Annotated in this window: 46 protein-coding genes (1 of these 46 running past the window's edge); 22 read left to right on the forward strand and 24 right to left on the reverse strand. The window is 61.5% G+C overall.

Annotation, left to right across the window (positions count from 1 at the left end; genetic code table 11):
* Positions 1 to 146: 146 nt before the first annotated feature.
* The 5 genes from DLM86_RS14295 to DLM86_RS14315 form a co-directional block, all read right to left on the reverse strand.
* Positions 147 to 443 (reverse strand): transposase, encoded by a 297-nt coding sequence (locus tag DLM86_RS14295; RefSeq protein WP_110840724.1) that lies wholly within the window; start codon positions 441 to 443, stop codon positions 147 to 149.
* Positions 444 to 721: 278 nt separating this feature from the next.
* Positions 722 to 1,492 (reverse strand): GNAT family N-acetyltransferase, encoded by a 771-nt coding sequence (locus tag DLM86_RS14300; RefSeq protein WP_110840725.1) that lies wholly within the window; start codon positions 1,490 to 1,492, stop codon positions 722 to 724.
* Between the two features lie 190 nt (positions 1,493 to 1,682).
* The gene (locus DLM86_RS14305; RefSeq protein ID WP_110840726.1) at positions 1,683 to 4,427 is read right to left on the reverse strand and encodes a glycosyl hydrolase family 18 protein; all 2,745 of its coding nucleotides are present in this window, start codon (positions 4,425 to 4,427) and stop codon (positions 1,683 to 1,685) included.
* A 535-nt stretch (positions 4,428 to 4,962) separates the two neighbouring features.
* Positions 4,963 to 5,361 (reverse strand): VOC family protein, encoded by a 399-nt coding sequence (locus DLM86_RS14310; protein ID WP_110840727.1) that lies wholly within the window; start codon positions 5,359 to 5,361, stop codon positions 4,963 to 4,965.
* Positions 5,362 to 5,395: 34 nt separating this feature from the next.
* Positions 5,396 to 6,307, reverse strand: coding sequence for a VOC family protein (locus DLM86_RS14315; RefSeq protein WP_110840728.1), 912 nt, complete (start codon positions 6,305 to 6,307; stop codon positions 5,396 to 5,398).
* 183 nt (positions 6,308 to 6,490) lie between these two features.
* Between DLM86_RS14315 and DLM86_RS14320 the strand changes: the two genes are divergently transcribed.
* Positions 6,491 to 9,049: a sigma-70 family RNA polymerase sigma factor gene (locus DLM86_RS14320; RefSeq protein WP_110840729.1), complete on the forward strand. Its 2,559-nt coding sequence runs from the start codon at positions 6,491 to 6,493 to the stop codon at positions 9,047 to 9,049.
* Positions 9,050 to 9,156: 107 nt separating this feature from the next.
* Here DLM86_RS14320 and DLM86_RS14325 read toward each other — a convergent pair whose 3' ends face one another.
* Positions 9,157 to 10,185 carry a phosphotransferase family protein gene (locus tag DLM86_RS14325; protein ID WP_110840730.1) on the reverse strand — a complete coding sequence of 343 codons (1,029 nt, stop codon included), beginning with the start codon at positions 10,183 to 10,185 and terminating at the stop codon, positions 9,157 to 9,159.
* A gap of 235 nt (positions 10,186 to 10,420) precedes the next feature.
* On the opposite strand from DLM86_RS14325, the gene DLM86_RS14330 reads away from it, so the two are divergent.
* The 3 genes from DLM86_RS14330 to DLM86_RS14340 are packed head-to-tail and all read left to right on the forward strand — an operon-like array spanning position 10,421 to position 13,817.
* Positions 10,421 to 11,170: a polyphosphate polymerase domain-containing protein gene (locus DLM86_RS14330; RefSeq protein ID WP_110840731.1), complete on the forward strand. Its 750-nt coding sequence runs from the start codon at positions 10,421 to 10,423 to the stop codon at positions 11,168 to 11,170.
* Entirely contained in the window at positions 11,163 to 11,849 is a 687-nt protein-coding gene (locus DLM86_RS14335; protein WP_110840732.1) for a DUF4956 domain-containing protein, read from the forward strand. The genes DLM86_RS14330 and DLM86_RS14335 overlap by 8 nt, the downstream gene beginning before the upstream one ends.
* Positions 11,850 to 11,870: 21 nt before the next feature.
* Positions 11,871 to 13,817, forward strand: a complete 1,947-nt coding sequence (locus DLM86_RS14340) for a carbohydrate-binding domain-containing protein (RefSeq protein WP_110840733.1) — start codon at positions 11,871 to 11,873, stop codon at positions 13,815 to 13,817.
* 106 nt (positions 13,818 to 13,923) lie between these two features.
* Here the strand turns inward: DLM86_RS14340 and DLM86_RS14345 are convergent, their stop codons facing one another.
* On the reverse strand, positions 13,924 to 14,412 hold the full coding sequence (locus DLM86_RS14345) for a MarR family winged helix-turn-helix transcriptional regulator (RefSeq protein ID WP_110840734.1): 489 nt from the start codon (positions 14,410 to 14,412) through the stop codon (positions 13,924 to 13,926).
* A 159-nt stretch (positions 14,413 to 14,571) separates the two neighbouring features.
* On the opposite strand from DLM86_RS14345, the gene DLM86_RS14350 reads away from it, so the two are divergent.
* The 5 genes from DLM86_RS14350 to DLM86_RS14370 all read left to right on the forward strand — a co-directional run bounded on the left by DLM86_RS14350 (position 14,572) and on the right by DLM86_RS14370 (position 18,316).
* Complete coding sequence (locus tag DLM86_RS14350) at positions 14,572 to 14,997, forward strand: SgcJ/EcaC family oxidoreductase (protein WP_110840735.1); 426 nt, start codon at positions 14,572 to 14,574, stop codon at positions 14,995 to 14,997.
* Positions 14,998 to 15,057: 60 nt separating this feature from the next.
* A complete protein-coding gene (locus DLM86_RS14355) occupies positions 15,058 to 15,807 on the forward strand; it encodes an SDR family NAD(P)-dependent oxidoreductase (RefSeq protein ID WP_110840736.1) in 750 nt (249 codons plus the stop codon).
* Between the two features lie 152 nt (positions 15,808 to 15,959).
* Positions 15,960 to 16,874 carry an ABC transporter ATP-binding protein gene (locus tag DLM86_RS14360; RefSeq protein ID WP_110840737.1) on the forward strand — a complete coding sequence of 305 codons (915 nt, stop codon included), beginning with the start codon at positions 15,960 to 15,962 and terminating at the stop codon, positions 16,872 to 16,874.
* Positions 16,874 to 17,587 carry an ABC transporter permease gene (locus DLM86_RS14365; protein WP_110840738.1) on the forward strand — a complete coding sequence of 238 codons (714 nt, stop codon included), beginning with the start codon at positions 16,874 to 16,876 and terminating at the stop codon, positions 17,585 to 17,587. Before DLM86_RS14360 ends, DLM86_RS14365 begins: the two co-directional genes overlap by 1 nt.
* A complete protein-coding gene (locus DLM86_RS14370) occupies positions 17,588 to 18,316 on the forward strand; it encodes an ABC transporter permease (RefSeq protein ID WP_110840739.1) in 729 nt (242 codons plus the stop codon). It abuts the gene before it with no gap.
* A gap of 99 nt (positions 18,317 to 18,415) precedes the next feature.
* On the opposite strand, the gene DLM86_RS14375 is transcribed toward DLM86_RS14370, so the two are convergent.
* From DLM86_RS14375 to DLM86_RS14390, 4 genes are all read right to left on the reverse strand, one after another.
* On the reverse strand, positions 18,416 to 19,702 hold the full coding sequence (locus DLM86_RS14375) for a helix-turn-helix domain-containing protein (protein WP_110840740.1): 1,287 nt from the start codon (positions 19,700 to 19,702) through the stop codon (positions 18,416 to 18,418).
* A gap of 216 nt (positions 19,703 to 19,918) precedes the next feature.
* The gene (locus tag DLM86_RS14380) at positions 19,919 to 20,344 is read right to left on the reverse strand and encodes a MarR family winged helix-turn-helix transcriptional regulator (protein ID WP_110840741.1); all 426 of its coding nucleotides are present in this window, start codon (positions 20,342 to 20,344) and stop codon (positions 19,919 to 19,921) included.
* A 158-nt stretch (positions 20,345 to 20,502) separates the two neighbouring features.
* Positions 20,503 to 21,366 carry a pentapeptide repeat-containing protein gene (locus DLM86_RS14385; protein WP_110840742.1) on the reverse strand — a complete coding sequence of 288 codons (864 nt, stop codon included), beginning with the start codon at positions 21,364 to 21,366 and terminating at the stop codon, positions 20,503 to 20,505.
* 84 nt (positions 21,367 to 21,450) lie between these two features.
* A complete protein-coding gene (locus DLM86_RS14390; RefSeq protein ID WP_245954597.1) occupies positions 21,451 to 22,317 on the reverse strand; it encodes an alpha/beta hydrolase family protein in 867 nt (288 codons plus the stop codon).
* 178 nt (positions 22,318 to 22,495) lie between these two features.
* On the opposite strand from DLM86_RS14390, the gene DLM86_RS14395 reads away from it, so the two are divergent.
* A complete protein-coding gene (locus tag DLM86_RS14395; protein ID WP_110840743.1) occupies positions 22,496 to 22,771 on the forward strand; it encodes a DUF2573 family protein in 276 nt (91 codons plus the stop codon).
* Between the two features lie 92 nt (positions 22,772 to 22,863).
* The gene (locus DLM86_RS14400) at positions 22,864 to 23,103 is read left to right on the forward strand and encodes a YkuS family protein (protein ID WP_110841040.1); all 240 of its coding nucleotides are present in this window, start codon (positions 22,864 to 22,866) and stop codon (positions 23,101 to 23,103) included.
* A 574-nt stretch (positions 23,104 to 23,677) separates the two neighbouring features.
* On the opposite strand, the gene DLM86_RS14405 is transcribed toward DLM86_RS14400, so the two are convergent.
* From DLM86_RS14405 to DLM86_RS14415, 3 genes are all read right to left on the reverse strand, one after another.
* On the reverse strand, positions 23,678 to 24,457 hold the full coding sequence (locus tag DLM86_RS14405; RefSeq protein ID WP_110840744.1) for an SDR family NAD(P)-dependent oxidoreductase: 780 nt from the start codon (positions 24,455 to 24,457) through the stop codon (positions 23,678 to 23,680).
* A gap of 104 nt (positions 24,458 to 24,561) precedes the next feature.
* A complete protein-coding gene (locus DLM86_RS14410) occupies positions 24,562 to 25,020 on the reverse strand; it encodes a chemotaxis protein CheX (protein WP_110841041.1) in 459 nt (152 codons plus the stop codon).
* Positions 25,021 to 25,323: 303 nt separating this feature from the next.
* Positions 25,324 to 25,932 carry a YitT family protein gene (locus tag DLM86_RS14415; RefSeq protein ID WP_110840745.1) on the reverse strand — a complete coding sequence of 203 codons (609 nt, stop codon included), beginning with the start codon at positions 25,930 to 25,932 and terminating at the stop codon, positions 25,324 to 25,326.
* Between the two features lie 233 nt (positions 25,933 to 26,165).
* Between DLM86_RS14415 and DLM86_RS14420 the strand changes: the two genes are divergently transcribed.
* Positions 26,166 to 26,861: a response regulator transcription factor gene (locus tag DLM86_RS14420; RefSeq protein ID WP_110841042.1), complete on the forward strand. Its 696-nt coding sequence runs from the start codon at positions 26,166 to 26,168 to the stop codon at positions 26,859 to 26,861.
* Positions 26,851 to 28,398 carry a sensor histidine kinase gene (locus tag DLM86_RS14425; RefSeq protein ID WP_245954598.1) on the forward strand — a complete coding sequence of 516 codons (1,548 nt, stop codon included), beginning with the start codon at positions 26,851 to 26,853 and terminating at the stop codon, positions 28,396 to 28,398. The genes DLM86_RS14420 and DLM86_RS14425 overlap by 11 nt, the downstream gene beginning before the upstream one ends.
* Positions 28,399 to 28,465: 67 nt before the next feature.
* On the opposite strand, the gene DLM86_RS14430 is transcribed toward DLM86_RS14425, so the two are convergent.
* On the reverse strand, positions 28,466 to 30,472 hold the full coding sequence (locus DLM86_RS14430; RefSeq protein ID WP_158289473.1) for a methyl-accepting chemotaxis protein: 2,007 nt from the start codon (positions 30,470 to 30,472) through the stop codon (positions 28,466 to 28,468).
* 277 nt (positions 30,473 to 30,749) lie between these two features.
* Between DLM86_RS14430 and DLM86_RS14435 the strand changes: the two genes are divergently transcribed.
* The 3 genes from DLM86_RS14435 (at position 30,750) to DLM86_RS14445 (ending at position 33,010) form a co-directional block, all read left to right on the forward strand.
* Positions 30,750 to 31,142 carry a VOC family protein gene (locus DLM86_RS14435; protein WP_110840747.1) on the forward strand — a complete coding sequence of 131 codons (393 nt, stop codon included), beginning with the start codon at positions 30,750 to 30,752 and terminating at the stop codon, positions 31,140 to 31,142.
* Between the two features lie 46 nt (positions 31,143 to 31,188).
* Positions 31,189 to 32,091, forward strand: coding sequence for a LysR family transcriptional regulator (locus DLM86_RS14440; RefSeq protein WP_110840748.1), 903 nt, complete (start codon positions 31,189 to 31,191; stop codon positions 32,089 to 32,091).
* A gap of 112 nt (positions 32,092 to 32,203) precedes the next feature.
* Positions 32,204 to 33,010 carry a histidinol-phosphatase gene (locus DLM86_RS14445; RefSeq protein WP_110840749.1) on the forward strand — a complete coding sequence of 269 codons (807 nt, stop codon included), beginning with the start codon at positions 32,204 to 32,206 and terminating at the stop codon, positions 33,008 to 33,010.
* A gap of 126 nt (positions 33,011 to 33,136) precedes the next feature.
* On the opposite strand, the gene DLM86_RS14450 is transcribed toward DLM86_RS14445, so the two are convergent.
* Positions 33,137 to 33,841 (reverse strand): ArsR/SmtB family transcription factor, encoded by a 705-nt coding sequence (locus DLM86_RS14450; protein WP_110840750.1) that lies wholly within the window; start codon positions 33,839 to 33,841, stop codon positions 33,137 to 33,139.
* A 165-nt stretch (positions 33,842 to 34,006) separates the two neighbouring features.
* Between DLM86_RS14450 and DLM86_RS14455 the strand changes: the two genes are divergently transcribed.
* A complete protein-coding gene (locus DLM86_RS14455) occupies positions 34,007 to 34,513 on the forward strand; it encodes an MFS transporter (protein WP_158289474.1) in 507 nt (168 codons plus the stop codon).
* 83 nt (positions 34,514 to 34,596) lie between these two features.
* Here the strand turns inward: DLM86_RS14455 and DLM86_RS14460 are convergent, their stop codons facing one another.
* Positions 34,597 to 35,388, reverse strand: coding sequence for a class I SAM-dependent methyltransferase (locus tag DLM86_RS14460; protein ID WP_110840752.1), 792 nt, complete (start codon positions 35,386 to 35,388; stop codon positions 34,597 to 34,599).
* A gap of 181 nt (positions 35,389 to 35,569) precedes the next feature.
* Here DLM86_RS14460 and DLM86_RS14465 point away from each other — a divergent pair, with 181 nt between their 5' ends.
* Positions 35,570 to 37,027 carry an MDR family MFS transporter gene (locus tag DLM86_RS14465; protein WP_110840753.1) on the forward strand — a complete coding sequence of 486 codons (1,458 nt, stop codon included), beginning with the start codon at positions 35,570 to 35,572 and terminating at the stop codon, positions 37,025 to 37,027.
* 66 nt (positions 37,028 to 37,093) lie between these two features.
* On the opposite strand, the gene DLM86_RS14470 is transcribed toward DLM86_RS14465, so the two are convergent.
* From DLM86_RS14470 to DLM86_RS14485, 3 genes are all read right to left on the reverse strand, one after another.
* Positions 37,094 to 37,777, reverse strand: a complete 684-nt coding sequence (locus DLM86_RS14470; RefSeq protein ID WP_110840754.1) for a hypothetical protein — start codon at positions 37,775 to 37,777, stop codon at positions 37,094 to 37,096.
* Between the two features lie 196 nt (positions 37,778 to 37,973).
* Positions 37,974 to 42,584: a polysaccharide lyase family 8 super-sandwich domain-containing protein gene (locus tag DLM86_RS14480; RefSeq protein WP_158289475.1), complete on the reverse strand. Its 4,611-nt coding sequence runs from the start codon at positions 42,582 to 42,584 to the stop codon at positions 37,974 to 37,976.
* Positions 42,585 to 42,735: 151 nt separating this feature from the next.
* Entirely contained in the window at positions 42,736 to 44,982 is a 2,247-nt protein-coding gene (locus DLM86_RS14485; RefSeq protein ID WP_110840756.1) for a helix-turn-helix domain-containing protein, read from the reverse strand.
* A 210-nt stretch (positions 44,983 to 45,192) separates the two neighbouring features.
* Between DLM86_RS14485 and DLM86_RS14490 the strand changes: the two genes are divergently transcribed.
* Positions 45,193 to 46,773, forward strand: a complete 1,581-nt coding sequence (locus DLM86_RS14490) for an extracellular solute-binding protein (protein WP_110840757.1) — start codon at positions 45,193 to 45,195, stop codon at positions 46,771 to 46,773.
* A 296-nt stretch (positions 46,774 to 47,069) separates the two neighbouring features.
* The gene (locus DLM86_RS14495; protein WP_110840758.1) at positions 47,070 to 48,905 is read left to right on the forward strand and encodes an FAD-dependent oxidoreductase; all 1,836 of its coding nucleotides are present in this window, start codon (positions 47,070 to 47,072) and stop codon (positions 48,903 to 48,905) included.
* Between the two features lie 61 nt (positions 48,906 to 48,966).
* Here DLM86_RS14495 and DLM86_RS14500 read toward each other — a convergent pair whose 3' ends face one another.
* From DLM86_RS14500 to DLM86_RS14515, 4 genes are all read right to left on the reverse strand, one after another.
* On the reverse strand, positions 48,967 to 49,851 hold the full coding sequence (locus DLM86_RS14500) for a carbohydrate ABC transporter permease (protein WP_110840759.1): 885 nt from the start codon (positions 49,849 to 49,851) through the stop codon (positions 48,967 to 48,969).
* Between the two features lie 15 nt (positions 49,852 to 49,866).
* On the reverse strand, positions 49,867 to 50,763 hold the full coding sequence (locus tag DLM86_RS14505) for an ABC transporter permease (protein ID WP_245954599.1): 897 nt from the start codon (positions 50,761 to 50,763) through the stop codon (positions 49,867 to 49,869).
* Between the two features lie 28 nt (positions 50,764 to 50,791).
* Positions 50,792 to 52,468, reverse strand: coding sequence for an extracellular solute-binding protein (locus tag DLM86_RS14510; RefSeq protein WP_110840760.1), 1,677 nt, complete (start codon positions 52,466 to 52,468; stop codon positions 50,792 to 50,794).
* A 188-nt stretch (positions 52,469 to 52,656) separates the two neighbouring features.
* Positions 52,657 to 55,002: a helix-turn-helix domain-containing protein gene (locus DLM86_RS14515; RefSeq protein ID WP_110840761.1), complete on the reverse strand. Its 2,346-nt coding sequence runs from the start codon at positions 55,000 to 55,002 to the stop codon at positions 52,657 to 52,659.
* A 241-nt stretch (positions 55,003 to 55,243) separates the two neighbouring features.
* On the opposite strand from DLM86_RS14515, the gene DLM86_RS14520 reads away from it, so the two are divergent.
* Together DLM86_RS14520 and DLM86_RS14525 are read left to right on the forward strand one after the other, a co-directional pair.
* Complete coding sequence (locus DLM86_RS14520) at positions 55,244 to 56,947, forward strand: DUF4855 domain-containing protein (RefSeq protein WP_158289476.1); 1,704 nt, start codon at positions 55,244 to 55,246, stop codon at positions 56,945 to 56,947.
* 329 nt (positions 56,948 to 57,276) lie between these two features.
* Positions 57,277 to 57,671, forward strand: the start of a protein-coding gene (locus DLM86_RS14525; RefSeq protein WP_211326536.1) for an MDR family MFS transporter. Its footprint extends 868 nt past the window's final position; the window shows 395 of its 1,263 coding nt (coding positions 1-395); the start codon lies at positions 57,277 to 57,279; its stop codon lies beyond the right edge, outside the window.

Below are 57,671 nucleotides of genomic sequence, written 5' to 3' on the forward strand. Positions count from 1 at the left end.
CAATAACGCCTTGCGTCGCTTCTGATAACGGTTCTGATCGACTCTCTCCTGCAACCACTTGTAGTAACCGCTCCTCGATACACCCAGCATGCTGCACATCTTCTCCAATCGAAATTCGGAGCGATGACCTTCGATAAATTGGAACCTCAGTTCCTTTCTTTGCTGAAGATGTGCATGGCCTTTTTTAGGATCGCGATTTCCTCCTGCAGGTCTTCGATTTCACGGGCTTGTCTTTCAATTTGCCGATCCTTGTCCCGAAGATGTTCGGGAGTCAGGACGGGCTCATTCTCGAACTTGCGGTGCAGCCTCATCCACTCATGCAAGGTGCCTTCCGGAATATTCAATTCCTCGGCGATTTGAGGAACGGTCTTTGTTTGTTCCTGAATGTACTTCACCGTCTTCATCTTGAATTCATCGTTGTAACGCTGCCTGATTTTCCCCATCACGGACACCTCTACATTTTTGATGACTATTATCCGGTTAACGTTACGAAGTGTCCACTTTTTATTCTAGCTGCAGAATTCCGGCTAATGACCCGAAACCTCGCCAAAGCCGGCTAATTAAGAGGAGCTTTTCCCGTTATTCCGATTCCGCCTGCTGAACGTCCAACCGCGGCAAATGCGCTCCTGCCTGCCTACCTACCGGCCTACCTGCCTGCCGGCGGTCCGCGTCGCCTCCAACCTCCCATCCGCGCGCTTCCGTCAACCTCGTACGCATACGTCTAGCCTCTAACATACAGGTGCTCCAGCGTAACGGCGCGCACCAAGCCGAGCGACTCCGCCACCCGGATGGACGCGGCGTTTTCGGCGGCAGCCTGATAGCGCGGAACGAGGCCGCGCGCAAGCAGACGGTCGACGGCCGCCCCCGCCGCCAGCCGGGCGCAGCCCTTGCCCCGGTATTCGTCTCTCGTACGGAGGGCGCCGATCTCCCACACCGTTCCGTAATTGCGGAACGTCAAGCACGCGCTCACAGGCTTCCCCCGTTCGTATACCGTGTAAGATTTCGCCCCGCCAGCGAACATCCGCCGCAGCTCCTCGGCCCCGTAACCGTTCGAGGACCATAACGGCGCCAGCCGCTCGTCGAACCCGTCCCCTTCCGCCACCGTTCCGAACTCCGCTCGTCCGATCGGCTCCGTGCGGGTGTATGTGTAGAACGCCCTTCTCCGTTCGGCCCGAAATACGCGCTCGATCTCCACCCGGTACTCGTTCCGCTGAACCTTGAACACCAGGTCTCCATCAGGCGTAAGTTCTTCGATCAGCGGGCGAATCGAACGCGCATCGGAGCCGGCGACGAAAACGACCGACTCCGCTTCCGGGTAAGCTTCCCGGTCGTAAGCGGAAAGCGCCGACGGCAGGCGCAGCAGCACGCCCCAATCCGCCCCCCGCTCCCTGACCTCGCATCCGATGCGGTCGCCGTAGGCGTCCAGCATTTTCAGCAGCGTAATATTCTCCATCACGTTGCGGCTCAAAAGCGCTTCGACGTTCGTCGGCATGCGGAAGCCTCCCTTGTTCGCCGGGCCGGGCGACGTTTTGAACGATTGTATGCCGGATGGCCGGCGGTGTCAACCGCGATCGATAGCATTAAGCCGGCATATGGAGCATCCCGGCCTGACGGTTTCAGCTGCGATGGCCTCCTCTCGACGACAAAGCTCCTTCCCGCACAGACAGGAAGGAGCTTAGCCGTCAATGGCCGCGGTCGTGGGAAACCGTCACCGTTACCGTGCGGTCCAACGAATGTCCCGCATAGTCGGTCGCCCGGTACGTGATCGAATAGATGCGTCCCGACCCGGAGCCCGACCGCGTCGCATTCAGCAGGAAGTCGGTGTCGAGCGTCCCGACGTCCGCTTCCCGGATATCGTCCGGCGTGCCGGTATCGTCGACCGTTACGGAGACGAGACGGACATCGGCGACGCCGGATACCGGGTCCGTCGCCAGCACCTCCGCATGCACCGGAACGGACTTGCCGTTCGGCGGCCACAGGACGGCGGGATCGACGGTTACGGCCAGCTCCGGATCGCCCGAATCCGTCTTTACCGTAACGGACCGGACCGCCTCCCGGTTGCCGGCTCCGTCCGTACTTCGGTATTCGACGGTATACGCGCCGTCGGACAGAACGAAAGGTCCCGTATATGCGGTCCATTCGCCCCCGTTCACCCGATATTCGGTCGATACCGGGCCCGAGCGGTTGTCGCGTGCCGTCAGCTTGACGGTCACGTCGGAGCCGTACCAGCCGCCGCCGTTCGCGGGCTGCGCCGATTCCAGCGCATGGCTCGTCACGGGAGGCTTCCCGTCTGCGATCGGATCTTTCAAGCCTTCGTACAGGACGTTCAGCAGATCGATGCCGCGGTCTTGACTCAGCTCCCAGATCATCGCCCCGCCAAGCTCTCTGTCGCGAATGTAATCCGCCTTCAAGCCTATCGACTGTTCGTCGTCGTAGCTGATGAACACCGATTCCGCCGGATTGAACAAATATGGGACTTTCGAGCCTTCGTGCCAATACCGGACGTAGCCGTTCTCCGTCAGCTTCTGGCCGACGATGCTGTCATACGTGACCGAGCCGCTGCCGGTGGCGGTAAACGGCTGGCGGAGGCCGTTGTTCGCGGCCGAGCTCACTTTGTACTTGTACCCGTAAAACGGAACGCCCATGACCAGCTTGTCGGCCGGAACGCCGGCGTCCAAATATGCCTGAACGCCTTTATCGACGCTGTACGTTTCGCCGTTCGCGTCGAACAGCGGGGCGTTGAAGTCGGCGCGCGTCTCCCACGTCCCGTGAATGTCGTACGTCATGATCTGGACGTAATCCAAATACTGCTGCGACACCCCGAGCTGGGCGTTGTGGGCGAAGCTCGCCGTCGCGCCTCCCGCGATCGTCAGCAAGTACCGTTTGCCGTCCTGGCGTCCCCGTTCGTCCAGCTTCTCCCTTACTTCGGCGAGCAGAAGCGGGTAATGGTCGCGGTCGGCCGGATTCGGCGTCGTGCCCGGGCCGCCGCCTACGACCGGGTATTCCCAGTCCAAGTCGACGCCGTCGAAGCCGTGGCGGACCATGAAATCGACCGCGCTTTCGGCGAATATCGTCCGGGACTGCTCCGTGGCCGCCGCCGCGGAAAACTGACCCGACCACGTCCATCCGCCTACCGATACGAGCGTTTTCAGGTGCGGGTACTTGGCCTTCAGCTTGGCCAGCGCCTCGAAATTTTTCGGATCCTGCACCGGATCGCCCATCTTGACCTTCAAGTCCTGCCCGATATCGGCGAACGCATAGTTCAAATGCGTCAGCCGGCTTGCATCCAGATCGTTCGCCACGTCAAACGAACCGTACGTCGACCATGCCGCGAAATACCCGACGATCCGGTTGGCCGGCGGTCGGTCCGCCGGCTCCCAATCCGGCCCGCTCGGCTGATCCGCCTTGTTGTCGACCAGGAAGACGCCGGTTCGAGTGACGAATTGTCCGGAGGAATCGTACGCGACCGCCTTGATGATCACGTCCCCTTCCGGTGCATAAGGCGTAGCCCAGTTGACGGAGTATGTACTTCCGGTTACCGTGACGGAGGGGAATTTCCAATAATCGCTTTCCGGCGCATGCAGCACCTTCGTAAAAAATTCGACCTTCTCCACCTTGCGGTCGTCGGTCGCTTGGACCGAGAGCGTCACGTTGCCCGAGTAGCCTTTGCTGCCCGGCGTAACGCCCGGAGCGCCGGAGGCGCGAATATCACCGACGACCGGCAGCGGATCGGGCGGCGTGCCGGCATCCGACGGAAGCCTGACCCCGATCGAGTTGTCGTCGATCGAGACGTTGCCGTCCAAGTCTTTCGCCTTGACGCGAAACGCGTACAGCTGCCCGGCATCAAGGCCGTCAACGGCATGCCGCAAGCTCGCCGTATCCGCCAAATGGACCCCGTTCCGCTCGACGACGTAGCCGTTCGCATCGGGTGCGGCGGAAGCCGCCCAGCTCAATTCGACGCTTGCGGACGTCCGCGAGCCGACCGTCAACGGAACGGGCGACGGCGGAGGCGTCTTATCGGGCGTGTTGTCCACGATCACTTGGCGAACGACCGATTCCGTCCGACCCGATGCGTAATGGAACGCGATTTTCAAATCGTAGAAGCCGTCCGGGACATACGGCTCGCCGGTCCCCCAGTTCCACGTATACGGCGGCTGCGTCCTCGCCGGGAACGGAAAGTAGGCGCTGTCCGGGGCGCTAGACGCTTTCGCGAAAAATTCGGCTTTGACCACGGTTTCGCCCGCGGCGGGGACGCCGGTGACGGCGGGCGCCGCTTCAACGGTTTTCCCGTCGGCGCGGATCGGGTAAATCTCGATCGATGCGCCCGCCGTAACCGGCGCGGCGGCGGCAAGCAGGCTCCCGAAGCCTAACGAAACGAACAGAAGCACGATCCATGCAAGGTTCAAACGAGCGGCTCTTGCTCTCATAAAACGCCTCCTTATGGGATAGTAAAATAGCGAAATCTATTTTTGTAAGCGCTTTACAAAACGAAAAGCATCACCTCCTTTCGGCAGCGTCGAAACCCGGGCGGCAGCAGTCCGCAGCGACAGCTCGGCAACGGGAACGGCTTAAGTTACGGGTCAAGAGTCAAGAGTCAAGAGTCAAGAGTCAAGAGCAAGGTAAGCATACGGGCGGGGTCATGACGAAACTCGGACGTTCCGTTCGCGGGTCGGTTGCTGACGGCGAAGCAGATAAGACGAAGAAAATGGGTGATCGTTACTTTCCAGGAAACTTTTATACGAAATCGAAGAGCTTGAGCCTATTATAGACTCTATGAATATTAATTTCAATATATTTGTATGATATAAAATTTTATTTCAAACACAAAAAAATCCCGGTCCAACTCGTGGAACCGGGACCATTCGCATGGCGGCTTCGGCCTATGTGCCGACGCCGGGGACGGCTTTCGAAGCGGCCCGTCAAACGGGACGGGCCGTCGAAGCGTCGCACGGCAAACCCGAGCTACCCGCCGAAGGCGATCCGGTAACCGTCGGCATCCCGTATCACGAACTCGCTCCAGCCTTCATTCCAACTCGGGTCTCTGGCGATTTCCGCGCCGGCCGCCAAGCATTCTTCGTACAGCCGCTTCAATTGCCCGCCGTCTCCGGCATAGCAGAAGACGTCGAAATATAACCCGCCCTCGATCGAAGAGTTCGGCCGGACCCATCCCGGGTCGGCAACGGGATGGAGCAGCAGCGTCACCGACGACCGGGTCATATGCAAATGGCTGATCGGGCCTCCGATATATTCCGCATGGAAGCCGAGTTTCTCATAAAGGGTCCGTGCCCGGTCCAAATCCGCCGTCGGCAGCACCACGGTCGGACCCGTCAATCGAATGTCGTTCGCTTGCGCATCCGTCATCCTTCCCGTCTCCCTTCTCCTTCCGTTCTCGCTTTCACCGATACTCGTGCGTTTCGTCCGGTCCGACCGTGTACGGAATGTACGCTTCGTAGCCGTCTTCGCGCGCGAACTCCAAATGGACCGCATGTGGCGCACCCGGGACCGCCTTCAAAAAACCGAACTGTTTGCCCAACCACCGATAAATGTTCGAATAATCCGTCCGGAACTCCTCCCTCGCTCGGTCGAACGAAAAAACGGCGTAATGCTGGCCCGGTATATCGAACCCTACCAGCTCCTCCGGCAAAACGGCATCCCGTTCGAACTCCCGGCAGACGAACAGCGTATGCTCGGTCAAGTCCGCGTACCGCTCGACGATCGGGTTGACGCAGAAGCGTCCGGGCAACGCACCGTCCACGTCCAGTCCGGCGGTCAGACGGTCGAGCCTGGCGGCGGCCTCGGCCAACGCGGACGCGGGATCGCGAACGTCGGCCGTAACGGCGACGCCGGCACAGCGAACGGCCGGCAGCGTGACATAGGTGAACGACCGCAGCCGAGGAAAATCCGGCCGGTTGACGTTGTCCGTTTCGTTCAGGCCGAACAGTCCGCTCCATACCCCGAACGAGTTGCCGTCCGGGTCGCGGAAGACGAACCAGTGCGTTCCCGCCACGCCAATCTCGAGCGGATCCGCATCGACGCCCTCCCGGACCAGATGATCGTGGAACGCCGCCGTATCCCGGATATGAAAATTGATCATGCCCTGTCCCTTTTTCTCCGGATTTTTCTCGATCCAGCATAGGCGGCCGGGCGACATTTCCATCGTCGCGAATACCGGATTGAAGGCCAGCACCTTGAACCGCAAGCAGCGGCAGTACCAGGCCAACGCGCTTTCCAGCTCCTCCACGTACAAGGTCGGAATTACCGATGCGACGACAGGCTCGGGCGTCGCTTTGCCGAGATGAACGGCCATTTGCAATCTCTCCTTTTATGTAAAACCGATTGGGATCGTTCCCGCTGCTACGGATGCCGTACAGCTTTCCAAACCTGACGCCGTCCGAAAAAAAAGTTCTCTCCCGATTCGACAGGAAAATTACCCCTCGTTCGCGAAACCAAACATCCGTGCGGTTTTGGCCGCAAAAAGGAGGGCCTGCGCATGACGTCGAATATCGACTTCAACGCGTCGTCGGACGAAGATTTGGTCGAGCGCGCTCGCCGGGGCGATCGCGAGGCGTACAACGAATTGCTCGCCCGTCATCGGGGGCGCGCCTTCTCGTGGGCGAAACGGATCGCACCGGACCCCCATCTGGCGGAAGATATCGTACAGGAAGCGCTCATCCGCGCTTTTTTGAAGCTCGGCTCGATGACCGATCTGACCAAGTTTTTGCCGTGGCTGCGTACGATCGTGCGCAACGAAGCCATGATGAAGCTTCGGCGCGGCGGCCCCCATGGGCGCGAGCGGCCGTTTACGGCTCTGACGGCGGCGAAGGGCGCATCCGACCGCGTCGAGCCCGACTGGCGCGATCTGGACACGGTGCTGCACCATTACGCGAAACGGCTGGGGAAGGCGGGCGGATCCGGGACCGATCGTCCCGACGCCGCCGATACGCCGCTCTCGGAATGGCTGCCCACCGTCATCGCCATGCTGGGCGCCAGGGAGCGCGAAGTGTTCGCCAAATTTTTTTACGAGCAATTGTCCCCGCAGGAAATCGCCGACCATTTCGATTCGAACGTCAATACGATTCACAAAGCGCTGTCCCGCATACGGCGCAAAGCCGACGAAACCCGCATCGAGCTCGATATCCGGAGCCGCATCCGGACCCATATCGAGACGAAAGGCGGCGGCAAAACAGTCGTTCTGGCGAAGCCGGCGCTCCGGGAGGAGCCCCCGGTTCATCCCGGGGCGGCTTATCCGAACGGCATGTACCATATGATGCGCGCGCTCGGCAAGCCGGTTACCTTAGCGGAGGTGACGGGCTACTCGGGCTACGCGTTCGTGCTGAACGTACGCCGCTCGACGATCGGAGCCGAGAGTCCGATGCTCTGGGACTGGGATACGTTCCTCTCGAACGGTTTTCTGAACTTGGGGTTCCATTCGCGCTATGTGGATTACCAGCATTATAAAAATGCCGGTTCGAGTCCGCATAAAACCCGGAATCTTCTTTTCGCCCTCGACATGATCCGGGAATCGATCGACAAAGGGGTGCCGGCGCTTCTAAGCGGCGCGATTTCGTACGAGCTCGCTTTGATTTACGGGTATGACGACGAGAAGCAGGTACTGTTCGCGATCGACCCGCAAGCTTGCGAGCGGATTCCCTACAGCAGCCTATATACGGGAAGTCCGAAGGTCGACAAAGCGATTTCCCGAGAGCTGTACGCGTTCGTGTGCGGCGACGAGCTGGACGAGGAGCGCCGGCGTCCGGCCCATAAGCTCGTCCGCCTCCTGGAACGGGTGATCCGCCATGCCGACGGCGGGGATTATACGTTTATGCCGTGTGCAGGAGGCTTGCGTGCTTACGACGAATGGATCGCCGCCTTCGAGAACGGGACGGTCGACCCGCTCGGCAACGCGTCGAACGCGGCCTTGTACGGGTGGCTCCGGGAGCAGGCCGCCCGGTTTTGGGAGGAGCGAGCGGAAGAGAACGCGAGGGGCGAGTCGGATGGGATGGGACGGAAGGCTGCGGAGCGGATGCGGCAGGCGGAACGCCGTTACCGCGACGTGAGCCGGACTTACGGGCAGCTGCGCGAGCTGTTTCCTTTTCCGCAAGGGGGATCTCCGCACGATCCCGCGTGCAGGCGGCAAGCGATTCGGCTGCTCCGACAGGCGAACGCGGACGAGGAAGCGGCGATCGGCCATCTTCGCGAGCTGCTGCGGACGATTCGGGACGAATCCGGCGAGAATCGCCCCGGCTCGACGGTCCATCATGTGACGCTCAGCCCGTTTTATTCGTTCGGCGGCGACCGTCCGAAGCCCGCCTCCGTTCCGCTCGCGTCCGCTGCGATCGAAGCCGTCGTGTGCGTGTGCGGGAGCTTGAGGGCGAGCGCGTCTTTCTACGGCAAGCTTCTCGGAGTCGATGTCGACGCGGCGCCCGAGCGGACGGACGGTCCGGTCGTGTTGTTTCCGCTGCGGGACGGCCGGCTGCTCGTCCTGATGGACCGGAGGCTCGATCTCAATCATGCGGACTGGCGCCCCGCCCTCTACATCCGCGTACCGGACGTGGACCAAGCTTACGGGGACGCCCGGCGGCAAGGCTGGACGATCGTCAATTTTCTGGACAAAGGCGGGCCGTTCACGAGCTTGTTCGTCGCGGCGGACCGGGACGGCCACCAGCTTATCGTCGGCAGCCATCCGCTGGCGGACGGCTTCCCGCTTGCCGGCTCCACTCCCGCGGAACATCCGCTCGTCCCCGCCGCCGGTCCGCCGACGCTTCCGGTCAAAGACCCGATCGCGTCGGCACGGGCTTACGCCGACCTGTTCGGGGCGGAAATGGCCGGAACCGCGCTGCGCTTCGCGGATAAGCTCTCCTCCGGGACGTCCGCCAAGCTGCGGCTCGAAGCGGCGGACGGCGATCGAGCGTATCGGCTGCTCCGGAACGAAGGCATCGCCGTCACCCTCGCGACCGAGATCGCCGAAACCGGTGCGCGCGAATGGCTGCTGCACGATCCGGACGGCAACCCGATCGTCATCCGAGCGGAGCGGCGGCCGCGGCCATAGGCCCGCATCCTATCGGCCAGCCGGACCGCCGCAATGGCAAAAAACCTGCGATTCACGAATGCGAAACGCAGGTTTTTTTAGCGCTACGGCCGACGGCACCGCCCCGTTCAAGCCTCCCGCATGCACAGGCTCGCCCACTCGGCGACCGCCTCCGTATAACGCTCCGCCCAGCGGGCGAACGGAAGAGCCGGGTCCCAGTCGACGCGGCCGATCGCCTTGGCGCAGCCCCAATCCAGCACCCGCTGGTGAAGCATATGCACCTTGAGCCGTTCCGCGAAAGCTTCCTTCTCCTCGCAGCGGCGGTAATACGACGCGACGAATCGCCGGGCGAGCTCTTCTTCCCCATCGTCCATATAGTAGACGATCATGCGAGGCAAGTCGGCCGGCCCGTCGCCAAAGTAGGAAGCGGTGAAATCGAACGCGCCGCTTAGCTCCCAGCCGTTCGCCGACCGGCGCACCAGGACGTTCTCCGGCTTGAAATCGCCCATGACGAACGTCGGCGCCCGCATCCGGTCGAACGCCTCCTCCGCGTCGGCCAAGACGCGTTCGACCCATTCCTCGTCGCTCTTTTCGATGACCGAGTATGTCTTGGCATCCTCCAGCCAGTACCGGATTCGCTCGTACAACCACGTTTTGTACGAGCTCTCGAACGGCCGCACGACCCCTCGGGCCGGATCGTACTCGCCGTAACACGGGGCTTTCCAGCCGTGCATGTCGCTCAAGCTTGCGGCCAGCAGCTCGGCGATCCGCGCTTCGTCTTCCCGGTTCCGTTCCGCCCGGAACGACGACTCGTTGATATGGCGTCCCGGCAGCCGCGGCATGACCGCATAGCTCCAGCCGAAAATGTCGTCCGTTTCGTCGATGCGATACGGGACGGGAACCGGTACGTTCGTTCGCTTGCTCAGCTCGTTTGCGAAAAAACGTTCCTCGACGAATTGTCCCTCATACAGCGGATTGCCCTTCAGTACGTACTCGCCCGAGGAGGCGGAGACGAACAGCGTCTGCCCCGCCACGCCGTCCGGCGTCCTTCGGTAAGAGATCGGCTCGCCCAAACCGAGCCGGGCGAGAGCCCTCCGAATCTGTTCGCCGGTGATGTCCCCCAGCTTCGCCGAGCCGAAAAAAATCGTCGTCGTCATCGCGTCGGACGCTCCTTCATTTGTTGTAAATGCGAATACGGGGCCGTCACCACCGACACATCAACCTTCACTTCCGCCGCCCCCCGTTTCGTCGTGCTTCCCATTGGATTCGCCCCCGTCCGGCCGATTCCCTCCATCCTTTCAGCCAGTTTTCAGCCAATCCTCAAGACGGCTTCAGGTTGGGAGACTACACTGGGTCTTGTGAAAAGCGAATCGAGGAACAGGATGTGACCTTATGGCGATCGAAGTATTCAACCGGTACGAGAACAAATATTTGCTGGACGACGCGGCCTATCGGCGATTTTACGACCGGCTGCTGGACCATATGGAGCTCGACGACTACAACAAGCACCATTCGTTTTACTCCATCGGCAACCTTTATTTCGACACTGAAAACGACGCGCTCATCCGGCAAAGCTTGGCGAAGCCGAAGTACAAGGAGAAGCTGCGCCTCCGCGCGTACGGCGTGCCCGGACCGGAGGAAAAAGTATATTTGGAGCTGAAGAAGAAGGTGTTCGGTCTCGTCAACAAACGAAGGACGGCGTTTGCGCTGGACGAGGCGTACCGATTCGTCGCCACGAAAACGGCTCCCGAGCTCCGGCCCTATATGAACGAGCAGGTCATTCACGAAATCGAATATGTGCTGCAGCGCTACGATCTGGTGCCGAAAGTGTACCTGGCCTACGACCGGAAAGCTTTGTTTTGCAAAAACAGCCGGGATTTGCGAATAACGTTCGACACGAATATCCGGTCCAGACGATACGATCTGAAGCTGGAGTGCGGGGATTACGGAGAACCGCTGCTGGAGTCCGGGCGGTGGCTGATGGAAGTGAAAGCGGAGAAGACGATTCCGATCTGGCTGTCGCAGCTGCTGGCGGAGCACGGCATGTATCGGACGAGCTTTTCGAAATACGGCAACGAATACAAAAAATATGCAGCGCGCGGCAAAGCGCTCAAGCTCAAGGGGGAAACACGGTATGCTTGATTCCATATTCGCCGACGTCCCGACGAATCCGCAGCTGACGTTAGCCCACGCCCTGCTTACGCTGCTCATTTCGGTCGCCTTGGGTGCCGTCATCAGCTTCACGTACATGAAGACGAGCGGGCGCGGCTATTCGCCCAGCTTCCCGCTGACGATGATGGTGCTTCCCGCGATCGTGGCCATTATCATTTTGCTGATCGGGAGCAATATCGCCAGGGCGTTCAGCTTGGCGGGCGCCTTCTCCATCATCCGGTTCCGGAGCGCGCCGGGCGATCCGAAGGATATCGCCTACGTCCTGTTTACGATGGCGGCGGGTCTGGCCGTCGGCGTAGGAGCGTACGGTTACGCCGCTTTGTTTACCGTTTCTCTCTGTTTGCTTATGTGTCTTCTGGCCTCCTTCAAATTCGGCGAACGAAAGTCGACGCAGCGCATGCTCAAAATTACGGTCCCGGAAAATTTGAGCTTCGAGGAGGCGTTCGACGAAGTGTTTCGGACGTACGACGTCGATTACGAGCTGAAAAAAGTACGCACGACCGAGCTGGGCAGCCTGTACGAGCTGGTGTACCTGATTACGCTGGATCGTCTTACGAATCCGAAAGAGCTTATGGACGCCATCCGATGCCGAAACGGCAATTTGGACATTACGCTCACGATGAGTCCGACGGCAACGGACTCCTATTAATCCGACGGAAGGAAGATCGAAATGAACCCTTACAAAAAACCGTTATGGACCGCCCTGCTGTCCTTGGCCGTCTTGTCGGCGTGCACGGCGGCGCCGGAATCGCCCGCCTCGCCGTCGTCGTCGGCGGCGCCTTCGACGGAGGCGGCGGCCGACAACACGGCGGCTGCGGCCGACATGCCCGGAAAAGCGAAATACGAGGACGCCGATCTGGCGACGGACTGGAGCGCGGATAACGCGACGGCCATCGCGTTGAACGGAACGAATGCGACCGTCACCGGAACGGGAGCCAAGGCGGACAACGGAACGGTGACGATTACGGCGCCGGGAACGTACGTCCTGAGCGGGAAGCTGGCCGACGGCCAAGTCGTGGTCGACGTCCCGAATAAAGGAACGGTGCGGTTGGTTTTGAACGGAGCGGACATCCATAACGAGGATAACGCTCCCGTCTACGTGAAGGAAGCGGGCAAGGCGGTCATCACGCTGCAGGAAGGAACGGACAACGTCGTGTCGGACGGCAAGACGTACGTGTTCCCGGACGCTTCCGCCGACGAGCCGAATGCGGCCATCTTCAGCAAAGCGGATTTGACCGTAAACGGTACCGGCTCGCTGACCGTGCGCGGCAGCTTCAACAACGGGATTACGAGCAAGGACGATTTGAAAATAACGGGCGGCGCGATCCGGATCGAAGCCGCGGACGACGGCCTGATGGGGCGCGACCTGGTCGCCGTCCGGGACGGCAAGCTGACGATCGAGGCGGGAGGTGACGGCGTCAAGACGACGAACGACGCCGACGCTGCCAAAGGCTCGATCGCCATCGAAGGCGGCACGTTCGACATCCGGGCCGGCGGCGACGGCATGCAGGCCGCCAACGCGATCCGGATCGACGGCGGCACGTTCGCGATCGTCTCCGGCGGCGGGAGCGCCAAAGCCGCGCCGAAGGCCGGCGACGCCCGGCAAGACCCGCGCAATCGCGGCGCCGCGGCTTCCGCGCCAGCGCAAGCGGCGGCGGATACGCCGAGCGCGAAGGCGCTGAAGGCGGCCGCAAACGTCGCGATCGCGAACGGGACTTTCTCGATCGATGCCGCCGACGACGCGATCCACAGCAACGGCGCGATGACGATTTCGGGCGGCGGCATGAAGATCGTCTCCGGCGACGACGGCATCCATGCGGACGCTTCGATCGCGATTACGGGCGGCACGATCGATATCGCCAAAAGCTACGAAGGGATCGAGAGCGCGCAAATCACGATCGCGGGCGGCGACATCCGCGTCACCGCAAGCGACGACGGCATCAATATCGGAGGCGGCAACGACGGCTCCTCCACCGGCGGACGCCCGGGGCAAAATCAATTCGCCGCTTCTTCGGCGAACAAGCTGGCGATCCATGGCGGGACGATCGCGGTCAACGCGGCCGGCGACGGGCTGGACTCGAACGGTTCGATCGAAATGACCGGCGGCACCGTCGTCGTAAACGGGCCGACGGCGAACAACAACGGCGCTCTGGACTACGACGGCACGTTCGTCATGAGCGGCGGGTTCTTGATCGCCGCAGGCAGCACGGGCATGGCCTCCGCCCCGTCCGCGGATTCCGGCCAAAACTCCGTCGTCATGAGCTTCTCGAAGGCGCAGGCGGCCGGATCGCTCATCCGTCTGGAGGACGGCCAAGGGAACGCCGTCGCGACCTTCGCCCCGGCCAAGACGTATCAGTCCGTCGTCATCAGCTCGCCGAGCCTGAAAAAGGACGCGACCTACGTCCTTTATACCGGAGGCAGCGCGAGCGGAAGCGGAACGAACGGACTGTATGACGGCGAATACCGCGACGGGACCAAGGTCGTCGAGTTCAAGCTCGCGAACGCCGTCACCTGGCTGACCGAATCCGGTGTCGACGCCTCCGGCGGAGCGGGCCGCGGAGGCCCCGGCGGCGGGGGACCGGGCATGGGCGGAGGTCGCGTCCGGCCGGGCGGCTGATCGCCTCCCTCCCCCAACGGCCCAACAGGCCGCCGCAACGAAAAACTGCGCATTCGCGTCGGCGAAGCGCAGTTTTTTCGCGTTCGGCCCGGCGGGCGGAGCCCGTTCAATCGTCCGAGCGGTTCAGCTTGTTCATTTCGGCCAGCGTCATGTCGTTGCACCGGCGAATGAAGTCGAGCAGAAGAAGCGTCTCGCGCTCGTCGTATCGCTCCAAAATGTCAAGCGTCGCCTCCGTGACGGAGCGGAACATCGGCGCAATATCGTCCGAGCCCTTCGGAACCGGCTTGACGACGACGCGTCGCCGATCGTTCGGATCCTTATCCCGTACGACGTAGCCGGCTTGCTCCAGACGGTCGATCACGCTGGTGACCGCGCCCGTCGTCAGCCCCGTCAATTCCGAGAGCTTGCCGGCCGTCACCGGGCCGACGCGATTCAAGAAGTCGAGGCATTTGTGGTCGGTGGCGTTCAGGCCCAATTTCTCGGAGACGAGCTGGTGAAACATGACGGCTCTCGCGCTGTTTTGGCGCAGCTCCTGAAGCAGCTCCCGCTTGGCGGACGAAAGATCGGAAAAAGAAAAGTCGTCAGGTCTTGACATGGCGAAACCTCCGGGTTAAGATATAAATATCTTGATTGATTAAGATATATGATGAATTAAGAAAGTTTTCGAATTAAGCTTTCATCCGCCTCTCAGTATACCACAAGACGAAAGCGCAAGCGATTACCACTACTACCCAACCGAAAGGAAGATCCGAACATGACAAATCAAGAAGAACGGAAAGCGATTCAAGCTTTGATGGCCGCATTGGTCGACGCTTGGAACAAGGGGGACGGCGCCGCGTACGGCGAATGCTTCACGGATGACGCCGATTACGTGACGTTCTCCGGCCAGCGTATGAAAGGAAGCAAAATGATCGGGGACGTCCATCAACGGCTGTTCGACGGCCCGTTGAAGGGCTCCGTCATGGTTTCCAGCGCCGTGTCCGACCCGCAGCCGCGCTTCGTCTCGCCCGACGTCGCCATCGTTCACGCAACCGGAGAGGTGAAATTGGCCGAACCGGCGCATGACCCGAACGACCGGGGATCGATCAATACGAATGTGCTCGTGAAGCGAAACGGCGTATGGAAGCTGACCGCTTTCCACAATTGCCGCATCCAGGAAATGCCCGGGGGCAAGCGGTAATCCGGGCGCACGGACCGGACGTTATTTCGGGCCAACCGGCCGGATCGGAGCGATGAAAACGTGGATTACGGATTAAACGGAAAAGCGGTATTGGTTACCGGCGGCTCGCGAGGGATCGGCAAGGCGGCCGCCCGGCTATTCGCCTCGGAAGGCGCCCGCGTATTCATCACATACGCGAGCGGCCGGGAACGGGCCGAAATGCTCGTCGACGAGATCGGCCGGGCCGGCGGCGCCTGCCGGGCGCTTCGGATGTCGCTTGACGACCCGCAAAGCATAACCGACGCCATGGAACGAGTGGAACGCGAAGCGAACCGGCTCGACGTGCTTGTCAACAACGCCGTCTATTGGGGAGAAGAAGCGCCCATTGAGGATAGCACGGACGCATCGTGGTTTTCCGTGATCGACCAAACCGTCAAAGGAACGTACTTGGTCACGAAAGCGGCGGTCCCGCTTATGAAAAGGGGCGGTTGGGGGCGAATCGTCCATCTGTCCTCCAGCCTCGTCCGGGAAGGCAAACCCGACGCGAGCGCGAATATCGCGGGGAAAGCGGCGCTGCACGGGCTTAGCCGGTCGTTGGCGGCGGAGTTGGCCCCCAGCGGGATTTACTCCAACGTCGTCATTCCCGAGCTGACGCTGTCCGAATGGGTCGCGAACGCGTTTCCGCCCGACGTGCTGGAGCAGTACGCCCGCTCGTTTCCGACCCGAAGACTGGCCGAACCGGAGGACGTCGCCCACCTGATCGTCTACCTGTGTTCGACGGCCAATCGATTCGTCAATGGAGAAGAGATCCGCGTTACGGGCGGAAAATAAAGGAGCGAGCGCAGCAGGCCGCCGTTTACGGGCAGCCTGCTTTTTCGCGTACGGATCATCGGGACGCCTCACCCTTTTTTTAAACGCAATTTAACCTCCGCCCCGCTTTCGTTTTAACCTTCGGACGGTAAGATGGTTCGTGAGGTGATCGTATGAGCGAATATGTATTGCAAACCGATCGGTTGACGAAAAAACTAGGCGGGAAAGCCGTCGTCGACAATGTGAATCTGCAAATCCGGCAAGGCGACATTTACGGCTTCCTGGGGCCGAACGGCGCGGGCAAGACGACGACGATCCGGATGCTGCTCGGGCTGGCGAAGCCGACGCACGGCACCGTCCGCGTGTTCGGACAAGAGCTGCGCAAGCACCGGATATCGATTTTGCGCAAGGTGGGATCGCTGGTCGAGTACCCGTCGTATTACGGCCACTTGAACGCGTGCGAAAATTTGGAGGTCGTCCGCCGGCTGCTGGACGCGCCGCGCAGCCGCATCGACGCCGTGCTGGACATCGTGCGGCTGACGAAGGAAGCGAAGCGGCCCGTCAAGGGCTATTCGCTCGGCATGAAGCAGCGGCTCGGGATCGCCACGGCGCTGCTCGGGCAGCCGGAGCTGCTCATTCTGGACGAGCCGACGAACGGACTCGACCCGGCGGGCATTCTCGAAATCCGCGAGCTGATCAAAAGCATGCCGGGCGAGCACGGCATTACGATTCTGGTATCGAGCCACCTGCTCTCGGAAATCGAACAGATGGCCACGCGCGTCGGCATTATTACGAAGGGGAAAATGATTTACGAGGATTCGATCGAAGCGCTCCGGCAGCGGTCGCAGTCGAAAATCCGGCTCTCCGTCAGCGAACCGGAGGAAGCGTGGAGGCTGCTGCTCGCCGGGGGCTACCGGGCCGAATGGGACCGCAGCCGGCTGACGCTCGAGGGCGAGAACGACGAGGCCGTTGCGGCCGTCATCGCCAATCTCGTCCTGCGCGGCTTCTCCGTCTATCGCGTCGAAGAGGAGCGCGGCTCGCTCGAGAGTATTTTCCTCGACATGACCGGCGGGGAGGGGAGCTTGTAATGCTGCGCGTCCTTTCCACCGAGTGGCTGAAAATACGCCGGAAAATGATCTGGTTTCTCATCGTGCTCGGGCCGGCGGGCGTCGTCGGTCTCCAAGCGGCCAACTACGGGCTCCGCTATGATTATTTGATGAAACGGTACGCGGCCGACCCATGGGGCAGCCTGATCGACAACGTCGCCCTGCTGACGGTGCCCACCTTGTTTATCGGGCTCGCCATTCTCGCCTCCATGACGGCGGGCATCGAGCACCAGACGAACGCATGGAAGCAGACGCTCGCCCTGCCGGTCAAAAAATCGCACGTCTTCCTCGCCAAATTCGCGCTGGCGATGCTGCTGCTGTTCGTGTCATGCAGCGTGCTGGCCGTCGGTACCGTTCTGCTGGGCGCGACGCTCGGCTTCAATCCGGCGGATGCGCCTTACGGGCTGCTGCTGGAGCGGTCGTTTTACCCGTACTTGGCGGTCATGCCGTTCATCGCGCTGCAAACGTGGCTTTCGGTGACGATGAACAATCAGGCCGTCCCGCTCACCGTCGGTATCGTGGGCACCGTTTTTTCCATGTTCGCGAGCCGATTCGAGGACTGGATGCCTTACAAATGGGCGTATTTGCAAAATGCGGCCGACAATCCGCTCTATTCCGTCCTCCCGGGCGTCGCGCTCGGCTTGGTCGTCATCGGCGTCGGCTTGCTCGAATTCGTCCGGAAGGATGTGAAATAAATGATCGCCATGTTCCGTTCCGAATGGATCAAGCTGCGAAAAACGGTCATTTGGCTGCTTGCCGGCGTCAGTCCGCTCATCGCCGCCGGCATCGTCTTCCTCGAACCCGGCGAAGGCATGGATTCGCCGTGGCTGCCCGCGCTCGGCATTATGTCGGTTTTGCACGCGATGCTGTTCCTGCCGCTGCTGACGGGCGTATTCGCCGCTCTTCTTTGCCGGCACGAGCATATCGGGGGCGGATGGAAGCAGCTGCTGGCGCTTCCCGTTTCCCGGCTGCAGGTTTACGTCATCAAATTCGTTTACGTCATGCTGCTCGTCGCCTTCACGCAGCTGCTTTTCGTTATCGTGCTGCTGCTGATCGGCACGGCGCTCGGCTTCTCCGCTCCGATTCCGTGGAGCGAGATCGCGCGTTCCGTCGCCGGCGGCTGGGTCGCCTGTCTGCCGCTCGCCGCGCTGCAGCTGGCCGTCTCGACGGCGTGGCCGAGCTTCGCGGCGCCGCTTGCGGTCAACGTCATTTTCACGATTCCGAACATTCTGATTACGAACTCCGCCGAGTACGGCCCCTATTATCCATGGGCGCAGCCGATGCTCGCGATGATTCCGCGAGGCGGGGAGATGAGCTTCGGCGCGTTCAACGTCACGCCCGAGACGCTGTTCCTCGTCATTCTGGGCAGCTTCGTCCTGTTCGGCGTTTCCGGCTACGTCTACTTCGCGAGAAAAGCGATTTGAGCATCGGGTTGAAAGGATAAACGTACGTCCAGGCGGGACGAACAAGCGGGCGAGCGCCGTGGTGACGGCCTCGGAAAGCCGGTGCGGCGATCGATAAGGCTATAATCGGTCTCGATACTCCGACGGATCGAGTCCCGTACACGCATGGAACAGGAGGCGGAACTGCGATCGGCTCGCATAGCCGACCTGGCGGGCGATCCCTTCCATGTCGCATCCCGTCTCCCGGAGAAGCGACTTCGCCTTCTCCATCCGGTAATCGGTCAAGTAATCGAAAAGCTTGCGCCCGGTTTTGTTTTGGAAAATGCCGTTCGCGTGGCTCAAGCTCAACGATACGCCGTCGGCGATTTCCCGAAGCGTGATCGGCTCCGTGTACCGGTTCATGACGATCCGCTTGATGTCCTTTACGGCTTGACCGTCAAGCGGCCTCCGCTCGTCGAGCAGCTGGGTGCGGGCCAGCGACGCCATCCGCTCGATCGCCGGGCGAACGTCCGTCGGACCGGCCTCCGCGTCCAGCTTGTTCCATAGGCTGAGGAACAGAAGGGTCAGGCCGTTCAACGATACGCCGGCTTCGGCGTACAACGTCTGCAGCGCGTTCGACAGCAGCAGCAGAAGCCGTTTCGCCTCGCGGTTCTCAAGCGGCCCGCTTCCTTCCCCGTACCGGCCGAACAGCGTTCGGACGTCCGGCGCCGTCTCGGCGAACAGCAGCTCGCGGATGCGCCGCGTCAGCGCGTCGACGTCCGCCGCATCGCTCGGGACGTCCCGCTCGTCTTCGCCGATGTCGTCGTGGAACACGAAGCGCGGCGTCCGGTCGCTGTACCTGCCCGCTTCCAGCGCCCGCGCCGCCTGGGCGTACAGCTTCGGCAAATCGGCGAGCACGCCCGGCGAGCTGACGCCGACCGACACCGGCAGGCCCGGCGGGTCGTTCGTCCGCTCCACAGCCTCCAGCGCCGCTTCGAGCGCCTCCCTATCGCCTTGAACGATGTCCCGCCCGCAGCCGACGATAACGGCCACCTGATCGTCCGACACCGGTACCGGTCGAATGAAGAGCCCCGGCAGCTGCGCGGACTCCGTGAGCCGCTCCTCCATACGGTGCATGACACGGATACAATCCGGGACGTCCGCCTCCCCGTCCGTGCCGCCGGACGTCTGCAGCAGCACGACCCGGTACGATCCGTCCACTGGCAGCTCCACTTCGAATAACGACGCGCGCCGGCGAAGCGTTTCCGCATCCGCCCGGCCGGTCGAGCCGAGCAGCAGCTCGCGAAGGAACCGCTCCCGGTGAAGCGGCAGCGAACGCTTGATTTGTTGGCGCAAACCGTCGCGCTCCCGCTCGGCGGCCCGCTCCCGCGCCGGCTTTTCCGCCGCCTTGTTAACCCGCTTGAACATCGAACCACTCCGTCCCGTTTTCCCGCTTGCCGCCCCTCCAACATCCGTTCCGAAAAGGCAAACGTTCCCATGTAAACGATTCTACATCCAGTCTCTGATTCCTCCGACTTTCACCCGGCAATACGATGAGCTTCCGGGCTGTAAAGCAAAAAAACGCTTTCCCCGTCGTCCGCCGACGGAAAAAGCGATTTCGTCCCCACCGTATCGTATCGCCGTTCATTCGCTCCCCATCTTCTCGAGGATGCGGATCAGCTCGTCCACCTCTTCGGGCTCGAGCCGGTCGAAGTATCGGCCGACGATTTCCTTGCGCTTCTGCTCCAGCTGCTTCAGCACCTCTTGGCCTTGGCTCGTCAGCTGGACGAGCACGACGCGCCGGTCCTTCGCGTCATGCTCCCGGGCGACGAAGCCTTGCGCGACGAGCCGATCGATCATGACCGTTATCGCGCTCGGCTTCACCTCCATCTGGTCGGCGAGCGCCGTCACCTTGCTCGGCCCTTTCTCCCGGATCATGTACAGCATATAAAACTGGGGACCGGTCAAGCCGAATTTCAAATGCTGAAAAAATTCGGTCGACAGCTTCCGTTTCAGAAATTCGATCGCGGCATGGAATCGTTCGACGTTCCCCCCTTTATCGGCACCCAAGCTTTCACCCCCGAATCGTTTATCGTCTCGCAACGATACCGTTACTATTTAACATACCGGAGATTGTATGCGCATCGTCCGGTTTTGTCAATTGGAACGCCAAAAAGACCGTACGCGGCTCGCGATCGGGTCCGTTACGGTCTTAAGGGCCACGCCGGCTACCAGTGCGCCGGCCGTTCGAGCGACGGCGGCAGCTTCGTGGCGGCGCTCCCCTTCGCTGCGTTGAGCTGGGGCTGGGTGAGGAACAGCGCTTCGGTCAAGTCGGCGCCGCTCAAGTCCGCATCGCGAAAATCGGCTCCGATCAGGTCGGCCGATCGCAGGTCGGCTCCGCGCAAATCGGCGGCGATCAGGTACGCCCCGCGCAGGTTGGCGCATCGCAGATCGGCTCCGCGCAGCTTGGCGCCGATCAGGTCGGCTCCCCGGCCGAATGCCTTGCGGGGACCTTTCGCGCGAAAGCGTCTTAAGGCGTCCTCGCGCACGAGCTCGCTCGACTTCAGCAGCAGCTCGTTAATCCCGGCCCGGTGCGCGGCGACGTCCAGCTTCAAGAGCGCGTCCGGCTCGAGGCCGGCGAGCCGCTCGGTTTCGGCGATCGCCGCGCGAAGCTCGCCGTGCAGAGGGCGGGCCGGCGGCCGCTCCAGCGCTTCGGTCACGTACGCGAGCAGCTCGTGCAGCTGGCGTACGACCGGGAATACGTCGAACATCGTTTTCGCGAGGTCCGGGTGGCGGCGCCAATCCCGGCCGCCGAAGGTCGATTGCGACACGCGCTGCCCCGCGCCGAAGCAGTCGTATACGGTACATCCGCGAAACCCGCGCTGCCGCAGGCTGTCGTGCACGCCGCAGCGGAAGTCCGCCTGCAGGTTTCGGCACGGCTGCCCGGCTTCCTTGTCAGCGGCGAAATCCGCCGAGTCGGCGAAGGGCAGCGCCACGCAGCACAAGCCGAAGCAGCGTTCGCAGTCCCCCTGCAGGCGGTGGCGTTCTTCGCCCGGAGCGGATCGCGTAACGTTTTCGTATTGATTTTCCATCGGGACGGTTAGCTCCTTGCCTTGGATCGAATGTTGTGCAGCCATGCGGCAATTCTTTTATGGTAGTCCCGATTGCCGCCGCCGTCAATCCTTTGCCGGAACTTCGCCGGTCATTCGGACCGGGTTCTCGTCTTTGCCTCCGCTTTGCCGCTCCTTCGCCGCAGCCGCCCATTCGAATATCGAATCGAGCACGCGGTCGTCCTCTTCGCGGGGAAAGACGTGTCCCCTGCCTTCATAAAGATGCATCGTATACGGCTTGTCCGCCGCTTCCAGCGCTTTCGCCAGCCGGTGCGCATGCTCGACGCCGACGTGCTCGTCGACCGACCCGTGCACGATGAGAACGGGCGAGCGGATATGCTCCGCCCAGCATACCGGCGAGCGGGTTTCGTACCGGTCGCGGTCTTTTTTCGGGTGGCCGACGACCCGCTTCAGCATTCGCCGCAGATCGATCCGCTCCTCGTACGTCAGCAGCAGGTCGCTTACGCCGCCCCAGACGACGACGGGGCCGACGCCCTCGCACTCTTTCGCCGCGAGCAGCGCCATCAGCGCCCCGCGGGAAAATCCGATCAGCATGACCGGATCGGGCTTCGTTCCGGGCAAGCCGCGCAGCAGCCGGATGCCGTTATACAGATCGTGGCGGTCTTCGCCGCCGAAGTCCTCCCGCCCTTCGCCGCCGTCGTTGCCCCGATAGAACGGGGCGAATACCGCATAGCCGCGGCGGGCGAGCGTAACGATCCGGGCGACCCGCACCATGCCGACGTTGCGGATGCCGCCCCGGCAATAGACGAGCCCCGGGAGCGGCTGTTCGGACTCGGGCGCCGCCCAGTACCCTTTCACCCGCAGCCCTTGGCTATAATAAGTGACTTTCGCCAGCCGGATGCCGGGCGCCGGATCGGGAAGCGGTTCGATGTGCTCGACCGCGCCGTCCGCCCGTTCGGTATTCGTCTCCATCCGCGAAGCGCCCTCCTTCATCCGCGATGATGCATTATGCTCCCCATCATACCCGATCCGATGCGGCGATTTCAATTTCGCGTCGGCGGCGACCGCCGACACTGCCGCCGCGCTTTGACACCTCGGGCGGCTTTCGGTAGACTGGAGAAAAACGAACGACGGAAGGCGGTGCCCTGGCATGAATCCCGTATTCGACCGCGAATTCGAAGCGCTGGTGGAAACGTTCGCCGAGCGGCTGACCGGCAAAACGACGCCGGATACGATCGAGAACGTGAAAAAATGGGCGATTTACAGCCATATCCACAAAACGATGCCCGCGCTGGCCAACCATTGGAACCAAAGCCATCCGGAAGCGAAAGCCGAGGTGCGCAGGCTGTTCGAGCACATTCGCGCCTTGAACGAATCGGTGCGGGCGGAGCGCGCCGAACGGAGCGAAACGTCCTCCCCCGAATAATTCCGGCACTCCCGATTCAAACTAGGGATGAAACAAAAGGGGACAGTCCCTTTTCGTTCCTGGTATGCATGAAACGGGAGGTGAACGATTCCATGGCTACAATCGCGGTGGAAAACAGCTTGTCCAACGTCAAGCAAGCGCTGGAGCAAAACGGCTATCAAGTCGTATCGATGGACGACGGCAGCTTGCAGTCTTGCGATTGCTGCGTCATTTCCGGGCAAGACAAAAACGTGCTCGGCATAACCGAGACCGTAACGCAAGCGTCCGTCATCAACGCCGAAGGCTTGACCGTGGACGAAGTGGTGCAGCAAGTGAACCGTTGCGTGCAGTAAAAACCGAGAGCGCGTCCGCCGTCGTGCGGACGGAGCGTGAACGCGAAAGAGTCCCTGCGAGGGGACTCTTTCGGCATATCTGCGCTCGGCTCGCCATGGCGAGCGAGTCGGGCGCCCGGCCGAAATAAGGTACGTTCGTACCTTATTTCCCCCACGCTCGCGAGTAAACTGCCGAATAAGGTACAAATGTACCTTATTCGCAGCTCCGTACGAGCGAATCGGCCGCCTACGGCCGAAATAAGGTACGTTCGCACCTTATTTCCCCCACACCCGCGCGAAAATGACCGAATAAGGTACAGAGGTACCTTATTCGCGGCTCCGGCCGAGCGAATCGGGCGCCTACGGCCCGCGCGCCGATGCGAATCCGGCTCCGGTCGCGGCTTCTCTCCAAGCCCGCCCCCCACCTTCCACGTTTCGAATCGTTCTTTTTCGAACATACTGCGGATAACGAAACCAACGCGACCGGAGGATATCCGCATGTACGAAAAAGAAGGCAATTTGCTCGTCGGCCTGTTCTGGGGCGTCCTGTTCAGCATTCCGTTGTGGCTGTCGATTATCGGCTGGGTGCTGTACTTTATTTCAGGTTGAGAAACCGCCGGCTTACCCGCTCGAACGTACGCGGGAACAAGTGGAACAGCTTGGCGCCGAAGCCGGCGATGCCCGGCAGGTCGACCTCCGCCGAATCCCGTTCCACCGCGCGGATAATGGCGGCCGCCACCCTCTCGGGCGTCAGCATGAGCTTCTTGACGTTCGCGACGTACCCGCCGGACGGATCGGCCGTATCGAAAAACGGCGTATCGACCGGCCCCGGATTGATCGCGGTTACCGTCACCCCCGTACCGGCCAGCTCCTGCCGCAGGCTGTTCGTCAGCCCGAGCACGGCGTGCTTCGTCGCGGAATAGCCGCTCGACTTGGCGGTGCCGATCTTGCCCGCCAGCGAGGCGACATTGACGACGTTGCCCGACCGCGCCGCCAGCATATCCGGCAGCACCGCCTGCGTGCAGCGGACGACGCCCATATAATTGACGTTCATCATCCGTTCGAAATCGTCGAGCGGCGTCCGCTCGAACCGCTCGAACATGCCGAAGCCGGCGTTGTTGATCAGCACGTCGACCCGTCCGTGCGTGTCGCGAACGCGGGCGAAGACCGCTTGCACCGATTCGGTCGAGGCGACGTCCAGCGCATACGTCTCGCATTTCCCTCCGAGCCGGCCTGCCAGCTCGTCCAGCTTCCCTTGGCTGCGCGCCATGATCAGCGTCTTCGCTCCGCGTGCCGCCGCCATTTCCGCCGTCGCGGCGCCGATGCCGCTTGACGCTCCCGTAATGACGACCACTTTATCGTTCCATGTTTTCATCGCGCTCCCGCACTCCCGCCTTGTTTTCTCCTAGTATACACGAAAACGGAAAGAAGAGGCCGCTCCCTTGCAGCCTCTTCTCCGGTATGTATGGTGCCGCGGCGTTACGAAATCAATACTTTGATATCGAGCTGCCCGATCTGCTCCATCATGAGCGGAATCGTCAGCGCTTTCTTCGGCGTAAATCCGGCCGCGGCTTCGGTCTGGATCAGCTTCGGCGGCGTAATGTCGACCCGGACGCCCTGATTGAACAAGATCGTGCTGGCGTTGCCGCTGATCATGTTGCCGAGCTCCGATATGGCGCTTTGCGTCATCTCGTCCATCTGCGTGACGAGATAGCCGCCCATCATCGCCGACACGAGCTTGAGCGCCACTTCCTCGTGGAGCCCGAATACGATGTCGCCTTCCATTTGCCCCGTCATGCCGATCTGGATCCAGATGTGATTCTCCACGAATTGGACGTCCTTGATCCCGAGTTGTCCGGTCGTCGGACGCACATTGATCAGTTGCTCCAGTACGATTCTAGCAGATTCCAGAAACGGGTTGATGTACTCGGCCTTCATTACGCGGAGTCCCCTTTTCGACAAAATTCTCGGAACGACGCGCCGGCGTCGCGCGGCCGGAGGTCCGGCGCCGTACGGCGACAAGCGGCTCGTCTTCCGGTTCCGGACCGACAAAAATCGCCTCGGCGGCGGTGCCGGTCCCGGAAAAAGCCATGATTGGAAGGACTTTTTTTTCCATTATACTCGAGTTTCGAAGGCCTGTATATAGGCGGTGTACGGCCGGTCCGCCCCCCGCGCATGTGAAAATGTTGTAAATCCCCGATTCCGTGTCGCTTCCCGGCGAATCCGAAAGTCCCGGTTTCGTCAATTTTTTTTCGCGAAAAAGTAGATCTCCCGTCCCAATAGTTTGCGCCCGGAGTAACGGTGGGTGGCGACGAACACCGTGACGATCGTAACAAACGAGAACAGCGTGCGCGTCCAGCCGATGACCGACAGCCCCGCCAGAAGCACGGCCGCGTCGAGCAGGAGGATCGTATACTCCGCCGGAATGCCGGTCCGGTCATGGACGATTTGGCCGAGCAGATCCGTGCCGCCGGAGTTCGACCGGTACGCCAGCATGATGCCGACGCCCATCCCGATCAGCCACCCTCCCGCCACCGCATGGATCGGCATGCCGAAGCGGAACCAGCCGGCCGCCGGGGCGAACAGGTCGATCAGCACCGACGTCACGAGCAAGCCGTGCAGGCTGCTCATGAGCAGCGGTCGGTCAACAAAAAACACGCCGGCAAAAACTGGCGCGCTGACAAGAAGTACGGTTAGCCCCGGGTACAGCCCGAAATGATAGTTCACCAGCAGTCCGATTCCGATAAAGCCGCCGTCGATAATCCGATACGGAGCCAAAAACGCGTTCACGCCGAACGCCAACAGGGCGCTGCCGATCAACACGGCGGCGCTTCGCAGCAGCAGTTGCACCCGTACCCCTCCCCAAGCCTTGTCCCTGCCAGTATATGGGTTTAAGAAAGAATTAAGAACATCGTCCGATGTTTCTTAAGAAATGGCGACTATAATGAGCACAACGTGAAGCGGGAACCGGGGCATGCGGGGAAGCGCCGCGCTATGGTATGCTGGTGTGGACGGAGGCGCTCCCGCCGGGGCGCGCCGGCAAGCCGAATAACGGACGATACGAGTTATGGGAGACGATGGCTATGGCACAGGAGACCATTCTCCTGGTCGACGACGAGAAGGATATTTTGGATTTGCTCGAAATTTATTTGAAAAACGAAGGCTTCGTGCTGCTCCGCGCCTCCAACGGCGTCGAAGCGCTCGACGTGCTGAAGACGACCGAGGTCGATCTGATCATCCTCGATATCATGATGCCGCGCATGGACGGCATTCAGGCGTGCATGAAAATCCGCGAGGAGAAAAACATGCCGATCATCATGCTCTCGGCCAAAAGCCAGGACATGGACAAAATTATGGGGCTCAGCACCGGAGCGGACGATTACATGACGAAGCCGTTCAATCCGCTCGAGCTCGTCGCCCGGGTCAAATCCCAGCTTCGCCGGTACAAGCGGCTGAACGTCGCCGTCCCCCGGCTCGAGGAGGAGATCGAGATCGAGGATCTCGTCATCAATACGGCGACGCACGAAGTCCGGGTCGAAGGCCGCGAGGTGAAGCTGACGCCGCGGGAGTTCGCCATTCTGGAGCTGCTCGCCCGCAATCGCGGCATCGTGTTCAGCATCGAGAAAATTTACGAATCGGTCTGGAACGAGACGTTTTACGAGTCGGACAATACGGTCATGGTCCATATCCGCAAAATCCGCGAGAAGCTGGAGACGACGCCGCGGCAGCCGAAATACATCAAGACCGTATGGGGGGTCGGCTATAAAATTGAAAAGTAGATCGATTTTCAATCCGCTCCGCTGGCTCTCCGTCCTGCTCGGCTTCGTCCGCGACGTCTACGTCTTCGGCCGGAAGCATTTCGAATCGAGCATCCGGCTGCAGCTGATCCTCACGTTCGTCTGCTGCCTGCTGGCGGCGCTGCTCGTCCGCGGCTTGACCGCCCCGCTGTTCGCCAATGCGAACCAGTACCCGGTCATCGATTATTCGTCGGGCGTGCACGAGATCGACACGCGCGCCCGGTCGATCCTGAACGACATCGGCAACGAAATGATCGAGAAAGTCCAGACGGGCCGCAGCCCGAACGCGGCCGTCCCGGTCGTGACGCCGGAGCAGCGCGTCACCGCCGTCATCGACCGGTACAGCCAGTGGAACCCGACGCTCAAAATTCTCGTCCTCGACCTCGACGGCAAGGTGCTGTTCAAGTCGGGCAACGCCACGGAAAGCCAAGTCGACCTGCACGGCATCATCCGCAACGCGATGGACGTCCGCATCAACGACCGCCGCTACCAGAATCAGGAATATTCCAGCTTTTATCCGATCGATCTGAACGAGAAGAAGGCGTATCTCGTCGTCTCCGGCATGCCGAACCCCGACATCGTCTACATGAAGGGCGGCACGAGCCCGATGCCGACGCTGCTCGCCGTCGTCGCTTTCATCTTCCTGTTCTTCTGGATGACGAAGCGCAAGATGAAAATGATCGAAGGACTGGCGAGCGGGCTCCGCGAAATCGCGAAAGGCAACCTCCATTACCGCGTCCACGCAAGCAGCCGGGACGAGCTCGGCTCGCTGGCCGACAGCATCAACCTGATGACCGCGGAGCTGCAGCAGACGCTCGAGGAGGAGCGCCGGGCCGAGGCGACGAAAAACGAGCTGATCACGAACGTGTCCCACGACCTGCGAACGCCGCTGACGCTCATCATGGGCTACTTGCGTCTGCTCAAGGACAAAAACTTCGAGTCCGAGCAGCAGGCCGAGTCGTACCTCAATATCGCCTACAGCAAATCCGAGAAGCTGAAGAGCTTGATCGACGATCTGTTCGAATATACGAAGCTGTCCAACAAGGGCGATACGCTGAAGCTCGGCACCGTCTGCATCAACGAGCTCCTCGAGCAGCTGCTCGAGGAGATGGTCAGCTACGCCGAGGAGAACGACTTGAGCGTCGTCCGCGCGTTTCCGCCGGAGAAGCTGAGGGTGAACGTCGACGCCGACAAAATGATCCGCGTCTTCGACAACCTGCTCACGAACGCGGTCAAATACAGCCGCAAGCCGGGAACGATCCGGGTGCTGCTGTTCCGCGAAGCGGAATACGTCAAGGTGCGCATCAGCAACAACGGCACCCCGCTGACGCAGGAGGAGGTCGACCGGCTGTTCGACCGGTTCTACCGCGTCGATCCGTCCCGCTCCTCGGAGACGGGCGGCTCCGGTCTCGGCCTCGCCATCGCGAAGAGCATCATCGACTACCATGGCGGAGACATATGGGCCGAATGCGAAGGCGACGAAATCCGGTTCTGGGTACGGCTGAAGCTGGCCGTATAAAAGGCGGTCCCGTCAAGGGGACCGCCTTTTTCGTCTGCACGGACGGACGTTCGCGAACGTCCCGCTCCTACACCTTGAACAAATTCACCTCGTCCTGCAGCCGGCTCATATGCCGGTTCAACGTGCGGGCTTTTTCGTTCATATCCTCGAACTTCTTCAGCTGCGAGTCGACGCTCGCGAGAATTTCCTCGGCTCCCGCGGCCGTTTCCTCGGAGGCGGCCGACACGGCTTCGATCATCGAGACGATGCCGTTTTTCTTCTCCTCCAGCTGCGACATGCCGCCGGCGAGCTGCCCGATCAGCTCGTTCATCCGCTCGAGCGTGCGCCGCATCGCCTCGAACGCCTCGGACGTCGTCGCGGCGGAACGCTCCTGCTCCTGCGCCAGCCGGATCGCGCCGCCCATCGCCTTGCCGGTGTCGCCGGCCGAACGCGTCACGTTGTCGAGCAGCTCGCGGATTCGCTCGGCGGACGCGCTTGCCTGATCCGCCAGCTTCCGCACCTCCGACGCGACGACGGCGAACCCTTGGCCGTGCTCGCCCGCCCGCGCCGCCTCGATCGACGCGTTCAGCGCGAGCAGCCCCGTCTGCTGCGAAATGGCCGTAATCGCCTCGGCCATGTCGGCGACGGCCTCGATGTCGCCGCGCAGCTGGTCGAGGCTGCGGCCCGCTTCGCCGACGATGCGGACATTGTCGGCGATCGCCGCCAGCAGCGCGCCGACCGCCTCGGTGCCGATCCGTTCGGTGTGCTGGAGGCGCCGGTTGCTGTCGTCGAGCTCCGACGTCCGCTCGCGGTACCCGTCGAGGAGGCCGGCCAGCTCGTGCACGCCGCCCATCCCCCGCTCCGCCTCCTCCGCTTGACGGCCGGCCGCGGCCGCGACCTGCTCCATCGTCGCGTTCATTTCGCGGGCGATGTCCTTCGTCTGGCCGGAGAGCCGGTCGATGTCGTCGGCTTCCCGCTTTCCGGTCCCGGTCGTCCCTTTCACCTCGGTGACGATCGCGCGGATTTTCTCGATGAACCGGTTCATCGCGGCGGACAGCTCGCCGATTTCGTCCCGGGACGCGACCGGCAGACGGCGGGTCAAGTCGCCTTCGCCTTGACTCAGCTCGTCCATCGCCAGCTTCAGCCCGTCCAGCCTGCGGAATTGGCGGTTGACGACGTAGAACAGCACGCCGCCGCTGACGAGGCAAGCGAGCAGCACCGAGACGACCGTCGTCCACAGTATCCGATCCAGCACGCCCGTCGACATGGCGAGCAGCAGACTTTGCCCGCTGCTGAGCGGAGACGCGTAATACGTCACCCGGCTTCCGCCGAACGTCGAGGAGAACGTCCGGTTCTCCTTCGCCTGCAGGCCGGACGTCACGAAGCCGGCGACCGCCGCGTCCAGCTCCGTCAACGTCTCGTCGCTTGCGAACGCCGGCTTCCCGTTCGCGTCGACGATCGCCGCGAACAGCACGTCGCCGCCGACGTCACGCTTCAGCTGCTCGATGAGCGGCTTGGCGCCGATCCGGCTCTCCAGCTCGGTCAGCTTCGCGCCGTCCCGGCCGACCTGCACGATCCGGGGCGCCGACCAGCCGCTCACCCCGACGTACTTGTACACCTTCGGATCGACTGTCCGGGGCTGGGCCGGCTGGACGACCGTCGTCTTGCCGCCGTCGATCAGTCCCATAAATTCGTACGCCTGCTGCTTCGGATCGGCCGCGAAGTTGAACTTGACGTCGGGGCCGGCCGTCGTCAGCACCGTGCTCCCTTTGGCGTCGGTCAACCAGATGTCGTCGATGCCCGCCCGTTTCGCCAACGCGGTTACCTGATCGAAGCTCAAGCCTTTCTCCGCCATATAGGAGACGAGCACCGCCTGCCCGATCATCTCCTTCTCCATGACGTCCTCGGCCGTCTTCCGCGCATACAGCGCGTTTTCGACGCCGATTTTGGCCGCCTCGAGCGTCGTGTACCCTTTTCGCTCGACGCTTGCCGCCGTTTCCCCGTAAATGACCCACGCCATCGCCGCCGTGACGAGCGCGATCACGATCAGAATCGGCCAAATGATCTTATACTTGATCGAGCGCATGTTTCCCATGCCGTCAGCCCCCGTTGCAGAATGTTGTCGAATATTGGTTCGGATTACCACAACGGCCATTATACCACGGCGCATTTCCGGGACGATAGACCTAGATCGGGCTATTCGATGCAAAAAAAATGCATTCTGCCGGACGCGCCCGCCATGCCGGGAGCCGGAACGGATTTCCCGACGGGACTTTCCCTTCCGGGACGTTAAAGGTACAATGATAGAGATGCAGGGACGGAACGTGAGGCCCATCATTTTTCCCGCGGTCAAGCGGATAGGAGGAACCGACATGGCGGTACGCAAAATCGAGCACGTAGGCGTAATGGTCAGCAATATGGAGGCGTCGATCGCCTTTTACCGGGATGTGCTGGGCTTGGAGCTGCAAGGGACGATCGGACATCCGGACGAGGCGATCAAGCTCGCGTTCATGGGCGCCCCCGGCGCGAACGAAACGCAGGTCGAGCTGGTCGAAGGCTACAACGGCGGACTGCCGGCGGAAGGCAAAGTGCACCATATCGCCTTTACCGTGGACGATCTGGAGTCGGAAATCGCGCGCATCGAGAAGCTCGGCGTCACGTTTATCGATCCGGCGATTACGACCCTGCCGAACGGCGCCCGTTACCGGTTTTTTTACGGTCCGGACGGCGAATGGCTGGAGCTGTTCGAGCCTCCCGCGAAGTAAGGCGTTTTCGTAACGCCTTGCAGCCGGTACGAGGGGAGGACGAACCGTGAACATCAACCAGTTGGAGACGCTGATCGCCATCTCCAAGACGATGAGCTTCCGGAAGGCGGGCGAAATGCTCAACCTGACCCAGCCCGCCGTATCCGCGCAAATCAAAAGCCTCGAGGAAGAATTCAAGACGGTGCTGGTCGACCGCAATCAGCCGGTGACGCTCACGGACAGCGGCGTCATCTTCCTCGAGCATGCGGAGCGCATTTTGCAAACGGTCGAGGACTTGAAGCAGCGTCTCGACGATTTGAACCAGACGCCGCAAGGCCATATCCATCTCGGCACGACGACGTCGATCGCGATGCAAATTTTGCCGAGGGTGCTCTCGTATTTCCAGAACCAATATCCTCTGATCAAAACGACGATCCATTCGATGACGTCTTCGCAAATTATGGCCAGCGTGGAGAACGGCACGCTCGACATCGGCATCGGCTACTTGTTCGAGAAGCATCCCGGACTCGAGACGTCGATTTTGTATTACGACACGTTCGAGCTTGTCGTCTCCCCGAGCCACCCGCTCGCGAAGCATTCCCATACGACCGTCGACGCGCTGAAGGACATTCCGTTCATCATGCTGTCCCCGGAAACGGCGGGCAGACGGTTCGCCGATCAAGTGTTCCAGAACTACAAGATCGAGCCGCCGATCGTCATGGAGCTGTCCAGCAGCGAAGAAGTGAAGCGGATGGTCGAGCTCAATCTCGGGGCGGCCATCATCTCGAAAATGTCGATCGCGAGCGAGCTTCGTCTCGGCACGCTCAAGATGATTCAGGTGAACGAGCTGGAGCTGACCCACCCGATCGGCGTCATTACGAAGGCGGGGAAATATATGAGCTCGGCGATGCAGCAGTTTTTGCGGGATTTGAAAGGGATGCCGGAGACGAACTTCATCGGCTCCGAATAAGCGCACCCGGTCACGCCGCCCGAGTGAAGGGCGAAACGATTGGATACACTGGAAACGGGACGTTCGGCCCGTCCATGGATTGCGATTTCGCGAACTTGTCAGGAGGCGCAACATGAAATTCGATCTGCACACCCACCATGACCGATGCGGACATGCGGAAGGCGTCATCCGCGATTATATCGAGTCGGCGATCGAGCAGGGGCTACAGGCGATCGGCATCTCGGACCATTCGCCGTATTTCGGCGACCGGGAGGATCAGCCGTGGCCCGGCATCGCCATGGCGAAAAGCGACTTCGCGTCGTACGTCGCGGAGGTGCTGAAGCTGAAGGAGGAATACAAGGACCGGATCGAGGTGCTGCTCGGCGTCGAATCGGACTTTTTCCCGGAGCATGCCGACTTGTACCGCGGCGTGTACGAGCAATATCCGTTCGATTACATCATCGGCTCGGTTCATAAAACCGAAGGCGTCAGCATTTTCAACCGGAAGCGGTGGAAGGGGCTGTCGAATGCGGAGAAAGTGCGGCAGAAGGAAATTTACTACGACCTCATCCGCCAGTCCGCGGAAAGCGGCATGTTCCAAATTCTCGGCCACATCGACGCGATGAAGGGGTACTATCCGGAGTTTTCGGCGATCGAGACGGACGCCGTCGAGCATACGCTGCGCGTCATCGGCGAGAACGGCATGGCGATCGAGATCAATACGTCCGGCAAGACGAAGGATTGCGGCGGCTGGTATCCGTCCGACGACATTCTAGAGCGGGCGCTCCATTACGGCGTCTCGGTCACGTTCGGCTCCGACGCCCACGTCCCGAGCCGGGTCGGCGACGAGTTCGAGCAGGTGAAGCGCCGCCTGAAGGAGATCGGCTACAAGGAATGGGTGTTTTTCCGGCAAAAGGCGCGCGTCCCCGTCGAACTGTAACACAAATGAAATATTCCCGTTACCGTCCCAACATATTGGGCGGGTATACTTACAGACATGACCCCCTTTTTATAATATACCTTTAGGACCCCGTCCCGTTGACAGGGTCCTTTTTTTGTCCGGATTTTAGCGAAGGTCGATGGAAAATTCGCTCCGAAAGCCGTCGACACCGGCTTCCGTGACGCGCACGGCCCGCCCCCCGGGAATGCGCTCGAGCCAGCCGAGGGCGAACAGCCGGGCGGTCAGCGCCGCGCCGAGGCTTCCGGCCAAATGGTGCCGCCGCTCGCTCCAGTCCAGACAAGGCCGCGCGAACCGGCGGCGCCCCCGCTTCCGCTTCCATTCGTCCGCCGGCACGCCGAACCGCTCGAGCCGCGCGGCTCCGGCCGGTGTCAGCGCGTAGCTTCTCCCGTCCTCCTCCACCTCCTCGATGCAGCCAAGCTCGAGCAGCTTGGCCGTCAGCGCGACTCCCACTTCACCCGCAATATGATCGTAGCACGTTCGGGCGTACCGAAGCGCCCTCGACCGATCCGATTCCCGCAGCGAGCGGATCGGCTTCCGCGGCGCGATCGTGCACAGCGCCTCGAGCGCGTGCGCCACCTCCGCGCCGGCCAGCCGGTAATACCGATGCCGGCCGTACGTCTCCTGCACGAGCAGCCCGCCTTCGACCAGCTTCGCGAGATGGGAGCTGGCCGTCTGGGGCGAGATGCGCGCCGCCCGGGCCAGCTCGCCGGCCGGCAGCGCTTCGCCGCCGAACAGGCGCATCAGCATGGCGGAACGGGACGAGTCGCCGATCAGCGAGGCGATCTCCGCCAAATCGGGGTTGGCCTGCATGTCGGGCACCTCCTTCGAAGGAATGGAATACTTCGACGCACATCGAACACGTACGCCTTTATGATGGATACGGATCTTGGGCTTGAACGACTCCATCGTACTACATCGACGGTTCGATGGGAAACGAAGTATGTCATCCTCGAATGCGGAAAGGCGGAATCATTCATGAAACGAAACGAAGTACCCTTCTGGTCGGTCGGCTACGCGCTGCTCGTCGTCCTGGCCGGCTCGAATATCCCTTCGCCGCTTTACGGCGTGTATAAGGAGGCTTGGGGATTTTCGTCCGGCCTGCTGACGCTCGTCTTCGCCGTGTATGCGCTGGCGATCGTCCCGACCCTGCTCGTGTTCGGGCGGCTGTCCGACCGGTTCGGCCGGAAAGCGGCGCTCGTCCCCGGGCTGCTCGCGGCGTTCGCCGGCTCGGTCCTCTTCGCGCTTGCGCGCGACGTGACGGGGCTGCTCGCGGCCCGGGCCGTGCAAGGGCTGGCCGTCGGCATCGTCAGCGGAGCGGCGACCGCGGCGCTGACCGAGCTTCATCCGCGCGGCGAACGCAGGACGGCCGCGCTCGTCGCCGCCGTCGCCCCACGGTCGGCACGGCGATCGGACCGATGCTCGCGGGCGTCCTCGTCCAGTACGCCCCATGGCCGACCGTGCTGCCGTACGTCGTCCATCTGACGCTCGCCGTCCCGGCCATCGCGGTCCGGGCGGACCGCAGGCGGACTTCACAACGGAACGTACGTTCGGTATAACCGGCCGCCCTATCGTTTCCGAAACCGCAGGACGACCGCGGGCGGAATGTCGTACCAGTCGAACCGCTCGCCCGCGCGCTCGTCCTTGGCGAAGCTCGGCTCTTCCATTCCGTCCATGGCGAAGCCGCGATCGAACAAGAGATTCGTATAATACGACAACGGCCGGTGAAAAATGTAATGGGGGACGGGCTGGCCCCGGATGCCGATCGAGGGGAAATATTCCGGCGTCAAATAGCTGGCGATTTGGACCGCGCTTCTCGTAACGATCGCCCCGTCCGCGTCTTCCGTCTCGTGCACCTTGCGCATGCGGGGCGGTTGAAAGCACGGGTGCGGAATCGAGAAGACGAACGGTGCGCCGGTTTTGAGCAAAACGGCCAGCGCCTTCGCCAGAGGCGTGACGTCGGCGATGTCCATCAGCGCCATGTTCGCGACGGCGCCGTCGTACCGGTCCGCGCCGAGCGCAAGCAGCGCCTCGCCGTCGGTGGCGTCCGCCACCCGGTAGTCGATCGCTTCACCGTACGCGGCCGATCGGGCCCGGGCGCGCTCGATCATGTTGGCGCTGTAATCGAAGGCGGTGACGGTCGCGCCGAGATCGGCCAGCCGCCGGGAAAAGTTCCCGTTGCCGCAGCCGATATCGAGAACGGTCCACCCTTCGCGCACCGCGAGCAGCCGCTCCGTCGCGGGACGGACGATTTCGCGGTGGAACCGGTTGCTCGACTCTCCCATGTACTCGTCCCAGAACGGCGCGATCGCCTCCCACCTTGCTTTCGATTCCCCGGTGCGTTCCTTCCATTCGCCCATCGTTTCATCCGTCCCCTTTCCGTTCGTTTGTCTAATGACGGTACTCTATTGTACAAGAAGCGGGCGTCCGACGCGACAACCGTTTGCAAAACGTTAACGGAATTTTTGATTATAACGATTGCAACCCCCTGTCCGCGTACTCTATAATGGCCTAGATATCCATCTAAGGAGGAAAAAAATAGTGAATACCGCAGGCGCCAGTGCCGCTTCGGCACCTTTTGACTTGGGGAACGTCAAGAGGCTGCCGATTTTGATCTCGCTTATTATTGGCGCGTTTTTCTCGATATTGAACGAAACGCTGCTGAATATCGCCTTCCCCGAGCTGATGATCGAGCTGAACGTATCGGCTCCGACGCTGCAATGGCTCGCGACCGGCTACATGCTCGTCGTCGGCGTGCTCGTCCCCGCTTCCGCGCTGCTCGTGCAATGGTTCACGACTCGGCAAATGTTTCTTGGCGCGATGACGCTGTTCTCCATCGGAACGCTTGTCTGCGGCACCGCCCCCGAATTCGGGTTTCTGCTCGCCGGCCGGCTGCTCCAGGCGGCGGGCACCGGACTGATGCTGCCGGTCATGATGAACACCATTCTCGTCCTGTACCCGCCGGAGAAGCGGGGTGCGGCGATGGGGAGCATCGGGCTCGTCATCATGTTCGCCCCGGCGATCGGGCCGACGCTGTCCGGTCTTATTCTCGAGTCGCTGCAATGGCGTTGGCTGTTCTACATGGTGCTGCCGTTCGCCCTGTTCTCCATCGTGTTCGCGTCCATTTACTTGAAGAACGTATCGCAGCCGACCAAGCCGAAGGTGGACGTCATCTCCATCGTCTTGTCCACGCTCGGATTCGGCGGCATCGTGTACGGCTTCAGCAGCACGGGCGAAGGCCACGGCGGCTGGTCGAGCCCGGAGGTGTACGGGACGATTATCGTCGGGGCGGTCGCGCTGCTGCTCTTCGTGCTCCGGCAGCTGCGGGTGAAGGAGCCGCTCATGGACATCCGGGCGTTCCGCTTCCCGATGTTCACGCTGACCGCGATTTTGCTCATCATCATGATGATGACGCTGTTCTCGACGATGGCGCTGCTGCCGTTTCTGTTCCAGGGCGCGCTCGGCATGACCGTGTTCGCCTCGGGCCTGCTCATGCTGCCGGGCAGCTTGCTGAACGGGCTCATCTCCCCGCTGACGGGAAAGCTGTTCGACAAGTTCGGCCCGCGGGCGCTCGTCATTCCCGGCGCCGCCTTTCTGCTCGTCCTGATGTGGTTTTTCACGCGGGTCGACATCCATACGTCCAAGGTCGAATTTCTCATCCTGCACATCTGCATGATGGTCGCGATCTCGATGATCATGATGCCGACCCAGACGAACGGTCTGAACCAGCTGCCGCCGCGGTATTATCCGCACGGCACGGCCATCCTGAACACGCTGCAGCAGGTGGCCGGCGCGATCGGCGTCGCCTTCTTCATCGGCATCATGTCCTCTGGGCAGCGGCGCTTCCTGGAGTCGTCGACCGCCCCCGCTTCGCCGGCCCAGCTGGCCGAAGCGACGGTAGCCGGCGTCCACAACGCGTTTCTGTACGGCTTCGGCTTCGCCGTCGTCGCGCTCGTCCTGGCGCTGTTCATCAAGCGGACGAAGACGCCGGCGCAATAAACCGGCGGCGTACGCCAAACATCCCGCTCTCCATCGCGAGGGCGGGATGTTGTTCGTTATTCGCTTTTACAACGATTGAAGCCAAAGCCAGACCGCAACCGCCATGACCGCCCAAGCCCCGGCAATGGACATCGTCGTATACATCTCGCTCGGCTCGGGGTCCTTCACCCAGAACCGGTACGTCGCATGAAACAGAAATGTCCGAAACGCTTCGTACCGATAAGCGCACCACCCGTACACGAACAGCGCGACGGACATCAGGAAATAGCCGACATGCCCGTTCGCCGCGTGATACTCCTCATACGCCGCCCGGACCAGCTCCGCCGGATGATACCGTTCTTCCCCGGGGGAAAGTACACGCCGGTCGCCAACGTAAACCGCCGTTTGCGGCACCCATTCCCCGAGCTCGTCGTAAGCCAGGAGCATGTCGGATTGACGCTCCACCCGAACCGATTTGCCGCTCGGATAGCGGACGGAGAAGGACGGCCGCCCGTCCTCCCGATGCTCGGGCCGTACCGCGTACGTCTCTTCGCCGATCCGGACTTCCTTGCGATCGGCATAGGCGGTAACGGTCGCGATCCGGCCGGTCCCCGACCGATACTCGGTCGTGTTTCCGTCCTCGCTTTCCTTCTTGAACTTGTGCGAGTCCAAGTAAAATACGTTCGTCGAGTAATACGGGACCGCCCATACGGCGATCGCCGCCGCGACCAGCAGCAGCAAACCGCCTTTCCACACGCCGGGCCATCGCATATGCCGCATCCTCCGCCCCCCCCCCCCCCCCCCCCCCCCCCCCCCCCCCCCCCCCCCCCCCCCCCCCCCCCCCCCCCCCCCCCCCCCCCGCTCCTCTGCTCCTAAAACCCGTTACGCTTAATACGCAATCGAATGGAGCGGGTTGCGGAACGAGCCGCCGGCGGTCGCCCCTAGGGCAACCGCCGGTCGTTGCGGATTACGGCGTACCGGTACCGGGCGCAGCCACGTCAACGATACGACTGTCGGCCGGAGCGACGATCAGCGCCCGCGCGTCCGTCGCATACAGATCCGCCGCATGCAGCCGAATGACGCCTTGCGTCTCACCGTCCGCCGGCTTCGCCCGGAACGTCAAGCCCGGCGGTCGGCCGCTTCCTCCCTTGGTCCAAGTGACCGACAATTGCCCCGGTACGGCGGAGTCGACGGCATATTCGGCGGACGGGTCGCCGCCCTCCAAGCCTTCGAAGGAGAAAATATCGGAATCGTACGTCACTTGAATCCGCTCGACGTTCACGGCGTATCCCGCGCTCTCCAGCCGCATGTCCGCCCGGAACGTCTGTCCCGGCGCCGCCGCGTCCGGCGTCTCGAGCCGCAAACGGGGCAGCGTCGCCGGATTCGGCCCGTTATCGCGATCCTCCTCCGACGTGACGACGACGTTGTCGATCCGGACCGTGCCCGCCGCCGCATTGCTGAAAAACATCAGCTTGGCTATGCCGGATGCGGCCGCATTGCGGAAGGCGAAGCCGGTCGCGTACGTGTTGCCGTTGATGAGGATATCCGTCTTCTTGGCAACCGTATCCAAAATCAGCTGAATATGATACCATTTCCCGGTTTCGTACGGCATCAAGTTTTTGGCGGTCGCACCGTCGAACGCTTGTATGTTCCCGTTGGCGCTGAACAAGACGGAGCTCACTTCCCGGTTACCGGCGTCCCGTACATACGGGGCCCCGGTCGTTACCTTATGGTCGGTACGATACCAGTAATCGACGACGACCGTGCCGGTCCGTTGATTGAACGTGCGCAGAGCCGAAGATTGAACGGACGACTGCTTCGTCATTTCCAAGCTGCGGTTCGTCGCATTCGGCACGTCGGCCACGATGACCGGCCCGCCCGAGCTGACGACGGACCATCCTTGCGGGACCGCCCCCGGCTCGTTGAAGCTGTCGCTTACGGTGTAGGTCGGAAGCGACGAGTCCGGGTCGTCGTCGCGAAGAAGGTCGTCGTCCGTCCAGGCCGGCGGACGGGCTTCGAGCCGCCCGACTTCGACGTCGTCGATTTCGAACGAGCCCGCACCGGAGACGGACCAAGACAGCGCGCCGACGGACGCGGCGTTTTGCCGGAGCCCGAGCCGCATCCCTTTCCGGACTTCGTCCACGTAGACGTCGTAATTGCGGCCGGCCGTATCCACGACGATTTTGATCTTGTAGTCGATATTCGGCGCATAACCGCCCAACGAACGGACCGTGGCTCCGTCGGTAGCGGTCATCCGCCCGCCGCTCGCGAAGGAGAGGGTCAACACCGGCGCGGCACTTGCGTTCGGCTTGAGCTTGACGTCGAGCGGAACGCCCGGCTGATTCGCCCTCACGCGGAACTCGGCCTGAACGACTCCCGTCTGCGGCTCGAACGAAGCGGTCGCCTCCATCCCCGACGCCCCGCCCGTCAGCCTCGCCTCCCGGTCGTTCATGGCCCCCGCCCGTTCGGTAACGGCCGCCTGCGCGCCCGTCCCGGCAATGTGCCAGCCCGCCGGAGCGCCGCCCGGAGGAGCCGCGTCGAAATCGGCCCGGTACGCCGTCCGAAGTCCGTCCCCGTAAGTCGGGACGATCGTTTCGACCGGCGCGCCGTCCGCGAACGTTCCCCGGACGATCAGCCGGGGCCCGCCGTACGAATGCTCCCGCGTATGTATCGGCATCGGCAGGCCCTCGTAGTCCGTTCCCGACAGGACGAGCGTCGCTTGCCGTTCCGCCAATCGGCCGCGGATATAATCGGTGACGTCCAGCTCGTATTCCCGCTCCATGCCGTTGACCGCGACGGTATCCAATATCCCGGTCAGCGTCGGCGGCGCGTTGTGGGGCCCAATCGACGCTTCGTCCCAGCCGCTGCCGGCGCCCGCGACGGTCAACGTCGCCGCTTTCCCCGAAGCGCTGGACGTACGCACTTGCAGCACCGCGCGGTCGACGGAAGCGACGGAGCCCAAGTCGAACGTCACGTACGCCCGTTTCGTTTTGGCGGCGTCCGGCGTATCCACGACCGTCATCGTCGTGGCGAAGCCGAAATTCGCCGGACCGTACACCGCATCGTACACCGCGCCATGCACCGACGCGTCGGCGATCGGCGGGATCGGCAGCGCCGTGTAGGCTCCGTCGTCGCGCAGGCTCAGCTTGACGCGCTGCGTCCGCCCTCCGGTCCCGTCGGTTTGGACCGCCAGCCGGACCGTCGGGGCGAGGCGCAGCACCTTGACGGACGGATCGGCCGATACGACCCCGACCGCGGCCCGGTTGACGTCCACTTCGATGATTCCTTTGTTCTCCTGCGTCGGATCGGATACCGAAATATCGAGCTCCTCCGCCGTTTCCTTGACGGCGACCGCGGCCTTTTTATCCGCCGTTATCAAATCGCCGACCGTCCGCTTGACGTCCTGCCAGAACAAGGCGGCCGTCACGTTCAGCTTATTGTCCCGGACGGCGTGGACGTACTCGTTCCGTTCGAGAATCGTGACGTCCGGCTTCTCCGCGTACGCCGCCGTCTGCTCCTCCGTCCGCTCCGGCAGCAAAATGTAGGAATACCCGGCCCCGTTCGGATTTTTGCCGTGATCGATCCAAAGCGTCAAAAAGGTATTGTCATACACCGTCGCATCCGTCGAGGCGGACACGTCCTGCCATGAGCCGGATCGCACCTCGCGCAGCGCCTTGACCGCCGCGTTTCCGTCCGGGAACACGTACCCCGTGCCGGAGGAACGGCCCCCCTCTTGTTTGTCCTGCAAATGGATATGGCCGACGTCCTGCAAATCGGCGCTCCAGCCGGGGTTCGACGGCTGGGGCCGGCCGTCGACCGTCAGTCCCTGCCGCTTGTGGCGCTCCAGACGCCGATTGTCCACGATCGTCTCGATCGTCCGGTTATCCGCGCTCGAGATGTCGGAGCCGAGCGCCACGATCTCGTTGTCGAACGCAAACCACGACTTCCTCGCCTTCAAGGTCGTGCCGTAGCTTTCCAGCTCCATCCCCGAAGCCCCGTACTCCCCCGCCTCTACGCCGCCCACCCAGCTCTTCGTGCCGAGCTTGTTGCTTTGTCCTTCCGGGCGGGCGTACTCCGCATCGACCGTAATGCCGGGAAGCCGTTTCATATCGACCGTCGCCCAGTAGTTGTCGTTGAACTGGGTATGATCCCCGTCGTAGAGGTAGGTCATTCCCGACGACGTATACCATCCCCTCTTGTTCTCGCCGGCGATCGTTTCGAAGTCGTAGATGCGCTTCGAGTACAGGCTCAGGCCGAAAGCGTAGGCCGGCCGCTGCTGTACCGCCCGGTCCATCCCCGCGTACTGCCGGTAAACCGCAAGCGGCGCGGCCGTAACGGCGGGGTCGTCCATAAGCGCTTTCACTTTCAAGTAGTTGGGGATGGACGCCCGATCGAAATACCCGTACTCCGTCTTCCCTTCGAGCCATTCCTTGATCGTCCGCTTGATGATCGCGGCCTCCTCGGGCTCGGCGAAATCGATCACCTTGATCAACGAATCGATCAGCAGGCTGCCCTGCACGTGGTCGCCTGCGCCTTGCCGCGCGATCGACCTTCCGTTGACCATATCCATCAGTCTGCCTTTATGGACAAGAGGCAGAAAGCCGTCCATCGTCCACGCCATGACGTTGTCCGCCCTCGGGTCCGTCATTTCCCAGGGCGTGTCCTTGAGCAGGTCCAGCAGCGTGACGAGCTTCCCGTATTGCTCCAGACCGTACGTCCCCGTGTAGGCGTGGGCGTCATGGGAAACGAACGAGCCGTCCCGGTACCACCCGTTCCCTTTATCGACGAAAGGATAAATAAGCGCCTCGTAATCGCTCAAGCGGTCCCGGACCAAGGCGAGACGGCTCCCGTCCTTCACGAGAATGCCCCGGACGACGATCGGCAGCGATTCGGACAGCCGATTGGCCCCGTAGGACGGCGTGACCGACGTGGCGTACGTCGTCGGGTCGTGCGCGAACCGGTGAACGGCGTTCATGTAATTCGTCAGCTGCCGCTCCGTCAGCCGATCGTACAGCAAGGTCGCGATATTGACCAGCACCGTCGGGATGTTGATTTCCCAATGATGCTGGTTGACTTGCCAAGTCATCGTCTCGTTATACTGATTCTCGTACGCCCAATCCAAGCCTTCGGTCAGATCGGCCAGCAGTGCCGGGTCGCCGTACAAGGGCGAGCCTTTGGTCGAATAGCCCAACGCCATCCGGTACAGCCGCTTGTACGTCTCGTAAATGTGGGCCGAGCTCGGATAGGCGGCCGGGGTCGCGTCGTCCCACAGCAGCGACCGCCCCTCGCTTTTGTTCATCGTCTCCCAAGCGGATTGCGCCAGGGACGTAATGACGTCGATCCGGCTTTGAAGCCCCGGATCCGTCACGGGCAGCTCGTAGCCGTCCTCGCCCGTTAACGAATAACGCCATTTCCAGCGCAGCCGGTCGAACACGCCGTCCTCCCGGACTTCCTCCCCGATGGACGCCGGCGCCGCTCCCGCAGCGGACGCCCCGGCGAAGCCGGCCGGCTGCCCCGGCCATAAGCCGAGCGCGAGCGCAGCGGCCAGCAGAAGCGCAACGAATCGTTTGTTCCTCATGGAACCCTCCTCCGATGGATGAGATTGGGGACGGACCCTCTTTTGTTTCGAGCGTCCGCCCCCCATCATCATAAGGAAGCCCGTCCTTCCGGTGGTAGGGACAATTTTTGAAACCGTTCTCAAATTTTTGCCAAGCAAAAAGACGGACGCTTCATTCCGCGCCCGTCGCCGCCTCCTTGCGATAAGTGCCCGGCGTGTAGCCGGTATGCTTTTTGAAAATACGGATAAACGACTGGGGGTGCGCGAACCCGATCCGGTCGGCGATCTCCCCCGCGGTCAACGTGTCGTTCTCGATGAGCTGTATCGCCTGCTGCACCCGCCGACCGTTGACGTAATCGACGAACTTGACCCCGAATTCCTCCTTGAACAACCGGCTGATCGTCGTCGTATGGAGGCCGAAACGGTCTCCCAGCATGCTTAAAGACAAGTTCGGATCCGCGTAGCGCTCGTCGATGAACGCTTTGATGTCTTGAAGAATGCCGGAATGCTTATTCGCTTCCCGCCATTGCTCGAGCGAATCCCACGTTGCCGCCAGCACCGTCCGGATCGTATCGCCGATTTCGCCCATCGTCTCGGCCATCCGCAGCGACTCCTCGAGGCGCGTGCTGTCCGCGAACCAGGACGACAGCTGCTCCGGAGGAACGTCCGCCAGCTCGCGCTGAACGTGGAACAGCAGCATGTACGACAAATTCAGCACCTGTTCCGAGCCGTACCCGCCGCCCTGAAGCGAGGCGAGCAGCCGTTCCGTCTCGTCGTTCCAGCCCGGGTCGCCCATTCGCAGCAGACGGGCGATTTCCTTGACGGTTTGCAGCTCCTGGAGCAGCTCGGGGCGCAGCTTCTCCGGCACGTTCCGGTAAGGAATGACCCGGTTGAGCCCCAGCGTCATTTTGTAGGCGAGCGCTTCCTTGGCCCATCGAACGGATTTGGAAACGGTCGCGAAGCCGTCCGCTTCCGTTCCGACGCCGATCGTCACCGTAAACGGCAAATGCCGCTCGACCCATTCCCGAAGCGCCTCCAGCGCTTCCTCGACCGCCGCCGAATGCGCCCCGGGATCGCCCGTCCCGATGATGACCCCGCAGCGATGCTCCGCCAGCCAATCGGAGCAGACGGAATACCCCCTCGAGCGCAGCGACTCCTCCGCCGCCGTTTGAAGCGCATATTTCAGCAGCCTCCGATCCGCTTCGGGAAAGCGGTTGCAAACATCGGCGGCATAACGGTCGATTTCCAAAATCGTGCCGAGACACGGCCCTTCCATCGCGAGGCCGAGACGTTTCGATTCGCGGCGAAATTCGGCCGATTCGGGGTCGACGCGTCCTTCGGCAAACCGCTGGAACAGATGGGCGCGCTTGAACCGTTTGTTCTCTTCGTTCTCCTCGTTCAGCCGGTTGGAGCGGTCCAGCAAGCTGTCGAGCGCGAGGCTGATGCTTTGAAACTCGTCCGGCTTCTCCTTGGCGGAGGCGGAAGCAAGCGGCGCTCTCTGGATCGAGAGCGAGCCGATCTGGCGGATCAGCGATTCGACGGGCCGGTAATGGCGCCGGCTGACGTACACGATCCAGACGATCCCCACGGCGATGCAGAGCACGCCGACCCCGATCGACGTATACAGCGCCGGGACGATCCACCCGGTTATGCCGGGCTGCAGAACGCCCCCCTCCAGCCTCCAGCCCGTGTTGGCCATCGTTTCGCCGGCCAGCCTCTTGCGGTCGTGCCCTTCCGGACGCTCCGGGACGGTGCCGGCGATCCGCCGGCCGCTTGCGTCCGTCAGCTCGAGATATCCGCTGGACGTATCCGTGGAACGGGCCAGCATCGATCGCAGCGCTTCGACGTCGATATTGACGACCAGCAGCCCTTTGCTTCGCAAGTCCGCGATTTTGGCCAACGAAACGATGCCGGTTGTTCGGTCCGAGAAGGGATCGTCCTTCCAATCGCGAAAATCTCCCCAGTAGAAGCCGTCGTACGAATCGAGCTTCCCGCGGATGTACGGCATATCGTGAAATTCGGACAGCGGACTCCGTCCGCCCGGCTCGAGCACGGTGTCGTCTTCCGGCTTGTACAAGTACAAGGAATGTACCATGGGCAGCCGATCCTGCATCTCGCGCAGGGCGAACGCCGCGTCGTACAACGGGCCCGGCTCGCTCCGGCCCGCCCGCTCCGAATGGTAGTAGGCGGCGATTCTCGGCTCCACGAGCACCATGTCGTTCATCGCTTCCTCGATATTGCGAAGCGACTGCTCGAGCAGCTGCTTCGCGTTCCGCACCACGCTTTCGCTCGACCGGACGGCGGCCCGGTCCGCTAAGACGCGCATATTTTGAAAACTGATCAAAAGCAACGTGACGCAGATGACAACGAAGACCGGCATGTACGAGAACAGCAAGCGGCGAAACCAGTTTCTCTTCATCGTCAACCCCCCCGGATCATGACTCTATTATTCCTTATGCCCCGGGCCAGCGTCAACAGCGCCGGCCCGCGGAAACCGGGTACGCCGCCGATTTCAAGAAATGTTCATGCCGCAAAATATGGTTTCTGTTCAAAGCGCGGCCGATCGCTTACGATGTGATTCGCACGACGATCTGACTTATACTTGTACAAAAGGGGATGAATACGCTACATGAAAAAAACATTATGGATCGCTTCGCTCGTGGCGATCGGCGCGCTCGCCGCATGCGGGAATCCGGACGACCCGGGCTCGTCCTCGAATCCGGCTTCTTCGACCGGCAACGAATCCGCATCGGGTAAACCCCATCTCGAGCTGAAATGGTTCGTGGACTCCCCCGCCAACGCCCAGCTTCCTTCCGGGGATGCGGACTTCGTAAAGAAAACGATCGAGTCCAAATTCAACGTTACGCTGAACGTCGAATATATGGGGCTGAGCGAGGATTACAACAAAAAAATCAACACGTACTTGACCTCGAACGCCCCGCCCGACATGTGGAGGGACGCCAACTCGGACGGAGGACAAAAGTATGCGCTGGACGGCCTGCTCGGCGACATCAGCCAATTCGTCACGCCCGCCAACATGCCGAACTATTTCAAATATTGGATCGACGAGGCGTCCCTGAACAATTATCAGGTGCACAACCAGTTCGTCCGCGCTCCCATTCCGTACAGCAAGGAAATATACCGGGCATGGTACATCCGGAAAGACTGGCTCGACAAGCTGAAGCTTCCCGTGCCGAAAACGTACGACGACTATTTGACGGCCATTCGCGCGTTCTCGAACGACGATCCGGACGGGAACGGCAAAAAGGATACGTTCGGCTTCACCACCGCCGGAGGCGGCAGCGCCCTGGGCTTCGACTGGCCGGAATATATCAAGCACGGGCTGACGTATTCCACCTTTATCGAGAACAACAAGTTTATCGACTCCCAAACCGATCCGCGCAATCAGCAGGTGCTGGACGATATCGCCAAGGTGATCGGGGAAGGGCTCGTCGATCCCGACTGGTTCCTGAACAAAAACCCGCAGCATATCGACAGAGCCGCGCAAGGCAAAGTCGGCGTCGTGCTCGGATCGAGCAAAGATTTCGCTTACGACTCGAACCCGCAAAGCCTGCAAAGCAAAACGAAGCAGCTGTTCCCGGACGCGAACTGGGTGCCGTTCACGCCGTTCGGGTCAACCCCGCTTCAATCCGGCATCGCGCCGGGAAGCCCGTTCCTTTTCCACAAAAACGTCGTGGAGAAAAAGCCCGACAACGTACGGCGGACGACGGAAATATTGGATTGGCTCGCCGGCGAGGAAGGGTTTCTGCTGACCCACTACGGCCAGGAGGGCAAGCACTATACGCGCAGCGGGAACAAAATTACGCTCAACCCGCAAACGTTCGAGGAAGATATCGTGAAGAAGGGGAACTGGCTCGCGATCTGGGACTTCTTCACCCCGGACACGCCGAACGTGTTCCAGCTGGAGGTCGTCGACCCGCGGCAGACCGACCGGGACCGCGAAATCGCCAAAACGATCGCCGCCATCCCGACCGCCCCTTATCTCGGCACCAGCTTGACGCCGCCGCCGGGCTTCGACTTGGCCGCCTTCCGCACGCGCCAGCGTCAGCTTCAAGTGAAAGCCGTCTTCGAGGACAAGTCCGGCAAAAATTGGCCCGTTTACTTGGAGGAGCTGCTGACCAAGTATAAAGGGAACGAGCTCTACAACGCCTACACCGAGCAAATCAAGGCGGCGGGCATCATAAAATAAGAACGGCACGATGGAACGGGACGGCCTGCGCATGCGGGCCGTCCCGTTCGTCTTGCCGCGAAAAGCCGGCCGGACCGCGACGCGCAAAAAAAAAATGGAACCGCTTCGCGGCAGCGAACGCCTAATAAACGGGACGCGGGATACGCGGGTCCGGCCTTCGTCGCACCGCCCGAACCGAGGCGCGCCGGTTGCCGCGTTTGGCGCGCGCGTCGCCCCGTTGCCCGGGCCCGTTTTTTTGCGTACAATAGAGGCTAAAGTCCTGTTCTCGCGCAAATGTCGTCAAGGAGTTGCATCCGGTGAAAAATAAAGTTTGGATTGGGACGGCCGTCGTCCTGGCCGCCGCGATTTGCTGGGCGGGTTATCGCTATATCGCGGGCGGCAAGACGGACGTCGTCATCGTCGGCACGGAGCTCGAAGGGATGTACTTGGCGAAGCGCGCGCACGAGCTCGGGCTGCGCGTCGCCGTCCTCGAGCCGGAAGCCGCCGTCGGCGGACAGCTGCTCCGCGGCGAGATGCTTTATCTGGACGAAACGTTCGACGATAAAGGCAAATCGCTGCTCCAAGGCTCGATCAAGGAGCTGTTCCGCGACTACTACGCCGGCCAGATCCGCAAGCTGGACGATTTCACCCGCTACTTCCAGTCGTTGACGCGAGGCATACCGATCGTGACGCAGGCGGGCTTGACCGGGGCGAAAACCGAGAACGGCTCCGTCCGTTCGCTGTCGTACCGGACGCCGGACGGACGCGAAAAGACGGTGGAGGCGGATTATTTCGTCGACAATACGGACAACGCCTCGCTCGTCCGGCTGCTCGGCGTCGAGCGGCTGCCCGGCCTCGAGGCGCTGTATCAGAGCCCGCAGCCGGAATATATGAGCGCGACGTACATGATGAAGTTCAAGGGCGTCGACTGGGAAACGTTTTACGGCTCGTTCTGGAAAATGAACAAAACGGAACGGATGACGATGTACGGGCCGGAGACGTACGTCGACGGCAACCTCGCCTACGGCTTCCCGCCGATCGTCGCCCGCTACGAGCCGCAAAACCCGGACAAGGTCAACCTGCGCGGGCTGAACATCCTCAACCAGAAGGACGGCGAAATCATCATCAACGCCCTCCAAGTGTACGACGTCGACCCGAACGACCCCGAGTCGGTCCGGCGCGCGATGGAGTACGCCCGCGAGGAAATGCCGCATATCCGCGACCATCTGAGGCAGCACGTGACCGGCTTCCAGAACGTCGAGCTGAACGGCGAGCCCGCCTACTTGTACATACGCGAATATAACCATTACCCGACCGAACATACGCTGGAGGCGTCCGATTTGCTCGGCGGCGAGATGTTCTGGGACAACGTCAGCGTCGGCGGCTACTTTATCGACATCCAGGGGTCCCGCTCCAACCGGGAAGGGTTCGCCATCGGCCGGCCGGACAAGTACGGCATCCCGCTGCGCAGCTACTTGCTCAAGGCGGCGGACAACGTCATCCTGACGGGCAAGCTCGTCGGCGCGACGCCGGTCGCTTACGGCAGCGCGCGCATCCAGCCGAACGGCTCGCTCGCCGCGGAGAGCATCGGCGTGCTGCTCGCCCGGCTCGAAGGCAAGAACGTCGGGCTGAAGCAGGTGACGCCGGAGATCATGACCGATTTCCACGCCCATATGAGGGAGAAGTACGGGATCGAGCTTCAGCCGGGCCAAGGAACGAACAAAATCGAAGGCATGTCCCCCGAAGACGTCGCGGACTTGAACAAAGGCCATATCACCCTGCTCGCGAACAAAAACCAGGCGCGCACGCTGCCGTTTATCCGCGTCTACTTCAACAACGCCGAGATCAAGTTCACCGCGCACAAGCCGGTCATCGTCGACGGCAAGACGTGGACGCCCGTCGAGGAGCTGCTCCGCGCGTTCGGCGCGCAGCACATCCGCCTCGATCTCGACCGCGGCGAAATCCGGTACGCGCGCCGCGAAGAGCCGGACCGGATGCTCACGATCGCCGCCCCCCTTCATATTCTGAACAACCGGGTGCTCGTCAACTTGCGCGAGATCAGCGATCTGTTCGGCTACAAGACGAATTGGGACAATTTGAATCGGATCGTCACGATTTACTCCGACGAGCCGGCAGCGCCGGCCTCGCCTTGACGATCCCGCACGGCGACGAGGCCGGGGCCCCATGGACGGGGCTCCGGCCTTTTTGCCGTTTTCATTCCTTCACGCTGCCCAGCACGACGCCTTTAATAAAAAACTTTTGCAAAAACGGGTAGACGAGCAGGATCGGCAAGGCGGCGAGAAAAATTTGCGCCGCCTTGATCGTCCGGTTCGACAGCTCCTTCATCAGCTCCGCGTCCTGCTCGTCCAGGCCGCTCGTGTTCGTCTGGATGACGACCGTCTGCAAGTAGCTTTGCAGCGGGTAATGGTCCGGATCGCTCATGTAGATGATGCCGTCGAACCAAGAGTTCCAGTGCCCGACGAGCGACAGCAGCGATATCGTGGCGATGCCCGGGGCGGACAGCGGGACGTATACGCGCCACAGCGTCGCCCAATGGCCCGCTCCGTCGATGAACGCCGCCTCCTCCAAGTCTCGCGGCAGCGTGCGGAAAAAATTGAGCATCAGCAAAATGCTGAATACCGGCACGGCGCCCGGCAAAATCAATGCCCATACCGTATCGAGCACGCCGGTCATCTTCATGATCATGTACAGCGGAATGAGTCCCCCGCCGAACAGCACCGTCACGAAGAAATACCAGACGTAGAAGGTGCGGAACCGGAACACGTTCGCTTCTTTGGCGAGCGGATAGGCGATCATGACCGTCATCAGCACGTTGATCAACGTCCCGAGCGCCACCCGCTTCACCGATACGAGAAACGACAGCAGGAACGCCTCCTTGTGCAGGACGAACGCGTACGCCTTCGCGTTGAACCCGACCGGCCACAGCTTGACGAGTCCGTTGCCCGCGGCCGTGCTCGAGCTGAACGACACGGCCAGGACGTGGACGAGCGGGAACAGGCAGGCGACCGCCATGGCCAGCAAAAACGCGTAATTGAAGCCGGCGAACAGCTTGCGGCCGAGAGACGGATATTCGACCATCCGGTATCCCCCCCTTTAAAAAATTCGATAATTGACGAACCGATAAGCCAAATAGTAGGACGTCGAGATGAGCACGAGCGAGACGACCGATTTGAGCAGGCCGATCGCGGCCGCCGGGCTGTACTGCATGCCGACGAGTCCCATCCGGTATACCATCGTATCGATAATGTCGCCGCTTTCGTAGACGACCGGACTGTACAGGACGAAAATTTGCTCGAAGCCGGCGTTCAGCACTTGCCCCAAGCTGAGCGTGACGAGCAGGACGACGATCGGCCGGATGCCGGGCAGCGTCACGTGCCACAGCTGCCGCAGCCTTCCCGCGCCGTCGATCGCCGCGGCCTCGTACAGGTTCGGATTGATGCCGGCCAGGGCGGCGATATAGACGATCGCCGAGAAGCCGAACTCCTTCCACTCGTTTGAGAGGACGAGCACGAACGGAAACCATCGGTTGTCGCCGAGGAAAAATACGGGCTTCAAGCCGAGCGCCTCGATCAGTTGGTTGACGATTCCGTCGGCGGGCGATAAAATGTCCAGCAAAATGCCGCCCAATATCGTCCACGATAAAAAGTGAGGCAAGTAGACCATCGTTTGAACGGCCCGCTTGAACGTCTCCTTGCGCACTTCGTTCAGCAGCAGCGCCATGACGAGCGGCACGGCGATGCCCGCGGCGATTTTCATCACCGCGATGAGAAACGTATTGCGGAACACCTGGTACGTATCCGGCAAGCTGAACACGTACTTGAAGTTGCTCAACCCGACCCAGTCCGACCCCCAAAATCCTTTCGTCGGCACATAGCGCTCGAACGCCATCACGATGCCGAACATCGGAAGGTAATGGTAGACGAATACGATCGCGAAACCGGGCCATATGAGCAGGTGCAAAGGCAGTTGGGCGTAAAAGTTGCGGCGCACCCCGGTATCTCCCCTCTCCGGCTCCGCCTTATCGTTGGTCGGCGTACCAGTCGTTTACTTCCTTCGTCACTTCGTCGCCGCCTTGTCTCTTCCAGGCGTCCACGAACTTGTCGAACTCGTCGATCGGCGCCCCGAGAACGATTTTCGTAAACGTCTCCTGCTCCAGCTTGCTCAAATTCGGCATTTTGTCGATCATCGCCGGAGTCGGCGTCGTATAAAACCGGTTGGCGACGTACAGGTTGTTCTTGTAATAGTAGTCGAGCACCGCCCCCGACGAATTCGGGCTGTTCTGCGCGAACTCGCCCCAATACTTCATCTCGCCCTTCTCGTATTCCCGGATATGCCCGTAGACGACTTTCTCCTGCGGCCCGAGCTTGGACGCGTCGCTTTCGCCCTTCATGACGGCGGCGATGCGCCGGTAGACGTCGATATTGTGGATGGACCGGTACATTTTGACCGGAGCCATTTGCCAGATCGTATTGTTGTCCGCGCTTTGGTTGTACTGCTCGTAGACGGCGTCGGACGTATTGAAGTAGTTCGTGTTCAGCCATAGTTCCAGCATTTTCAGCAGCGCTTCGGGATGCGGGGCGCCTTTCTTCACGACCCAGTAGTAGGAGAAAATGTTCAGGTCGTGCTGCGGGCGGGCCGGCTCCCCGTCGATCGACGGCATCGGGTACGCCTGCCATTCGACGTTCGGCGTGCTTTGCTGCAGCGGAAAGTTCGCCGAACCGCGGGCGCCGTAGAACATGCCGATCCGGTTGCCGCCGAAGCTTTCGTTCACCTTCGCGCTCGTCTTCACCGGAAATTCCGGGTCGAGCTGCCCGTCCTTGTACAGCTGCTGCAGCTTCGCGAGCGCCCGCTTCATCTCCGGCTGGATGCTGCTGTAGACGAGCTTGTCGTCCCGCTTGTCCTTGATCCAAATCCGGCTGTAGGCGTGATAGCCGTTATAGATGCCGAACGAAAACGTGGAGTGCAGCGTATTGTCCATCCCGAGCCCGAACGTGTCGGGCTTGCCGTTGCCGTCGGGGTCCCGCTTCGTGAACGCCTCGGAGATGGCGAACACGTCGTCCAGCGTCTTCGGCTCGGACAAGTTCAGCTTCTTCATCCAGTCTTTGCGAATCCAGAGCACCGGTCCGCTCTCCTTCGCCACCCCGGTGAACGGGATCGCCATCAGCCTCCCGTCGATATGCGCCGACTGGAGCGGCTCGGGACCGGCCTCGTCCATGACGCGCCGGACGACGTCGGGCGCATACCGGGCGTACGTGTCGGTCAGGTCCGCCAGCAAGCCCGCCTCGTGCAGCTGCTTGAACTGCGTCGGCGTCGCCGGGAAAAAATCCGGCAAATTGCCGGTGGCGATCATCAGGTTCGCCTTTTGGGCGTATTGGTCGGCCGGCACCGCCCACAGCGTCTTCACCTTGATGCCGAAATCGCGCTCCAGCCTGCGCGTCCACGGATTGTTGTTGACGTCGTCGCCGTTCGTATATTTCAAATTCGGGAACGTGTACGTGACCGTCGTCATCTCGATCGGCGGATCGTACTTGTCCGGAAGCGCGGCCGCGGCGGCGTTCGGCTTGCCCGAGCCGCCTTCTCCCGCTGCTCCCGCGCCTTCCGGCACACCGTCGGATTGGCAGCCGGACAGGGCGGATGCCGCCGCGAGCAGGAGCGACGTCAAATAAAGCGTCGATTTTCCAGTAACCGTTTTCATTTCGAGCTCCCCTTCGGAATGGAGATTGTCGGAACACGCGGCGCGCCGTGATCATGGCCCGGGCCGGCCCGCCGATCGCATGTACCGTCCCCATCATAGGATGACGGCCGCGCGCCGCCAGCTCCGATTTTGCATATCATGAGCGCCGTTGAAGAATCCGCAAAATCGTCGATTGGCTGCAATTCGGTTCAGTCGTTCGGCTCGACCGACCCGCAGTTCAAATTTTTCCGGTATTCCCGCGGCGTGTAGCCCGTCATCCGCTTGAACATCCGGATGAACGAGTTGACGTTTTCGTAGCCGACGAGAAGCGCCACGTCGCGGATGCGGGCGTTCGTATTGCGCAGCAGGTCGATCGCCTTGCCGATCCGGTATTCGTTCACATACAACACGAAGTTGACGCCGGTCTTTTCCTTGAAATAGTTGGACAAGTAGCCTTTGGACATGTTCAGCCTGTCGGCGATGAACTCGAGCGACAGGTCCTCGCCGTAATGGTTCGCGATCAGCTGCTTGACCGCCCCGACGACGCCGTCCTGCTCCGCTTGGCGCTCCGCGACGAGCTCGGCCGCGCGCCTCGCGAATTCGTTCATGAAGGCACGGTAGTGGGCGTGCGTCAAGCATCCGTCGATATGGCCGTGCACCGCCTGCAGCTCGAAATCGGGCGGAATGTCGATATGCTTCTCGATGAGCGACCGGGTGACTTTGCCGGCGAGCTCCTTCGCGATTTGGGAAAATTGGTGGGCGCTCGCCCCCTTCGCCTCCATGGCGTCCAGCATCCGTCCGGCGACGTCGATCAGATGATTCGCATTGCCCGCCTGCAGATGGGACATGAATTCTTTCTCGAGGGAGCCGGAGAAGAACACCGCATACGAATCGGGACGGTACTCGGTGACGAGCTGCGTCTCGTCCTTCGGCAGCCGTTGGCGAACCATGCTGCGCGTCTTCTCGTACGCTTCCGTAAAGTCCGCCGGCTGCTTCCACTGCGGGTGAACCGCGATCGTGACGATGCACGCATCCTTGTCGCGATCGAATATCGGCTTGAGCCGGTTCAACGCCTCGAGCATCGTTTGCGCCGGCGGATCGTCGAAAACGAGCGATAAGACGTAATCCTTTTCGATCTGAAGCGTGATCGATTCCCGCGAGAACGTCTCCGTATGCAGCTCGATATACTGCTTGATCGCCGCGGCGGCGCGCTTTCGTCCCGTTCCGCCCGAACGTTGGAATTCCGGCGTAAACGCCAAATGATACACGATCATGTAGTTCGGATTCGCCGAATCGACCCGTGCGCGCACGTCGGCGTATTCCTTCATATTCCCTTCGATGCTTTTGAGCTTGCTCAAATAACCGAATCGCCGGAGCAGGTCGTTTTTGCGGCGCAGGTCGGCGTCGGTGTGGCGCGATTGCTCCAGCAAGTCGTTCAGCCTGGCGCGGATCAGCTTGAATTCCGAGACGCCGCTCCGAATCGGCCGGACGGGAACCGACGACTGCATCGAGGAGACGATCGCCCGGAGGGGCGAATGCAGCCTCATGGCGACGAACAGCGAGAATGCCGCGCTCGCGGCGACCGCCGCGACGAGCAGGACGACGAGAACGGTTTGGAGCCGCGACACTTGGGCGGCTACCTTGTCGTTCGGAACGACCGACACGTAGGTAAGCCCCGTCGTCTCTCCCTTGCCGTAAAAATAGTAGTAGTCGCCTTTCTTGACGAAAGACGCGCCCTCCTCGAACGCGGTCGGCAGCTGAACGGACGGATCGCGGACGTTATGGAACACGATGCCGTTCCGCTCGTCCCATATGTAGAACAGATCGCTGTCGAAGTAGCGGTAAGCGCCGTACAGTTTGCCGGCGTCGAGGAACGCCGCGACGACGGTATCGGGAGCGATCCGGTTCCGCATGACGACCGGCAGGAACGTCCCCCGGACGAGCTTCTCCGTCCCCGCGTTCCCTTTCACGAATTCGGAAGCCGGGTAAACCGCGAGCGCCTCCTTCCCGTCGAATTGCCGCTGCCAAAAGGCGGCGTCGTACGCTTGGCTCCGATACGACTTGGCGAACAGCGTATCGGCCTTGTCGCTGCCGTCCCGGTCGATCGCGAAATCGTTCTTTTTGAAGTAAACGACGAGGTTGTCCATCTGGAGCAGCTCGTTCGCCACAAGCGTCTTGATCGCGCCCGTCAGCTCCAGCACTTGGGCGTAATTCGAATTGTCCGCCGTTCGCCGCAGCGAATCGACCCGCTCGTCGAAGTAGAGCCGCACCGCTTCGCTCTGCACGTAGCGGAAATGGTTCTCGTAGCTGTTCACCGTATGCCGGAGCGTCAGCTGGTTGTGCCGGATCGTCGCCTCGTGGACGTTGCTTGTGAAGAAGGCGAAGCTTAAACTGTTAAACGACGCGAGCAGCGCGACGACGGCGAGAAATCCGCCTAGCAGCTTCGCGAACAGCGAGCTTTTGCCGTGCCGCACCGCGCGCCACAGCTCGGCCGCCCACGTTCCGTCCCTCGCCTCCGACGGACGGGCAAGTCTCGTCGCCAGTTTATGCGGCATAGGTCCGCCCTCCTTCCATCGTCAAGCTGTTTTCAAATTCCATATTTCCCCTCATTAGTATCATAAAGGAGGATTCCGGCGGGACAAATCGTCTTTTTCACGGAAACTATTCTTTTTTGCAGAACATGCAAAAAACGGGATTATCGGACGAAACGGCGCTACACGGCGCAGTGTGAATCCGCTTACAATGGGGACGTGCCGGCATCCGGCAACTTCCGGTTTTACGGAAAGGAGAATGATCGTGTCGTTACGCAAAACGGTCATGACGAGTTTGATCGGGGCTCTCGCATTGTCGATATTGGCCCCGGCCGCTTACGGCAAGCGGGAGGCGCCGCAGACGCCGACCAATTTGGCCGCCGGCTTGAGCTATTCGGTGTCGGCCCCCCCTTCGGCTACATACCCCGATGCGGGCAACGAGTTGACGGACGGGTCGTATGCGGCCACGGTGCTGAGCTCCCCCGGCTGGCAAGGCCATCTGCGAGGAATGTCAAGGACGGTTTCGTTCGACCTGCAGCAGCTGAAGTCGGTATCCGAAGTGAAGGCGAACTTCCTGCAAAACAACGGATCGGCCGTCTATTTCCCGATGAAAGTGACGGTCTCCGTGTCGAAGGACGGAACCGAATGGGGAACGCTCGCCGAAATCGAAAGCCGCATTCCGACGCACGATCCGGCCAAGCGCACGCAAGCGTATGCCTGGAACGGGGCGGTCGACGGCTTGCCGCGCGGCAATCCGCACGCGGATATGGTGCTCGCCCGCTATGTGAACGTCACCTTCACGACCGACGACTGGGTGTTCCTCGACGAAATCGAAATATGGGGCGTCGACGGTAGGGCGCCGTCGGCCAAGACGCTGCCGCCCGACGAACCCGCGGCACCGGAGCAGCCCGGCTACTTGCAGCCGGGAGAAGCGACGGCCGGCATCCGCAGCTTGGCGCTGCTGTACAACGGCTGGAACGCGAGCGGCTTCGGCAATTGGACGAAACCGAGCATCATGCCGTACTTGGGCTACGAGAACGCCTCGGGGGAAACGGTCGACCTGCTGTTCGACGGCGTCCTGTTTCTCGGCTTGAACGCCCCCTCCACCCGCAGCTTCGCCGAGAGCGGCACGCCCTCGAACAAGGAGGACTGGCAATGGTATTTGGACAAGACGTTCGCGCCGGACGGCGACTTGAGCCAGCTGAACGAGGCCGCCGTCGAGGTCGGCACGAGGCTCGGCAACCCGTCCCACAAGGCGAAAGCCGTGCTGATGATCCCGTACCCTTCCTTTAAGCAGAGCGATTTCGGCGACGTCGACGGCGACGGCGCGACGGAAAACATGAACCAGACGCAGATCGGGTACGACGCCGCCTACGAAAACCGGCGCAAGGCGATACGCTGGTACGTCGGGGAAGCGATATGGCGTTGGAACGACGCCGCCTATTCGAACTTGGAGTTCGGGGGGTTGTATTGGCTCAGCGAAAAAGTGAACCTGTCCGCCGCGTACGAGGAAGAGCTGATCGCCTATACCGGCGGGCTCGTCCGCGAAGGAGGCGGCCGGTTTTTCTGGATTCCGACGTTCGAGGGCACCCGGTTTTGGCGCTGGAAGGAGCTCGGCTTCGACGCCGTCGCGATGCAGCCGAACCATTTCTTCACGCCGTCCATCCCCGATTCGCGCATCGAAGCGGCGGCCGGGTACGGCAAGCGGTACGGCATCGGCATCGAGCTCGAGACGAACGAGCGGATGCTCCGTCCTGGAGCGCCCGCGTCCGACGGGGACAGCTGGCGCAGGCGCTACACCGCCTACTTGAACGGCGGTGTCGAGTACGGCTACATGACGGGCGCGTTCCGGGCGTATTACCAAGGCGCGGAGGCGTACCTTAAGGGTGCGCGCAGCGCCCTGCCCGAAGCCAGGGCCACGTACGATTGGACGTACCGGTTCGTGAAGGGAACGTATACGAAGCAGTAGCGGGTAAAGGATGACTTCACGATAACGAATCGTGCCAGGAAGGATGGCGGCCGCTTTTCGAGAAGCGGCCGTTTCGTTTTCGGTATAAAAAAAGGCGCCCCTGAAAAGGGGCGCCTTCGCTTTAATCGAACAAACGTTCGGTTCATAATACTTATGAATAAAGACAGCCGCTATTCGGCTTTCATATTATTAGTATAAACTAGCGGCCATTATAAGTCTATATTTTATCTGAAATATCGTCTATATTTTTGTATACCCGGCCGGAACGTTACCCTTAGTACAGAATGTCAACTCCGCATGAATCGATGCGACAATGTGAGGAGAATATGGTGCCAATCCGTTTATGGAACATCAATTTGAAGGTCCGTCTCATCGGTGACGGGCTGTTCAACATGCTCTTTTGGATGTACTTTCCGTTCATTACCGTCTATTTCGGATCAGCAATGGGCAATCATGTTGCAGGACTGCTCATGACTATCCCTCCGATCGTCAGTATGCTCGGCAGTCTGCTGGGGGGAGCAGTAACCGACTGGGCCGGACGGCGCCCTGTCATGCTGATCGGCGCTTTGCTTCAGACCGTCATGTTCGCTTTGTTTGCCGTTTCGTCTTCCCATTGGATGGAATTTTTCGCATTTATCGGCCTTGGGCTGGGCGGAGCCATCTATAAGCCCGCAAGCTCCGCTATGGTGGCGGACCTCGTTCCCGCACAGGACAGGCGTCAAGT

Origin of the sequence: Paenibacillus flagellatus, from assembly GCF_003217775.1 — a bacterium.
In the GTDB taxonomy this organism is placed as follows: Bacteria; Bacillota; Bacilli; order Paenibacillales; family NBRC-103111; genus Paenibacillus_AB; species Paenibacillus_AB flagellatus.

What these genes read in the sequence shown, in the direction of transcription:
- DLM86_RS14295 (WP_110840724.1), bottom strand. Translation starts at nt 443, where the DNA reads ATGGGGAAAATCAGGCAGCGTTACAACGATGAATTCAAGATGAAGACG.
- DLM86_RS14300 (WP_110840725.1), bottom strand. Translation starts at nt 1,492, where the DNA reads ATGCCGACGAACGTCGAAGCGCTTTTGAGCCGCAACGTGATGGAGAAT.
- DLM86_RS14305 (WP_110840726.1), bottom strand. Translation starts at nt 4,427, where the DNA reads ATGAGAGCAAGAGCCGCTCGTTTGAACCTTGCATGGATCGTGCTTCTG.
- DLM86_RS14310 (WP_110840727.1), bottom strand. Translation starts at nt 5,361, where the DNA reads ATGACGGATGCGCAAGCGAACGACATTCGATTGACGGGTCCGACCGTG.
- DLM86_RS14315 (WP_110840728.1), bottom strand. Translation starts at nt 6,307, where the DNA reads ATGGCCGTTCATCTCGGCAAAGCGACGCCCGAGCCTGTCGTCGCATCG.
- DLM86_RS14320 (WP_110840729.1), top strand. Translation starts at nt 6,491, where the DNA reads ATGACGTCGAATATCGACTTCAACGCGTCGTCGGACGAAGATTTGGTC.
- DLM86_RS14325 (WP_110840730.1), bottom strand. Translation starts at nt 10,185, where the DNA reads ATGACGACGACGATTTTTTTCGGCTCGGCGAAGCTGGGGGACATCACC.
- DLM86_RS14330 (WP_110840731.1), top strand. Translation starts at nt 10,421, where the DNA reads ATGGCGATCGAAGTATTCAACCGGTACGAGAACAAATATTTGCTGGAC.
- DLM86_RS14335 (WP_110840732.1), top strand. Translation starts at nt 11,163, where the DNA reads ATGCTTGATTCCATATTCGCCGACGTCCCGACGAATCCGCAGCTGACG.
- DLM86_RS14340 (WP_110840733.1), top strand. Translation starts at nt 11,871, where the DNA reads ATGAACCCTTACAAAAAACCGTTATGGACCGCCCTGCTGTCCTTGGCC.
- DLM86_RS14345 (WP_110840734.1), bottom strand. Translation starts at nt 14,412, where the DNA reads ATGTCAAGACCTGACGACTTTTCTTTTTCCGATCTTTCGTCCGCCAAG.
- DLM86_RS14350 (WP_110840735.1), top strand. Translation starts at nt 14,572, where the DNA reads ATGACAAATCAAGAAGAACGGAAAGCGATTCAAGCTTTGATGGCCGCA.
- DLM86_RS14360 (WP_110840737.1), top strand. Translation starts at nt 15,960, where the DNA reads ATGAGCGAATATGTATTGCAAACCGATCGGTTGACGAAAAAACTAGGC.
- DLM86_RS14365 (WP_110840738.1), top strand. Translation starts at nt 16,874, where the DNA reads ATGCTGCGCGTCCTTTCCACCGAGTGGCTGAAAATACGCCGGAAAATG.
- DLM86_RS14370 (WP_110840739.1), top strand. Translation starts at nt 17,588, where the DNA reads ATGATCGCCATGTTCCGTTCCGAATGGATCAAGCTGCGAAAAACGGTC.
- DLM86_RS14375 (WP_110840740.1), bottom strand. Translation starts at nt 19,702, where the DNA reads ATGTTCAAGCGGGTTAACAAGGCGGCGGAAAAGCCGGCGCGGGAGCGG.
- DLM86_RS14385 (WP_110840742.1), bottom strand. Translation starts at nt 21,366, where the DNA reads ATGGAAAATCAATACGAAAACGTTACGCGATCCGCTCCGGGCGAAGAA.
- DLM86_RS14390 (WP_245954597.1), bottom strand. Translation starts at nt 22,317, where the DNA reads ATGGAGACGAATACCGAACGGGCGGACGGCGCGGTCGAGCACATCGAA.
- DLM86_RS14395 (WP_110840743.1), top strand. Translation starts at nt 22,496, where the DNA reads ATGAATCCCGTATTCGACCGCGAATTCGAAGCGCTGGTGGAAACGTTC.
- DLM86_RS14400 (WP_110841040.1), top strand. Translation starts at nt 22,864, where the DNA reads ATGGCTACAATCGCGGTGGAAAACAGCTTGTCCAACGTCAAGCAAGCG.
- DLM86_RS14405 (WP_110840744.1), bottom strand. Translation starts at nt 24,457, where the DNA reads ATGAAAACATGGAACGATAAAGTGGTCGTCATTACGGGAGCGTCAAGC.
- DLM86_RS14410 (WP_110841041.1), bottom strand. Translation starts at nt 25,020, where the DNA reads ATGAAGGCCGAGTACATCAACCCGTTTCTGGAATCTGCTAGAATCGTA.
- DLM86_RS14420 (WP_110841042.1), top strand. Translation starts at nt 26,166, where the DNA reads ATGGCACAGGAGACCATTCTCCTGGTCGACGACGAGAAGGATATTTTG.
- DLM86_RS14430 (WP_158289473.1), bottom strand. Translation starts at nt 30,472, where the DNA reads ATGGGAAACATGCGCTCGATCAAGTATAAGATCATTTGGCCGATTCTG.
- DLM86_RS14435 (WP_110840747.1), top strand. Translation starts at nt 30,750, where the DNA reads ATGGCGGTACGCAAAATCGAGCACGTAGGCGTAATGGTCAGCAATATG.
- DLM86_RS14445 (WP_110840749.1), top strand. Translation starts at nt 32,204, where the DNA reads ATGAAATTCGATCTGCACACCCACCATGACCGATGCGGACATGCGGAA.
- DLM86_RS14450 (WP_110840750.1), bottom strand. Translation starts at nt 33,841, where the DNA reads ATGCAGGCCAACCCCGATTTGGCGGAGATCGCCTCGCTGATCGGCGAC.
- DLM86_RS14455 (WP_158289474.1), top strand. Translation starts at nt 34,007, where the DNA reads ATGAAACGAAACGAAGTACCCTTCTGGTCGGTCGGCTACGCGCTGCTC.
- DLM86_RS14460 (WP_110840752.1), bottom strand. Translation starts at nt 35,388, where the DNA reads ATGGGCGAATGGAAGGAACGCACCGGGGAATCGAAAGCAAGGTGGGAG.
- DLM86_RS14470 (WP_110840754.1), bottom strand. Translation starts at nt 37,777, where the DNA reads ATGCGATGGCCCGGCGTGTGGAAAGGCGGTTTGCTGCTGCTGGTCGCG.
- DLM86_RS14480 (WP_158289475.1), bottom strand. Translation starts at nt 42,584, where the DNA reads ATGAGGAACAAACGATTCGTTGCGCTTCTGCTGGCCGCTGCGCTCGCG.
- DLM86_RS14485 (WP_110840756.1), bottom strand. Translation starts at nt 44,982, where the DNA reads ATGAAGAGAAACTGGTTTCGCCGCTTGCTGTTCTCGTACATGCCGGTC.
- DLM86_RS14490 (WP_110840757.1), top strand. Translation starts at nt 45,193, where the DNA reads ATGAAAAAAACATTATGGATCGCTTCGCTCGTGGCGATCGGCGCGCTC.
- DLM86_RS14500 (WP_110840759.1), bottom strand. Translation starts at nt 49,851, where the DNA reads ATGGTCGAATATCCGTCTCTCGGCCGCAAGCTGTTCGCCGGCTTCAAT.
- DLM86_RS14510 (WP_110840760.1), bottom strand. Translation starts at nt 52,468, where the DNA reads ATGAAAACGGTTACTGGAAAATCGACGCTTTATTTGACGTCGCTCCTG.
- DLM86_RS14515 (WP_110840761.1), bottom strand. Translation starts at nt 55,002, where the DNA reads ATGCCGCATAAACTGGCGACGAGACTTGCCCGTCCGTCGGAGGCGAGG.